A 56,098-nucleotide genomic window follows, 5' to 3' on the forward strand; every position below is an offset into this window, starting at 1 on the left:
CCCAGTGGGTCAAAGTTCGACCGCCCAAACTGGGTCAGGATTCAGCCGCCGCCGACAGTGCCGGGCGGACGGCCGGATCTCGAAATCCGGCGTGGACACCACTCGGTCCAGGCGTAGTTCCGGTGCGGAGAAAATGAAGCGCGCGGCCGGTACACCGGGCACTTCGATGTGCTCGCCGAGCTGCTCCGCGAGGGCGGGCAGGCCCGTTCCGCAGGCGAGCACGATCCGATCGATCGTGAGTGCCGCTCCGGTGCCCTGAAGCTCGTAGCCGCCTGCCCGCCGTGCCCGGATGCGATCCACCCGAGCGGCGACGACGGTGGCCCCGCCCGCCCGCGCGCGGGCGAGGAACGCGTGGCGCAGGTCGCCCGGCTCGACCATGCCCTCGTCGCTCGCGTGCGCGACGACCGGCGGCGGAACCCGCAGGCCGGGAAGGATCTGCCGCAGAGCCCCCGCCTCGACGGTCGCGACGTCGGGGCCTGATCGCTCGGCGAACCGAGCCGTCGCGGTTGCGGTCGATGCCCAGCTCACGGCGCCGTTCCAGGTGATGATGCCACGCAACGGCGGCCTCGCCGTGACGCTGCGCAGCACGCCGAGCGACCGGGCGAGCTCGTCCCGGTCGCGCGTGCCCGACGGCGGCTCCGCCGCCGACCCGTGCGAGTTGAGCCAGCCGAACGCCACATCCGTCACCGGTGGCCGTGACTCCTCCGCCGTGCAGACCACGACGGACAGGCCGCGGCGCACCAGTTCGTCAGCCACCGCCGCTCCCAGTACGCCCGAGCCGACCACGGCCACGCGCATCACGCTCTCCCGAACCATTCGCCCACCTTCATTTCCTCGGCGATCGCCGCCGGCACACCATCGCCATGGACGACGGCGGCGCGGTCAGCTGCCGTGAGGATGCCCCTGATGTCCCGCGGTCCGCAGGTCCATGTCCGGGACAGTCTCGCAGCAACACTCAGGCTGTGCTGATGACGTGCGTTGCCCATCCGGCTTGATCGACTGAAAGGTGCTGGCACCTTCGCCTGGTCGGCATTCCACGCGTCGACCGGCTGAGCACCGACCACTCGGCGCAGTGCCGCCGGAGTCAGGCGAGCGTGCGCCCGCGCGGGTGTACGGACGCCGCCGATGTCCCCGCATGCTGCGAAGGAGGTACAGGCCCACCACCTGCACCAGCGCATTGGGTTTTGGTGTTGCTGGTGCAGGTGGGTCGGGCACAGGTCCCGTAATCACCGGGGTGACCTGTCAGCCGCTCATGGCTATCTGTGCTGCTGCGACGGCGAGTAGTTGGCACAGACCAGAATCTTCCCGACGTCGGTCTCCGCGTATACCTTGGCCGTCCTGTTGCCGCGCAGCCACGAGGCGGACAGCGCCCACGGCCGCCCCGCCGGATACGCCTCGTCCGGCAGGGACACCACCCACAGCCCGGCCTTGTAGCCACTCGTCACGATGAGCCCCATCCGATCGTCGGCACCCGGTGGCAGCTCCGCGAGCATGAACTCGACAGTCTCCTCGTACGGCCACCGGGCCGGGAGTTGGAAGACGGCTCCGCGTGCAATCTCCTCCGGATGTCCACCGAGCAGGATCCACTTCATGGCCAGGATGCTATTCATGTTGTCCCCACCCGGTTTCTGCAGTCATGTTTCTCTCCGGCCGCGCAGGCAGTGGCGCGGGAGCACTCCGCAGGGACTGAGAGGCGCGTTCATCTCACCACAGGGGGTTGTATGAGCACGGACAGCCGGATAGGACTGTCCGCGTGACTGATCAACGCAGCTTCGCCCGGACCGTCATCGCGCTCTCCCTGGCCGTGATCGCCTGTTGTGCGCTCACTTTCATCATCATGCTGCTGGCCGGGAGTCCCGCCGTGCAGCCGCAGCGCGTCCTGGATCAGGACGCGCTCTCGCGGGCCGTGCTCAACAACGTCAATTCCGCCGACTTCGCCAAGCCCCCGACCATCGACGATGTCAGCTGCCCCGCTTCCATCCCCGTCGAGGCGGGCCGGGAGTTCGAGTGCAAGGTCGACGGTGTCGGCGACGGCAGCAGAAGCGGCCATGCCTGGGTCAAGGTGAAGATCAAGGACGATCAGGGCGGCCTGTCACTGGGCTGAGGAACGGCAGAGGAAGCGGGACCGTAGCCATGGCATTGGGGCCGTCCCGGCCCCTGTCGGCGACAGTAGTGGACTGCCTAGAGCCCCAGGCCAGGGGCCAAGACCGTCAAACGCCTCGTGACTCTCAGGGCCATCCGCAAACCCGGAAGATCTTGGTGGCAACGTCCGAGTTCCTGGCCGCCTTCGCGATCAGAACACTCACCAGGCGCAGTGGTCGTCCACGCCGAACGGCAGAGGCGCGCCGCGTCACCTACCGCGCCCCTGCTGCGGTGGTGGCGCTGCCGGTGGCTGTGCCGAACTCCGTCGCCGTCGAATTCTCCCCCGCTGCCCGAAAGAGAAGGGAGAAGGTGGACGCCTTCAAGGCTGTGCCGCCCTTCGCGATCTCGAAGGTCCTCATGGAGTTCGCCCGGCCATTGTTCCCGCAGGTTGCCGACCACGTCGTCGATGCGGGCATGCCGTGGTGGCTGATGAACGCGGCCATGGAAGCCCCCACCGCCGCTCGGGGCGGACCGTCTTCGCGGGAGCCGAAGAGGAGGGCGAGGCCGGGCGTCTGCCAGTTGTTGTTGCCGGCGGAGCTGCTCAGCGAGTCGACACCGGCAGGGCAGGGGAAAACCAGGTGCCACTGTCCCCACCAGCCCCATACGCTGCTGGGCGAACAGGACATTCCCTCGGAGGAGCCCACCACTTGCAAGCCGCAGTCACCGTCACCCCCACCCAGATCCCGGACCTCCTCCTGGGCCTCGCCACAGTCCGCCCGGTATTCCTCTGGGGCGCCCCCGGCATCGGGAAGTCCTCCCTGGTAAGGAAGTTCGCCGACTCCCTGGGCCTGGAGTGCGTAAGCCTGCTGGGCACTCAGCTCGCCCCTGAAGACCTGATCGGTGTGCCGCAGATCCGAGACGGCCGCTCCGTGTTCTGCCCGCCGGAGGCAATTGCCCGCGACGAGCCGTACTGCCTCTTCCTGGACGAGCTGAACGCCGCGAGCCCGGATGTGCAGAAGGCGTTCTACTCGCTCATCCTCGACCGCAGGATCGGCAACTACGAGCTCCCGGCAGGATCGATCGTGATCGGCGCCGGCAACCGCGCCACCGACAACGCCCTGGCACGCCCCATCGCCTCCGCACTCGTCAACCGGCTCACCCACGTCCACCTGCGTGCCTCCGCCATCGACTGGCTGGTGTGGGCGGGCGAGAACGGCATCCACCCCTGGGTGGTGGACTACCTCTCCGACCGGCCCGACCACCTGTGGTCACAGCCGCCCAAGACCGAGGAGCCGTTCTCCACGCCCCGCTCCTGGCACATGCTCTCCGACGCGCTGCACTCCTTCGGGGCGGGGCTGGACGAGGAGACCCTGAAGATCGTGGCCCACGGGACGCTGACCCCCGCCCATGCCGTCTCCTTCTGCGGGTACGCCAAGATCGTGCGACATACCTACGGCATTGAGGCGATCATCAAGGGAGACGCCTCCTGGCCCCGCCGCATCGAGGACCGCGACCTGCTCTACTACCTCGCCGAGGCGTTCCGGGGGCGGCTCGTCAAGGAGCTCCCGGCCCGGCGCGAGCACGCCTCTGCCGCCGTGCGCGAGACCTCCTACCGCGCCAAGTCGCTGCTCGTCCAGCTCGCCGAGATCTCCGTCGAGGTCGCACAGACCGTCATCGCCGAGGACGCCGACGGCAACCCGGTGCTGCCCGCCTGGTTCCTGGTGGAGGCCGCCCGCGACATGCCGCGCCTGGTCGAGGCCCGGCGTTGAGCCGGTCCCGCAAGCAAGGCGCTGACCGCCCCGACCCGGCCGCCGAGGCCTTCGCCGCCGGCGCCGACCTGGTGCGCCGCAACCCCGCCCTCGCAGCCGTCGACGCCAACTTCGTCCGCACCAAGGGCAACGCCGACGCCCCTGGCCAGGGCCTCGTCCGGGCAGACTCCAACGGGCGGGTGAACGTCCACCCCACCCGCCGAGCCGAACCCGGCGAGTGGGCCTGGGCGCTCGCCCATGCCCTCCTCCACCTCGGCTTCGGCCACCTCCCCGCCGCCAAGGAGCCCCGCGAACAGCCGGACCGCTTCGACCTCGCCGCCCGCTGCACCGTCGTCAACCGCTTCCTCGCCACCTTCCCCATCGGCACCGCCCCCGACCACCTCCCCGAGAGTTACCCCGACGGCGACGAGGAGCAGCTCGCCGCCCGCTGGCGCAGGACCGGCGTCCCGGCCGCCTACGAGCGGTGCGGCACCGCGGACGGCGAACCCGACCAGCTGCTGGTCCAGTGGCCGCACTGGGACACCGCCCTGCCCGACCGGCAACTCGCCTTCGCGTATGCCCTGACCCGTACGGTCTCCGCCGCGATGGACGTCGCGGGAGGCCGCCGGGACCGGCTCACCGGTGAGCGCGTCGCCCAGCGTCCCTGGGACCGCGCCCTCAACTGGTTCGTCTCGTCCTACCCGCTGCTCGGCGGCCTCGCGGCCGGACTGACCGTCGTCGCCGACGCCGAACTCGCCCGCGTGCACGACATCTCCGTGGCAGCGGTGGACGCCACCGCCGGCGAGATCTACATCAACCCGCTCAAGCGGTTCACGGACGAGGAGTGGCAGTTCATCCTCGCCCACGAGATGCTGCACGCCGCCTTGCGCCACGGCGGGCGCCGCGGCGCCCGCGACCACTATCTCTTCAACGTCGCCGCCGACTACGTCATCAATGGCTGGCTGGTTGGGATGAGCGTCGGCGCGATGCCCGAAGGGCTGCTGTACGACGCCGAGTTGAAGGGACTGTCGACCGAGGAGGTGTACGACCGGATCGCCCCCGGGCTGCGGCGTGGCCGACGCCTTGCGACCCTGCGCGGCAAAGGCGCCGGCGACATCCTGGGCGAACCACTGCCCGGACGGACCGCCGACCCTGTCGACCTCGACGAGTTCTATCGGCGCGCCCTCTTCCAGGGCCACCAGCTGCACACCGACCGACAGCGTGGCCTGCTACCGGCCGGACTGGTCCAGGAGATTCGCGCACTCGCCCACCCGCCTGTCCCGTGGGATGCCCAACTGGCGCGTTGGTTCGACGAGTTCGTTCCCCGGCCCGAGCCGGTACGCAGCTACTCCCGGCCCGCCCGGCGCCAGGCCTCGACCCCCGACATCCCGCGCGCGGGCCGTTACTTCTGGCCCGAGGAGGTCGCCCGCTGCACCTTCGGCGTCGTCCTGGACACCTCGGGCTCGATGTCCGGCCCGCTGCTCGCCAAGGCGCTGGGCGCGATCGCCTCCTACGCCGCCGCCCGCGACGTGCCGGCCGCCCGAGTGGTGTTCTGCGACGCCGCCGCCTACGACGCCGGGTACCTGGCGCCGACGGAGATCGCCGGGCGGGTGCGGGTCAGGGGACGCGGCGGCACGGTCCTGCAACCCGGCATCGACCTGCTGCAGCGGGCCGACGACTTCCCGCCGACGGCCCCCGTCCTGGTGATCACCGACGGCTGGTGCGACGTGCTGCGGGTCCGCCGCGAGCACGCCTACCTGATCCCGGAGGGCGCGGGGCTGCCGTTCACCCCGCGCGGACCGGTCTTCCGGGTGCGCTGAGCGGCAGGGCCGCGTACGGCAAGGCCTCCCCGAACTCGCCCGGTCCGTCACCATGGCGTCCACCACGCCATGCTCGGCATCCCCCGCCAGCACAACCTCGCCCTCGCCGGGACAGTCGGGTGGCCGGCAAGGAACAGGTACATCAGATCGGCCCTCAGATCATTTACGGCACAGCGCTCAGTCGTGGAAGGCCGTAGTCGACTCGACTGGAGCCCGCTCGGTTCTCACTCGATTCACCGGTGCGGACTCGTCGGCATAGCCGAAGGAGATGCCGACGAGCAGCTTTCCTCCGGTGACACCGAGTTCAGCGCGGACGGTGTCGGCGTAGAAGCTCAACAGCCCTTGTGGGCAGCTGTCCACGCCGTACCCGGTCATCGCCAGGAGCAGTGTCTGCAGGTAGGCGCCGGCATCCGCGGCCAGCCGCGCCTCTCCGTCACCGTGGACGAAGAGGAACGCCGCGTGTGGCGCGCCGTAGAAGCGCAGGCTCTCCAAGTCGTAGGCCGCACGTGCCGCGTGATCGTCGGGGCCGATGCCCAACGCCCCGTACAGTTCGGCGCCGAACGCCGCCCGACGTGTCTGGTGCACCTGCGCGTACATCCCCTCGGAATACGGGAAGTCCACCGAGGTGCGCCTCTCGGCGTGGGCCGTCCGCAAGGCATCGGTCAGGCGCTGACGTGCCGCCCCGCTCACCACCTCCAGCTGCCACGGCTGGGCGTTGGAGTTGGACGGCGCGGTGCCGGCCAGCGAGAGGATCCTGCGCATCGTGTCCTCGGGTACGGCTTCCGGACGGAACGCGCGGGTCGCGTGGCGGCCGCGTATCAACTTCTCCGCGGAGCCGCTCAGCTCAGTGGGGACGACCTTGCTCATGTGACTCCTTGGTGACGGAGAGCCTCTGTAAACGGAACCGTTTACATCCAGGCGTCACCATAGCGCGGCCTCCTGGACGAAGTAAACGAGTGCGTATACTTCATTCATGGATACGACCGTGAGTACGACGGCCACGACATCCCAGCGGCGGGGGCGTGGAGGGCGGGAGCGCATTCTGGCTGCCGCCGCCCTGCTGTTCGCGACCCAGGGCATCAACGCGACCGGCATGGAACAGATCGCGAAGGAAGCGCCGGTGTCCAAGCGGACGCTCTACGCGCACTTCCGTACCAAGGACGATCTGGTCATCGCGCACTTGCGGGGCCTCGTACTCTCGGGGGCCACGCTGGAAAGCGTGCTGACCCGCGAGGACATCCCGCCGCGCGACCGGATCCGCAAGCTGTTCGACCAGTCGGTGCCGGACGCGGCTCCGGTGCGCGGGTGTCCGTTCATCGATGCCGCAGCGGAGTTCCCCGACCCGGAGAGTACGGTGCACTCCTACGCCCGGGAGCAGAAGCTGCGCATGGTGGAACTGATCGTCGCCTTGGTGACGGAGCTGGGCTGCCGCGACCCCCTCTCGCTTGCCCAGCAATTGGCCACCCTCGCTGACGGGGCGGCCAGCCGCGCCATGGTGCTGGACGAAGCGGACTACGGCCGACACGCGTGGGCGGCAGCGGAAGTCCTCCTCGATCAAGCTCTACGGCGAACGAGCTGACAAGGCAGAAGCCCGCGCGGGCTTGCTCACAGGGCCCGTGGTGCGCAGGTGATTCGAAGAATCTGCCCAACTGTCATTAGGCGGAAGCGGTTGTGTTACAGGCAGAGCCGGACGAGCGCGGTTCTGATGACCGCTCCGATGCGCGTCGCACACCTTCTGCACGTCGGTGAGCTCGCTGCCCTTGGGTCCTGGTTACACGTCATGGAGCTGTAGCCTGCGCAGATGGTCAATACGCATGGGGTGAGGCTCGGCGCCAAGGCCGCACGTCTGCTGGCCCGGCTCGGGCGCACCGAGATCCGCTCAGGGCTGACGGAGCAGGAGTTGACCGGTATCGAAGCGCGGTTCGGGTTCGCGTTCGCCGATGACCACCGCGCATTTCTCGCGGTGGGGTTGCCCACGGGAGGGGGATGGCCCGACTGGCGCCACGGCAGAGCAGCCCAGCTCCGTTCCTGGCTCGACAGGCCGGTTGAGGACGTAATTTTCGCGGTGGTGGAGGCGGACTTCTGGCATCCGGGCTGGGGCACGCGCCCTGCCCGGCAGGCAGACGCCGTGGCAGGCGCGAGGGCGCATTTGGCGTCAGTTCCGCAGCTGGTTCCGGTCTACTCCCACCGCTACCTGCCCGCGGGCCGGGCAACATTCGCTCACCCGGTGTTGTCGATCCGCGGCGCCGACATCATCTCCTACGGATACGACCTCATCGACTACGTGCAGTGGGAGTTCGGCGGCCCGCAGGACAGGAGCGACGAGGGCCGACAGGTCGCTGATGCCACAGCAGCATTCTGGGCGGACTTCCTGTCCTGGTCGAACCGAGAAGGGTAAGAGGACCACGCACCGCTTGGCGCGGATGGGTCATGAGTACGGCACAGCAGCGGCCGGCAGAGACTGTCCTCCCGACAACATGCGGATCCACTCCGGGAGATGAGCAGCCAAGTCTCCCTGTTATGGTGCGCCGATGTCATCGATCAAGGAATTCCAGGTCACCTTCGACTGTGCAGAACCTGCGCGTCTCGCCAGTTTTTGGTGCGAGGTGTTGGGGTACGTCGTACCGCCGGTCCCGAAGGGGTTTGCCACTTGGGAGGACTATCATCGCTCGCTGCCGCCTGAGGATCAGGTCGTCTACTTCGCCTGCGGTGATCCCTCGGGAGCAGGCCCGCGTCTGCTCTTCCAACGCGTTCCCGAAGGGAAGATCGTCAAGAATCGGGTGCATCTCGACGTGCGGGCCGGCACCGGACTCGTAGGTGAGGAGCGCCTTGCCACACTGGAGGCCGAATGCGCACGACTGGTCGCGCTCGGTGCGAGACACGTACGAACGCTGCTTGCCGATGACGACAACGAGTCGTGCATCCACATGCAGGACATCGAGGGCAACGAGTTCTGTCTCGACTGAACATCCTCCGCGACCGTGATTTTGGGGGAGCCGCTACCCTCGGCCTTCTCTTCAAGGTTCGTTCCTGGTCACCGCGTAAGGCGTGCCGACCCCGTGCAACCGGTGCCGCGTGGCTGCCCGCACCGTCAACACGCCGGACAGTACGAGCGGCCACGCGGGTTTCCGCTGCGTCGGGGAGCGGTGGGGCGGAGGCCGCCGACGGGTGATGGAGCCATACTCACGGCGCCCGCTGCCGCGTCCCTATGCCGGATAGGGCAGCAGGCCGGCGTCGATCTTCTCCCAGGCTGCCTTGAGCTCGGCCACCAGTTGCGGTTCGTGTGCTGACCGGTCGGCGCACTCCCGCTGGTCCTGCTCCATGTCGTAGAGCGTGTCCGTGTCATTCTTGTCGGGAACCTGGAATCGGCCGCGCGGTGATACTTCCACTTGCCGCGGCGCCGGGCGCGCTCCTCGCGGGTGCGCCAGAAGAGATCCCGCTCGGGTCCCTTCTCGCCGGCCCGAGCGGCGGTAAGGCCACCTCGGCACCCGCCTCGGCGGACGAGGCGCGACTGCGGCAGGTGGTCAGCAACCTGGTCGGAAACGCGGTGAACCACACCCCGCCCGGCAGCGGCATCCGTGTCGGCGTCGGCTCGCTGGACGGCCACGCCGAGATCGAGATCGAGGACACGGGCCCCGGTCTGACGGCTGATGAGCAGGAGCGGGTCTTCGAGCGCTTCTACCGTGCGGACAACTCGCGCAGCCGCACGGCGGGCGGGGGTTCAGGACTCGGCCTCGCCATCGTCCACGCCCTCGTCAGCGCGCAGGGAGGCCGCATCGAACTGCGGTCGGAGCCCGAGGAAGGGTGCTGCTTCCGGGTCCTGCTGCCCCGGCTGAGCATCGAGACGCATGAGACGTGAGAGGCCGTTGCCGTACCGCCAAGTTCGCCCGGGGATCGAATGGGGGTTCCGTGTCGCGTGATCTTCCCGGGGCCGAGGCCGGGGGACCGGGCCTGGGCCGAGGTCGGGGCCGGGACCGGGGCATGAGGGCAGGGCCTCCCGGTCCCACGGAAGCGCCGACAGGGATTCGGCGCCAAAGCCGCAGCGCGGCGGGCGTAGCCCCGCGCCCGGGTCAGCTCCCATCGGTCCGGTACCCGGGAGGGCGCAAGAGGCTCAGCAGTTCGTCGTCCGTCGGGCGGTGAGTGTGGGCGAGGACGTCGCGGAGAAGGCTCACGTCCACCGGACCGTCGTAGCCTCGTACGGTGATCAGGAGGCTTCCCGCATCCTGGTACAGGGCGAGTGCCGGGTCGCTGTTGTCGGTGTTGTGCGTGACCACTCGGCGTAAACCGCGGCCGAGATCCGTGCAGGTCACAATTTTCGCGGCGCCGCAGCTCACGACGTCCAGCGGTTCCATCGAGTGATTCGCCTGGCATCAGAACAAGGCTTCCGATGGGTCTTCCCTTCCCGCCCGGCCACGGCCGACTCGGCCTCCATACGGTCGGCCCCCTCCCGCAACTCGTGCACGCGACGTCGAGCGCCCCTCTTGGGCCATGGGCTCCCCGTAGGTCATGGCAGGCGCCACAGAAGTACGGCGTCCTTGTCCGTATCGGTGACGGCGCTCATCAGTCCCGTCGCCAGCGTCTTGCCGTCCGGGCTGAACGCCACCGCCTCGACGGAGTTGGGGCATTCGAAGGTCGCCGTCTTCTTGCCGGAGACCGTGTCCCATACGTGGGCCTTGCCGGCCTGGTCGCCGGCGGCCAGCAGTCTCCCCCTGGGGTGGAACGCCAGCGTGTGCAGCAAGCCTTCCACGCCGTCGAGTTGGACGACCGGCTGCCCGGAGTCGGTGTTCCAGACCTGGATCGTGCCGTTCATGTCCCCGTAGGCCAGGATCTGGCCGTCGGGGCTGAATGCCGCGAACTGGGCGGCCTCGCTGCCCTTGACGGTGGACAGGGGGGTGCCTGCCGGGTTCAGGGTGCGCAAGGGCTGGCCGGCGGCCAGCATCTTGCCGTCGTCCCTGAACGCCACCGGGCCGCCGGCCGTGTCCTTGCGGGTGCCGAGTGACGTACCGGAGCTGACGTCCCAGAGGTACAGGCCCGTGGAGGCGGTCGCCGCCACTGTGTTGTTGTTTTGGTCGATGGCCAGGCCGGTGGGCCATCCGTCCTCGCCCTCGGTCTTCGACTTCGCGACGCTGAACGTGTGGAGCGTCTTGCCGGTGGCCGTGCTCCAGATCCGGATCTTGTTCTCCTCCGCCCTCACCACGTACGTGAGGTCCCGGCTGATCAGGGTCGGCTGCAGGAATCCGGGGCTGCCGATGTACGTCGGCGTGGCCTTGCGGGTGGTCAGGTCCCAGCGGCAGACGGTGTTGCTACCGGTGGCGCAGAGCGACGTGCCGTCCGTGGAGAAGGCGAGGGCGCGTGTGGTGGCCAGCCCCTTGAGGGGTACGTACTCCTTGGTCGGCTTCGGCGGTGACGGACTTGCCGAACTCGATGAACCCGGCGATGAGGAGGGGGAGTTGTCCGATCCCTTGGCGCCCTGGTTCGTGCCGTCCGCGTCGCCCCTCCCGCGAAGGAGTGCCACCGTCCCCACGATCGCTGCCGCCGTCGCTCCTGCGCCGCCGATCAGCAGCGTGCGCCGGGACGGGCCGCGCTGCGTCGTGGTGGACGCGGCGGCAGGCGGGCCGTACCCCGGCGGGACCGGTGAGTCGCCCGGGGCCGTGGGCACGTAGAGACTCTGCTGCGGGCGTGGTGCGAGCGCGATCGTCTGTTCCGGGGCGGCCGACGGGGGTGTCGACGGCGGTGCCGGTATGCGCGGATCGGCGGGGGCCCCGGGCGTAGGGCCTCCCGCGAAGCGCCTCGGCAGAGCCGCGACCGACGGGCGTGCCGCCGGGTCCTTGGCCAGGCACTCCGCGAGGAGCCCGCGCAGGGCGCCGTCCACCCCGTCCAGCGCGGGCGGCTCGTCCAGGATGCGCTGGACCACCTCGATCAGTGTGGGCGCGTCGAACGGGCCCCGGCCCGTCGCCGCGAACGCGAGGACCGAACCGAGCGAGAAGACGTCGCTGGCCGCGCCCGCCCGGTCGGCGCGGATCTGTTCCGGCGACATGTACGCGTACGTGCCGATGATGGTGCCCGTCGCGGTGAGCGAGCTGGCGTCGACGGCCCGCGCGATGCCGAAGTCGATGATGCGGGGGCCGTCCTCGGCGAGGATGACGTTGCCGGGTTTGAGGTCGCGGTGGATCAGGCCGCACGTGTGGATCGCGGCGAGGCCCTCGGCGAGACCCGCGCCGAGCCGGAGTACGGCGTCGGGTGCGAGCGGGCCGTCGGCGTCGACGACCTCGTGCAGGTTCGGGCCCGCGATGAACGCCGTGACCAGCCAGGGGGATGCGGCGTCCGGGTCGGCGTCGACGACTTGCGCGGTGTGGAAGCCGCCCACGCGCCGGGCCGCCTCGACCTCGCGCGCGAAGCGCTGCCGGAACTCCGGGGTCGACGCGAGCTCCCGCTTGATCAGCTTCACGGCGACCTTCCGGCCGCCCGGCGACGTACCGAGGTAGACCGAGCCCATGCCGCCCTCGCCCAGTCTGCCTTCCAGACGGTAGGGGCCGACCCACTGCGGGTCGTCGGGCTTCAGCGCGTCCATGAGTACCATCCGGTCGGAGTACAGGGGGTGGGGGAAGGGATTACGCGAGCTTCCACAGCTGGACGGCCGGCACCGCGCCGTCGTCAGCGGAGAGCGGATTGAGCGCGGCCGCGAGCGTCCTGCCGTCCGGACTGAACGCCATGCCGCTGATCGAGGCGGTGAGCGGGGACTTCGGCGGGCCGCCGACCAAGGTGGCAGTGGTTCTGCCGGTGGACATGTTCCAGAGCGTGACGGAGCGGCCCACGGTGTCGACGCCCTCCATCTCCACGAAGCCCCCGGCGCCCGCGATCACGCCGCCCGCGCCCGTCCTGTCGGGTGCGTACGCCGCTGTGTTCACGTAGGCGTGCTGGTCGGTCAGCGTGCGTACGACGCGGCCGGTGCCGAGGTCGATGATGCGCACGCCGGGGCCGTTGGCGATGAGGGTGGTGCCGTCCCGGGCGAAGCGGACCTGGGAGCAGTTCTTGTCCCCGCCTGCGGGCAGAGCCTTGGTGAGGCGGCCGGTGCGGGCATCCCACAGCCGGATCATTCCCTCATCAAGGTCGGCGGCCACGCTGGCGAGCGTCGTGCCGTCGGGGCTGAACGACACCCAGTACATGCTTCCGGTGTGCCCGGTGAGCGTGGCCCTGGAGGCGCCGGTGGACGGGTTCACCAGCTCTACGCTGCTGCCGACGCCCACGGCGAGCGTCTTGCCGTCAGGGCTGAACGCCAGGCAGTTGACGCTGTCGTACTCACCTTTGTAGCGGCCGAGCACGCGCCTCGGCGCTCCGGTGCGTACGTCCCAGGTGCGCAGGGTCTGGTCGAAGCTGCCGGTGAGGAGGGTCCGGCCGTCGGGGCTGTAAGCCACGGACAGGATGTTGTCGGTGTGGCCCTCGTACGTGGTGATCAGACGGCCTGCGGCGGCGTCCCACAGGCGCACGGACCGGTCGTTGCTGCCGGTTGCCACCGTTGTGCCGTCCGGGGAGAAGGCGAGACAGCTGATCTCGTCCGTGTGGCCCTTGAGCTGGAGGGCCGGCTTGCTGAGGTCACGGGTGGAGGATGGCGGGGGGCGGCGCTTGCTGTCGGCTCTCCGTGCCGGCTCGGGGTCCGGCCACAGCAGGTACGCCGGGACCGCGACCGCTGCGGTGGCGGCAGCGCCGATTCCGCCGATCAGCACGGTGCGCCGACCCATTGGCCGCACGGGTACGGGTGTCGCGGAGTGTGCCGTCACCGAGAGACGGTGCAGGAGGTCCCGCGCTGTGGGGCGTGCGGCCGCGTCCTTGGGCAGGCAGGAGCTCACCACGGCGTGCAGGGCGCCGGACGGGGCGAGGCCGGTCAGCTCGGGCGGTTCGGCCGTGACCCGGTGCAGGATCCCCGGGACGGTCGACGCGTCGAACGGACCGCGGCCGGTGGCGGCGAAGACGAGGACCGAGCCGAGCGCGAACACATCGGTGGCCGGAGTGACGTGGGCCGGTGTGCGGATCTGTTCCGGGGACATGTAGGCGTACGTGCCGATGACGCTGCCCGTGTGCGTCATGGCCGTGGCCTCGGGGGCGTGCGCGATGCCGAAGTCGATGATGCGGGGGCCGTCCTCGGCGAGGATGACGTTGCCGGGTTTGAGGTCGCGGTGGATCAGGCCGCACGCGTGGATCGCGGCCAGGCCCTCGACGAGACCCGCGCCGAGCCGCAGCACGGCGTCGGGGTCGAGCGGGCCGTGCTCGCTGATCAGCTGCTGGAGCGTGGGCCCCGGGATGAACTGCGTTGCCAGCCAGGGGGATGCGGCGTCCGGGTCGGCGTCGACGACTTGCGCGGTGTGGAAGCCGCCCACGCGCCGGGCCGCCTCGACCTCGCGCGCGAACCGCTCGCGGAAGCGCGGAGCCGATGCGAGCCCGGACCGGATCAGCTTGACCGCGACCTGCCGCCCGGACGGTGACGTACCGAGGAAGACCCGCCCCATGCCGCCCTCGCCGAGGCGCCCGTCGAGGCGGTAGGGGCCCACGTGCCGTGGGTCGGACGGGCTCAGCGCATCCACCATGAGTTACTCGAATCCCCCTGCGACGGCGACGACTGCCGAAGATCGAACCCCCTGCGGATCCGATCACGCTCGGAATTGAACCACGCTCATTTCTCGTCAGCCGATCCGATTCCCGATCCGGTGCCGCGCAGGTGTTCTCGGCCCGGCGGTGGTGGCTCGCGAGGCCATGGGATGGGCGATGCGGTGCTTGAAGTTCCCCGTGATATTGGACACTTGATGCTTACACCGGAGCTCACGTGCTCGGCAACGCCACCACGGGACCGTGGGACTCGACGGTCAGCGCATCCGTGCCGAACCGCATCCGGTGCCGGCCGCCCCGGTCCACGACGGGCGGCGGGGACGCGTGGCCGTAGAGGGCAAGCGCCTGGGCCACAAGCACAGGGATGACATCACCGTGCGAGCAAGCCACCACGTGGCCCACCGGGGTGGGCGTTGCCCATCGCGATCAGCACCGCAAGGCCCGCCCCCGCCATCCAGGCTCCGCCCAGCTCCCGCCGGAACGGGGAGAAGAACCCTTCGGTCCATTCCCGCGGCTGGTAGCTGCCATCGGGGGTAGCCGGCCCCGGAGCGGTCACCACGCTCAGGCCGAAGGACCGGGCCAGCGGCTCCACCGTCTGCACACACCGTTTCGCCGGGCTGGAACAGATCGCATCGATGCCGTCCCGCATGACCGCGGCCAGGGAGCCGGACTGGCTCAGGCCCTGCGGGCTCAGTGGGCGCGCCGACTCCTTGCCCGTCCAACCCTCACGTGCGACCGACTGGGCATGGGGCACCAGATCCACCGTCAGGCTGTCCAGTGCCGTGATCATTCGCGGATCGTAGCCACCGCCGCCACCGACGTCCATGGAGATCGACTGGAGGCCGCCCGACGCACCGATGACCGGCGGTAGCCACAGGGGCGATGCCGTCGCTGGACAGGGCGAGGGATTCGGCCTGCTGACCGGCGAAGTCGGCCAGTACATTCGCACGGAGGGCAGCACGGTCGACACGGAGGACAACGCCCTGGTCGAGGTCAGGTGGCGCGGGCAATCGCGCACCCTCTTCTTCCAGGACGGTGCCTGCTTCACGCCCGGCCCCGTCCCGTACACGACGGTTCTCGCCACCTACACGAACAACCGGGCCGCCGCACTCGTCACCTCCTACGGCGCGGGCCGCGTCGCCGTCGTGGGACCCCACCCCGAGGCCACTGCCGACTGGTTCGAAGACCCCCCGCTCCCCTTCCACGACACCCACGACCTGGCATGGGACTTCGTCGGCAGCGTGCTGGCCGACTGACACCGCCCGCCAATGCCCTGCTCCAGAAGCATCGGTCGCCGCACCATACGGAGCCCCGCAGACCCAAGGCAGCAGGCGCCTGGCGGTGATCGGCAGTGATCAGCCGGCTCGTGAAGGTCGAGCGGAGGTGACGGCGCTGCGTGTGTGGGGGCGGCGAAGAAAAGGGAAGGCGGAACCGGCGGGGCGTTGGGAGGATGTCCGAGTTCACCACCCGATGGGAAGGACCCAACGACCATGGCTCGTGCCGTCACTTTGATCCGCTCCGACTCTCTGTCCGATGTCGCCGAGTACGCCTATGCGGCCACGGCGCCGGCCGAGTCACGGCTGATCTTTCTCGCCGGGGCGTGCCCGCTGAACGATGACGGCTCGACGGCAGCGGTCGGTGACTACGCGGGTCAGGCGAGGAAGGCCGTCGAGAACATGCAGGCTGCCCTCGCTGCGTCGGGTGCGTCGCTCCAGGACGTCATCAGCACAAGGGTTCTCGTGGCGTCGGCCCGACAGGAGGACCTGGTGGCTGCCTGGGAGGTAGTCCGGGACTCGTTCGCCGACCATGACGTCCCCAGCACCTTGATGGGCGTCACCGTGCTCGGCTACAAGGACCAGCTCGTCGAGATCGAGGCCGTCGCCGCCGTGCTCGATTCATGAGCCCACCGACAGCCGTGGCGGCATGAGCGTCTGACGCTGTCGGGGTTCTTGGAAATGGTGAAGCGTATGCGCTCTGCCCTGACCGCGTCCGTCCTTACCGGCGTCCGTCCCTACCCCCCCCCCGGACCTCCGCGTCCTGCTCGGCGCCGCCGGTTCCGCCCTCGCCAACGGCGGCACCAGGATCGTCGGCGCGTGAGCGCGGACGCAGGCAGTCCCCAGGAAGGCGCGCTCGCCGGCACGGTGCCCATGCCTCCGGCCTTCCCCGTACCCATGGGCAAGCGGCGTGCCGAACCGCTCTGCCGGACGGTCATCGCGGGGCCGGATGGCTGGTCGCCGACCCCGGAACCAGCCGGTGCGGCGGATTCCGGCCGAGTAGCTCGTACCGTGCTCGCATGACCGCACGTCACGGCGGGAGCCGCCGCCCCGGGTACCTCGTGGCGGCGGCGGTGTTCGCCGTGGGCATGGCGGGCACCACCCTGCCCACGCCGCTGTACGGGCTCTACCGCGCCCAGATCGGGTTCTCCGAGCTGATGGTGACGGTGGTGTTCGCTGTGTACGCGGTCGGCGTCATCACCTCTCTCCTGCTCGCGGGCGACTACTCCGACCAGGTGGGCCGTCGTCCTGTTGTCCTGTGCGCACTGGGTTTCGCCGCAGCCGCCGATCTGTGCTTTCTGTTCGAGGGCGGTCTGCCCCTGCTCTTCGCGGGCCGCCTGCTGTCGGGGTTCTCGGCCGGACTGCTCACCGGCGCGGCGACCGCCGCCGTCATGGAACTCGCCCCGCCGGACCGTGCGGTCCGGGCCGGGTTCGCGGCCACCGCGGCGAACATGGGCGGCCTGGGGTGCGGCACTCTGCTGGCCGGAATGCTCGCGCAGTACGCTCCGGCGCCGTTGCGGCTGCCTTTCGCGGTGCATCTGGCCCTGGTGGCCGCGGCCTGTATCCCGGCCTGGCTGCTGCCCGAGACCGTGACCCGTCCACGGCGGCTGCCCCACGGACGGCCCCAGGGGATGGCCGTGGCGCCTCAGGCGCGGGGGGTGTTCCCCTCGGCGGCGATCGCCGCTTTCGCAGGCTTCTCGCTGCTCGGGCTGTTCACCGCTGTCGCACCGAGCTTTGTGGCCGAGACGCTGAGGATCAATGATCTGGCCCTGTCCGGGGCGGTGGCCTTCTCCGCCTTCCTCGCCTCCACGCTGGGGCAGTTGCTGACCGGGCGACTGGGTGTGCGCCGGGCGCTGCCCACCGGATGTCTGACTCTCGTGGCCGGGCTGCTGCTCGTGGGTGCGTCGGTCGTGGTGGAGTCGCTTGTACTGCTGCTGGCCGGTGCGCTCGTTGGCGGTTTCGGTCAGGGGCTGGCCTTCCGGGCCGGTCTGACGGCGGTCGGTGATGCCACCCCGCGCGAGCACCGTGGGGGCACCCTTTCGGCGTTCTTCGTCGTCGCCTACATCGGAATCGCCGTGCCCGTGGTGGGTGTGGGAGCACTGACGCTCTGGCTGGGGCTGCGGGCCGCAAGCCTGATCTTCACGGCCGTGGTGACGGCCCTCGCCCTGAGCGTCGGCCTGTATCTGCTCCGCCGGCCCCGGCAGGGGACGGGGGACCAACCGACGGACGCCCCAGCCGGCTGAGCCGCGCCCGCGACGAGCAGCCCGCCGGGCGCCCGTCGGCTGGTGACACTGTGGGACACACGTTGTGCTGCCCTCTGTGAGGGGGCCCAGTAGCCGAACAGGTCCCCGGGTTCCTGGATTCGACTTTCCCGGGGCCTCCTCGTGGCCGTCGAAGAGGTGCCGTGCATGCGGCGTCAACCGGCCCGGGTGGAAAGGGTGGCCACTGTCTGGCGTCACCAGCGGGCGACGAGGGTCTCTTCCTTACCCCGGTTGCGATACAGCCAGGTGGTCCCCGGCGCGATGGCCCCGGTCAGATAGCCGACGATGGGGTCCCGCTGCGTTGCGCTGTCCAGCTCACCGAGCAGCTTCAGTGCGTCGTGCAGGGGGAAGAAGGCAGCCTGTTTGATGTCGCCGTCCTTGGGTGCGATGTCCCCCGAGCACTTGTCGATCTCGAAGGCGACGGCCAACGCCGAAGGGTGTTGCTCGGAGTCGATGTGCATGAGGAATGCGGTGCGTACCGGGTCGCCCACCAGTAGTCCGGTCTCCTCCTGCAGTTCGCGCCGAAGAGCTTCGTTCATGAGCTCGCCGTCCTCGACGCCACCGCCGGGGAGGGATCAGAGAATCTCGCCGTTGATGCCGAGGCTCTCTTGCACGAGCAGGATCTCGTTGCCTTGACGGACGATGCCAATGACCAACTGCACCCGGGGCTTTGGGGCCGTCGAATTCTCTGCTGCCATGCCGCAGACCGTATGTGATGGCCGGTTCGCCGGTAGCCCGGGCCGCCGAGGCGACGGTTGCGGCCACGTTGATCATCGTGAGCTGTGTGAACTTACGAGGAGACGGTGGCCGCAGGTCACAGAATCGATCCCGGCCGTTGGCGCGAGGCGTTTGAGGTGGCCATGGGCCGCATCGCGGGCATCGGGGGCCTGTTCGCCCGGCGTTGAACCCCGGTTCCGATCCACTCACTCGACTGGTGAGTCGTCGCGAGGCGCACACCGGGTGCCCGACACACCGATGAGACAGACCAGGGCTCGGATGGGGTCGAAGCGGTCGGTCCGATAGCCGTCGGCGCCCCGCCCGGGTGAGGGACCGGGCGCCGAAGATCCGGGCCGGGTCGTGGCGGCTTTGGGCGAGCGCGGGTCTGCCCTGTCTGCCCTGGGCCGGGCGTGCGGGGCGGTCAGTGGGCTTCGCCACGCTCCGTGTCCGCTGTGGGGCCGCACTTTCGGGGTGCGGTTGCCCATCCCCGGTGCATTAGTTACTCTCGATATTGCTAAGAATATTGGTAATCAATGAACCGAGGTAAAATGGGTGCCGACCCGACCGCCGAGCCGTACCGGTGGCGATGGCTGATCCTGGTGGTGATGATCGTTGCGGAGGTCATGGATCTCCTGGACGCGTCGATCGTCAACGTCGCAGGTCCCGCGCTGGAGGAGTCCCTCGGCGCCAGTTCCGTCGGTCTGCAGTGGGTGATCGGCGGCTATGCCCTCACACTGGGGGCCGGCCTGGTCCTCGGCGGCCGGCTCGGTGACCGCTATGGGCGGCGCCGGATGTTCCTGATCGGTCTGGCGGCCTTCACGCTGAGCTCGCTGCTGTGCGCGCTGTCGCCGAACATCGAGTCGCTGGTCGCCTTCCGGCTGCTCCAGGGCACTGCGGGGGCGATGCTGCTTCCGCAGGGCCTGGGTCTGCTGCGCGAGAACTTCTCCGGGGCCGAGCTCACCAAGGTCTTCGCGATCTTCGGTCCTGTGCTCGGCCTGGGCGGCATCATCGGCCCGGTTCTGGGCGGTTTCCTCATCGAGGGCGACTTCTTGGGCCTCGGGTGGCGATCGGTGTTCCTGGTCAACTTGCCCATCGGGCTTGCGGCCCTGGCCCTCGCGGCGAAGTTCGTCCCGAAGAAGCAGGGCGATCGCACCGTGCGCGTCGACATGGTCGGCGCGGGCCTGGTCGTAGTGTCCTGCGCGCTGATGGTGCTGCCGCTGAACCAGGGGCAGGAGGACGGCTGGCCACTGTGGACCTGGCTGTGCATGGCCGCCTCAATCGTCGGATTCAGCCTGTTCGCGCTGCAGCAGCGCCGCACCGCCGCGGCAGGCCGTGAGCCCCTGGTGACTCCGGGCCTGCTGCGCAAGCCCGCCTTCACCGTCGGGCTCGGCGGTATCGCCCTGTTCTTCGGCGGGCTGATCGGCACGCAGCTCGTGCTCACGCTGTTCCTGCAGATCGGCCGGCACTTCAGCGCCGGGGACGCGGGCCTGGGCAACCTGCCGCTCGCGGTGGGTACAGCGATCGGCGGCGCGGTCAGCGGTGCGTTCCTCGCCGACAAGATCGGCCGCAAGGTCCTCCAGGTCGGGCCGCTGGTCCAGCTCGCCGGTGCGGCGCTGCTCTGGTTCGAGCTCGACCGTCTGAGCGCCGGTTCGTTCTCGATCTGGGACATCGCCCCGGGTGTGGCGGTGGCCGGTATAGGAGCGGGCATGGTGATCGCCGCCCTGTTCAGCTTCATCCTCGCCGCGGTCGATGACGACGAGATCGGCTCCGCCTCCGGCGTGCTGTCCGCGGTGCAGGCCATCGGCGGCTCCATCGGTGTGGCGATCTTCGGCTCGGTGTTCTTCGCGCAGGCCAAGACCGGTGACTTCACCGCCGGCTTCCACCATGCGCTGATCGTCCAGGCGTGTCTGCTGGCGGCGTTCTTGGCCATCACCTTCCTGCTGCCGAAGAAGGGCCGGCCCGAAGAGGAACAGCACGGCATCACGCCCGCTGCTTCCGACAGCGGTTCTGCCGGCTCCGGTGCGAAGAGGGACGTCACTGTGTGATCCCCGGTCCGGTGCCGCCCGAACGGCGGCCCCGGACCGGCGCGCGTGGAGCGCACGTGAGGAAGGAAGCGAGGGAGCGTTGTGGCCCATCGGAATGTTCTGGTCGCGGGAGCGGGCATCGCCGGCCCGGCCCTGGCCTACTGGCTGCACCGCCGCGGCCTCGCGGCCACGGTGGTCGAGCGTGCTCCCGCCGTGCGGGAGGGCGGGCAGACTGTGGACCTGCGGGGCGCCGGGCGCACGGTGGCCCGCAGGATGGGGCTGGAGCGGACGCTGCAGGCCCACGCCACCCGCGAGGAAGGCATCCGGTTCGTCGACCGGGCGGACCGCGTGAAGGCCGTCTTCTCCTCCGGAGCCTTCGGCGGACAGGGCCCGGTCGCCGAGCTGGAGATCCTCCGCGCCGACCTGTCCCGCCTCTTGTACGAGGAGACGCGGCCCTACACCGAGTACCTGTTCGCCGATGAGATCACCGAGTTGTCACAGAGCGACGAGAGGGTGCGGGTCACATTCCGCGGCGGTGCCGAGCGGGACTTCGATCTCGTCGTCGCCGCCGACGGTGCCCGCTCCCGCACCCGTGACCTCGTTTTCGGCGACGCGGCGGACACCCGGCCCGTGGGCCTGACGGCCGCCTACTTCACCCTCCCCGGTGAGCCCCGCGACGGGCGCTGGGCACGCTGGTACAACGCTCCCGAGGGACGCGTGGTGACCCTGCGCCCCGACAACCGCGGCACCACCCGCGCCTCGCTGTCCTTCCTCTCCCCGCCCCACGGGGGCGAGCAACACGAGAAGCTGGTGCCGGAAGCGCAGAAGGAGCTCCTGCACCGCATCTTCCGCGAGGCCGGCCGGGAAACGGCCCGCGTCCTGGCGGCCATGGACACCGCGCCGGACTTCTACCTCGACCACGTCAGCCAGGTCCGCATGCCCCGCTGGTCCCATGGCCGCGTCGCCGTGCTCGGGGACGCCGGGTACTGCCCCTCGCCCCTGAGCGGCATGGGCTCCAGCCTCGCCTTCACCGGCGCGTACGTCCTGGCCGGTGAACTCGCCCACCATGCCCATCATGAGCAGGCGTTCACTCGCTACGAGGAGGTCCTGCGCCCCTACGCCGAGCGGGCCCAGGACCTCCCGCCCGGCGTGCCGCGCATCGCCGTACCACGTACCCGGGCGGGTATCCACACCCTCCACCTGGTTCTGCGGGCGGCTGCCCGGCCCCGCGTGGCCGGGCAGCTGAACCGGTTCCTCGTCCCGCCCGCCGACACCTTCGCCCTGCCCTCCTACAGTCTGTAGACGTCACGCATCATTGGTTGCCAACGCCTTCAGCGATCGAGGAGCAGCTTTCACGCCATGACTGCCAACCAGCCCACCGACCCCCAGCCCGCGGCCCCGGTGGAGGGTTCCATCCGCAACCAGTTGCGGAACCTGACCCGCCGCCAGCAGCGGTTCGAGCGGTACCTGGGCCGGCAGATGCACGTCGATCCGGCCGGGCTCGCGGTGATGGACCACCTCGTCAGCGCCGGTCCGGCGACGCCGAGCGAACTGGCACGCGAACTCACTACGTCAACGGCGGCGATGACGCTGGTCATCGACCGCCTCGCGGACGGCGGACATGTGAGCCGGCAGCCGCACCCCAGTGACCGGCGCAAGGTGCTCGTGACACCGGCGGAGCACTGGGAGGAGGCTGCGTTCGAACACGTCGAGCCCCTTGTCGTGGGCATCGGCGAGATCGCCGAGTCCATGACGGCCCAGGAGCAGGCCACGGTGGCGGCGTTTCTTGAGCGGGCGGTGGCTGCCTACGACCGGGCAACCAAGGCGTAGGCCGCCAGCTCCGATCGCGGCCTCCAGCCCCACGGTGAGCCCGGCGGTGGTGTCGCTGGCATCTGGGAGCGAGCCGAGCGCGGCGTCGACGGCCTCCTGGACGAGCCCGGCGGCGCTGCGCTCCGGGTGCGGGCCGGGATCAGCCGGTGACGGATGCGAGCCAGGCGAGTGATCAGGCCGTTCCCTTCCTCGAATCCCTTGTGGCCTTGTCGAGTTCGGTCTCTTCGGCGGTGATCCGGCGTCGCTTCACAAGGCGGGCAGCGGCGTTCAGGGTGAGATGATCATCTGATGAAACCGACTAGTCGCCGTACCATCCTGACCTCTGCGGCAGCCGTGGCCGGCCTGCCCCTGTTGAACGATCTGGCAGGTCGGGGACATACCGCTGCCGCGGCCACGGCGGGGTACACCTCGAACACCGAGCTGTACAACAGCAAGATTCACAAGGAAGGGACGCACTGGGCGCGTCGCTTCCGCCGGACGCCCCCGCACGAGCTCATCGACAACGCGAGCGCCGGCAGCGAACCCATCCGCAGTACGGCGATCATCGCGCCGCACGGTGGTGGCATCGAGGAGGGCACCAGCGAACTGTGTCTCGCCATAGCCGGGTACACACTCGCCGGGTCGGGGGCCACCCTCCCGGCCCCGGTGCCGGATGAGCCGCAGCGGGACTACTGGATGTTCGAGGGGATCTCCGAGTCCTCGGCACTCCACGTCACCTCGACCCTCTGTGACGACCCGGCCGCCCTCCATATCTGCGGCAGCAACATGTACGCCGTCTCCCTGCACGGTTTCGCCGACAACACGACCAGGAAGGTTCTCATCGGTGGCAAGGACACGCGGCTGAAGCAGAACCTCCAGGCCACCTTCGCCAGGCACTACGGCGCAAGCGACACCGCCCGGGCGGTGGAGGTGGTCATCGCGGGCCCCAACGACCCGCTGGATGGCGACGACCCGAAGAACATCGTCAACCGCACCCGTACCGGAGCCGGAGCCCAGCTGGAGATCTCTCGCGCACTGCGCAGCGCGATGTTCGGCGACTTCACCGACGGCCCCAGCCGCAGGAGCACCGCGGGCGTCGGCACCGGCCATGAGGGCTACTTCTGGAACGGTTTCGTCAACGCCGTGCGTGATGCCGTCAACGACCACGAACGCGGCATCATCTCCGTGCCGTAGGGACACCGCGCGGATGTTGCAGAAGCACTGCGGAGTCGGGACGGTGATGATCTGCGGGTTTCTGTCGTTGGTCGTTCGGCATGGTGATGTCAGTGGGACCCTGCTCCTCGGCTCTCCATGAAGCGCCGAAGCCACCGCCCACACGCACCCCACGGGCTTGCCGGCATGAGGGGAGGGCTGAGGGGAAACGGCCAGGGGACGATTTTCGGCGTCGGGCCCGGTGACGGCATCCCCGGGCACAACGCCTCGTGAGCGGGGGCGGGCACCGGTCGTCATATGCGGCTCACCGCAGCGGGACGTCGGCGGTCACCAAGACGGTCTGGGCCAGGGCGGCAGGTGAAGGCGGCGGTCTTCAGCCGTTGGCCCTGGCGCAGTGGCCCCGGTGCAGGGTCGGTGACAGGCAGTTCTGCCCAGCCTGTTCGGTGCGTGTCCTCAGGCGCCCGCAACGGTGGCACTCCCTTGGCAGCTGCGGCCAGCGGCTGCCCGGCGTACCAGCGGGGTTCCTGGCGGCCCGGGGGCGAGGGGGCGGTCGACCGCCGCAGGTGACGAAGCGGCCGTACGCAACCGGGCCCGGCCAGGGGGGACGGCCCCGTCGTGGAGCCCGGCACGGCCCCCCCGGCCGCGGCCCGTCCTCACGCCGCGTGCAGCGCCAGCGTCGGTGAGAGACGGGACGCCCGCACCGCCGGGTAGAGGCCCGCGATCGTGCCGATCACCAGCGTCGCGCCGAAGCCGCCGCCGACCGCCCACGGCGGCACCACCCAGGGCAGCCCGCCGGAGTACGCGTACACCCCGGTCGCCGCCGCGCCGAGCCCCACGCCCGCCAGGCCGCCCAGGCCGGAGAGCATCAGCGACTCCGTGACGAACTGGATGCGGATCTGGCCCCGGGTCGCGCCGAGCGAGCGGCGCAGCCCGATCTCGTAGCGCCGCTCCAGCACCGAGATGATCATGGTGTTGGCGACCCCGACGCCGCCGACGAGCAGTGCGATGCCGCCCAGGCCCAGCAGCAGGCTGCTGAACGCCCCCTCGGTCGCCGCCTTCGCCCGGAGTGCCGACGACGGGTCGGTGACCTTCACGTTCTGCGGATTCTGCGGGTCGACCGTCGCCGCCATCACCTTGCGCACGTCCTGCACCGCCGCGTCGGCCGAGCGTTCGTACACCGAGGTCGGGTGGCCCTCGAAGCCCAACAGGCGCTTCGCACCCTCCCAGCCGACCAGTGCGGACCGTTCGATCTCCGGCGCGAGCGGCAGCGGGGCGAGGATGCCGACCACGGTGAAGTACCGGTCGCCCATCCACACCTGCCGGCCCGGAGCGGTGATACCGAGACGCTCCGCGGAGATATGGCCGAGCACGACAGAGGGGTAGCGTCCGGTCGCGTCGTTGAGCCAGCTGCCGCTGCGTACCTCGCCGCGCAGCACCCGCAACAGGTCGCCGGTGGTCGCCTTGACGGTGATCCCGCCCGTATCGCCCTCGTCGATCTTCTCGTTGCGGCGTGCGGTCGCATCGAGGTCGGCGGTCGCACCCACCTCGTGGACGCCCTTGATCCGGCCCACCATCCCGACCGCGTCCTCGGGCAGCTCGACGTCCTGCCCGGCGAACATCGAATCACCGGGGGAGGCGACGAGCAGGTTGGTGCCCAGCTTGTCGAGCTCACGGAGCAGTTGGGCCTGGCTGGAGGCGGAGATGCCCACCACCGAGATCATCGTTGCGATGCCGATGGCGATACCCAGGGCGGAGAGCACGACCCGCATCGGTCGGCTGCGCAGCCCCGCCGAGCCGACGTGCAGTACGTCCCGGGGGCGGAGCCGGGCCGCTTTCAGCCGCCCCCGGCCCCGGCCGCCGACGTCGCGGTCCGCGCGCCGCGCCCTCACTGGTCCGCTCCTGATGCGGCGGGGGAGCGGCCGTTCCCGTATCCATCGCGCCCAACCGTGGATGGATCGCGTACGCCCGTGGATGGATCGCCTACGCCTGTGGATGGATCGCCTACGCCTGTGGACGGATCGCCTATGCCCGTGGGCGGATTGCGTACGTCCGCGACCACCTGGCCGTCCCGGATACGTACCTCGCGCGGCAGGTCCCGGGCGATCTCGGTGTCGTGCGTGATGACCGCGATGGTGGCGCCCTCCCGGTTGAGATCGCGCAGCAGCTTCATCACCGCTTCCCCGGACGCCGAGTCGAGCGCTCCGGTCGGTTCGTCGGCCAGCAGCAGCGCGGGTTCCCCCACGACGGCCCGCGCGATGGCGACCCGCTGCTTCTGTCCGCCGGAGAGCTGGTGCGGCTTGTGGTCGAGGCGGTCGGCGAGCCCGACCCGCTCCAGCGCGTCGGCGGCCCTGCGGCGGCGTACGGCACGGGAGAGGCCCGAGTACAGCAGCCCCTCCGCGACGTTGTCGCGGGCACTGACCCCTGGCACCAGATGGAACGCCTGGAAGACGAAGCCGACGTGCTGGGCGCGCAGCGCGGAGAGCCTGCGGTCGGAGAGCGCCGCCACGTCGTGCCCGGCGATGTGGACGGACCCGGCTGTGGGGCGGTCCAGGGTGCCGATGATGTGCAGCAGCGTGGACTTGCCGGAGCCGGACGGGCCGACGATGCCGAGGAGTTCGCCCTCCTCGACGGTGAGGTCCACCCCGCGCAGGGCGGCGACCGGGCCCGGGTACTCCTTGGTGACGCCCCTGAGGCCGACGACCGTGCTCATATCTTCGGCACCCCGACCTTCATGCCCTCGCGCAGCCCGCCGCCGGACACCTCGACCCGGCCCTCGGCGAACATGCCGAGCTCGACCTTCACGTCGCGGACCGTGTCTCCCCGGACCACCTGGAGGCCGAAGCCCCCGCCGGGCAGCGCGAGCAGCGCGTTCACCGGGACGCTGAGGACGCCCTCGCGCAGCTCGCCGGTCAGGTGCACCGTGACCGGCGACTGGTCGAAGCCGCCGACCTCGTCCGGCTGGTCGAAGGAGACGGTGAGGGTGACCTTGGGGCTGTTGTCCTGCGGGTCGCCGCCGGGCTTCGCCGTCCGGCCGACCGAGGAGACCGCCCCGGACGCGCTGCTGCCGTCCGGCAGATCGACGGTGACCTTGGTGCCCGCCTTGGCGAGCTCGCTCTCGGCGACATCGAGCTCGAACGTCACGATGCGCTCGGAGCCGGTCGTGGTGAGGACCGGAGCACCGGGCTGGACCAGTTCGCCGACGGCCGCCTCGACGCTCCTGATCCGGACCTTCCCCGGGGCGAAGGCGATGTCCTGCGGCCCCACCGTTCCGGTCCGCTTGCTGTCGTGGGACTTCTGCCAGCGCTTGACGGCGGCGGCGGTCAGCTTGGTGTACTCGTCGTCCGGGGTGAAGCCGGTGTAGCCGAGCTCCGCGAGATTGCGCTCCAACTGCTCCACGTCCCGGCCCCGGTCGCCGGGCTTCAACGTCCGGTACATCGGCCCCGAGCCGTACATCAGCCGCACGGCCCGGCCGTCGACCTCGTACAGCCGCTCGTTCCGCTTGACGTTCGAGCCGGTGCGCGGGGTCCAGGTCATGGTGCCTGCCGCGCCCGCGTTGACCTTGCGCTGCCTGTCGTAGCCGAGCGTCCCGTCCGCCTGGGCACTGTCGCGCAGGTCGCCGCGCCCGACCGTGGCGGTGGCCGGGGGCAGTCCGGTGTTCCCGGGGCTGCCCGTCTCCTCGTCGGAGCCGAACTGGGTGAGAGCCAGTGACCCGGCCGCCACCACGAGCATCGCCGCAGCGGCTGCCATGGCCCGTCCGCGCCTCACCGCCCCACGCTTTCGCATGCCGTGTTGGCCTTCTCGAACTTCTTGAGGTCCTTCGGCTTCAGTGCGGGCGCCGCCTGCATCGCCCCGCCGTCGAACTTCGGGTCGGGCATGTCGAAGCCGTTTTTGCGCATGCACCGGGCGAAGGCGACCATCTTGTCCTTCTCGGCCTGGGTGAGCTCCTTGGGCCCGCCGCCGACGGCCTTGTCCTGACAGGCTTTGAACGCCTTCTCCATCTTCTTCTGGCTCATGCCGTCGCCGCCGACGGTCATGCCGACGCCCTTCTCGCCCGGCTTCGGCTCCGGGACGTCCAGGCCCTGCTCCCGCAGGCACTTGCGGTGCTCCAGGGCCTGGTCCTCCTCCGTCTTCCCGTTGCCCGAAGCCGGTCCACCGCTCTTGGTTCCGCTTCCGTCGCCCGAGCAGGCGGTGGCCGACAGGACGACGGCGGCGGCGATCAGGCAGGCGGCGGCGATGCCGCGACTTCGTGTGCGGCTGGTGGTCCGGGGGGAAATGGTCGGGTTCATGAGGGCTCCTCGTCCGTTGCTGACAGGCCGGATGCGAACGGCAGGAGCGTGCGCGAGGACGCGGTTTCGTTTCTCTCAGCCCCGATGCTTACACCGGCGAAACGTCACTTTCGGATACAAGGGACCCATGCGTGTGCTGGTGGTGGAGGACGAGGAATTCCTGGCCGGGATGATCGCCGAGGGGCTGCGCCGCGACGCAGTCGCGGTGGACATCGCTCCCGACGGCCGGGCGGCGCTGGACCGGCTTCGGTTCAGCGCGTACGACGTGATGATCCTGGACCGGGATCTGCCGGGGCTGCACGGCGACGAGGTGTGCCGGCGGGTCGTCGGCATGCGCCTGCTGACCCGGATCCTGATGCTCACCGCGTCCGCGACGGTACGGGACCGGGTGGCCGGCCTCGGGCTCGGCGCCGACGACTACCTGACCAAGCCGTTCGCGTACGACGAACTCCTCGCCCGGGTCCTGGCGCTCGGCCGCCGTGCCCGCCCCGCTCTCCCACCGGTCCTGGAACGGTCCGGGCTCACGCTGGACACCGCCCGCCGCCAGGTCTGCCGTGACGGCCGCTACCTCTCGCTCTCCCGCAAGGAGTTCGCCGTGCTGGAGACCCTGCTGCGGGCCGAGGGCGCGGTCGTCAGCGGCGACGACCTGATCGAGGAGGTGTGGGAGGAGGACACCAGCTACCGCACCAACGCGGTCCGGGTCACCCTGTCCAAGCTCCGCGCCAAACTGGGTGCGCCCCCGGTGATCGAGACGGTCCCGGGGGTCGGCTACCGCATCGGGGACGGCCTCGCGACAGCGCCGCGGGACCCCGGCTCCGCGACCGGACCGGTCCAGGGGTGGGCGGGCCAGCCTGACGACGGTTCCGCCGACCGGCCGGAGGAGTGCCGGTGAACAGCGAGCGCGCCCGGCTCACCGCGCTGTACGGCGGACTGCTGGTGCTGGCCGGTGCCCTGCTGATGGGTCTGGTCTACCTGCTGGTCAGCGAGGGCGTCTACGCCAATGTGCTGACCGCGGTGGTCCCGGCGGTCCCCGCCGGGACCACCGCCACCGCCGTCCAGTCGGGCGGGGCTGCCGCGCCCGCGCTGCCGTCGTCGGACTGGGCGCAGACCGTGGTCGTCCAACCCGGGCAGTACGCGGTGGCGCAGAAGGTCAGCACCGCCGCCGGGGACGCCGCGCTCAGCCAACTGCTGACGGTCTCCGGGGTCTCCCTCGCCGCCTACTCGGCGCTCTCCATCGCGCTCGCCTGGTGGATGGCGGGCCGGGTGCTGCGGCCGGTCGGCCTCATCACCTCCCGCGCCCGCCGGCTCTCCGGCAGCAACCTGCACGAACGCCTCGCACTGAAAGCGCCGCCCGGCGAGCTCAAGGAACTGGCCGACACCTTCGACGGGATGCTCGACCGGATCGAGGAGCTGGTCGCCGCCCGGCAGCGCTTCGCCGCCAACGCCGCCCACGAGCTGCGCACCCCGCTCGCCGTGCAGCGGGCCGCAGCCGAGATCGGCCTCGCCGACGACCCGCCGCCCGAGAAGGTCGCCTGGATCCGGGACAAGCTCATCGACACCGCCACCGACAGCGAGCAGCTCATCGAGGGACTGCTGCTCCTCGCGGTCTCCGACGAGGGCCTGCGACGGCGTGAACGGGTCGACCTGGCCGGGGTCGCGGCGGCGGTGGCCGAGGCGCTGGAGGCGGAGGCGAAGGAACGGTTCATCACCGTCGAGGCGGAGGGCCGGCCGCTGTCGGTCGAGGGCGACCCGGTTCTGCTGGACCACCTTGTGCGCAACCTGGTCGCCAACGCCCTGCGCTACAACCACCCCGGCGGGACGGTACGCGTCCGGGTGGGGCGGGGTGGCCTGGAGGTAGCCAACACCGGGCCGGTGGTGGACCCGGCGACCGTCCCGCTGCTGTTCGAGCCGTTCCGCCGGGCGCAGGCCCGCCGCCACGCTCCCGGTGAGGGGGCCGGTCTGGGGCTCTCCATCGTGGCGTCGATCGCGAGGGCGCACGGCGGTGAGGCGAGCGCCACGGCGAACCCGGGCGGCGGACTGACGGTCCGGGTCGTGCTGTCGACGTGTCCGTAGCGGCCGGCCTGACGGCCACCGTCCCACTGCCGTCGCCGTGGGGATGCTGCCGCCTCCTCGATGTCCACGCACATCAGTTCCCCGGGGGCCGCGATGCGGGCGGGAGGACCGGTCACGCGCCACCCACCTCGTCCTTGCTCCGGTAGCGGTTGGCCCCTTGCCGGGCGGTGGTGGGTGACACCCGGAAGGGTTCGGCGGCCCGGCGCAGGTGTCCACCCGGTCCCGTCGCTACCGTCGATCGGTGAAGGAGCCGCAGGGGGCGCGTCACTGGGGAATGGTGAGCAGTACACGGCCACGGCTTGCGGTGTCGACGTGGTCGTGGGCCTTGGCGATGTCCTCCAGCGGGTAGCGGTCGCCGACGTCGATGGCGAGGGCTCCGACGGCCGCCGCAGCGGTCAGGTCGCGGGCGGCCCGGCGTTTGGCCTGGAGGGGGAAGTCGTCGCTGCCGAGCAGTCGCAGGGTGACGTTGTTGAACAGCAGTGACCAGAAAGGGAGTTGGGTGCGGTCGGTGCGGTTGGTGCGGGTGGCGTAGGCGGCGATGACGGCGTTGTCGGCGGCGATGGCGCTGTCGAGGTCGGCGTTGTCGGACAGGGCCACCTCGATGATCCGATCGACATCCTCGGGGACGTACGCCCGGATTGCCGCTGCCGGGTCCTCCTGCTCCAGGGCGACCGCGTGGGAGACAGTCGCGGTGTCGACGCGGTCGAGGTCTGCACTGGGCCGGACGGTGGCGAGCACGGTGGCACCGGCCCATCGGGCGAGCTGGGCGGCAAGGGCCGACCCCGACGAGGACTCCGTGGACGAGCACGAGCTTCCCGTCGACCGGGCCGTCGGCGAAGACGGCACGGTGGGCAGTGATGCCGGGGATGCCGGGGATGCCGAGGCTCGCGCCGAGTTCATCACTGAGGTGGTCCGGCAGGGGTACGGCCGGCCGGTCGGGCACGACGGTGTACTGGGCCGCGGTGCCACAAGGCCGGTAGGACTGGGCGCCGTACACCCACACGCGCTGTCCGGCACGGCGTTTGTCGACGCCTTCGCCCACGGCGTCGACGCCTTCGGCTGCGTCGCTGTGCGGGATCACCCTCGGGTACGGCATTGACGAGCCGAGCCGGCCGAGCCGCTTCTTCGTATCTCCCGGGTTGATGCCCGAGAAGGTGACGCGGACGCGGACCTCGCCGGGGCCGGGACGGGGATCGGGCAGTTCGCCCACCTGCAGGACATCAGCGGCTGAGCCCTGTTCGTCGTACCAGGACGCAAGCATGGCGGGTACCTCCGTGGCGGTCGGCCGTAGGCGGCTCGTTGTGCGGGGTGCGGGGTGCGGGGCGCGGATGTGCGGTGAGGGCCCGGGCTGTTGCTTGTTGCGGGCTTCGCGCAGCCAGGTGCGTGTACGGCGTGGGGGCTGACGGTGCGGGCGGTGAGCAGCATGCCGCTTGGGCGGGGCGACGACGCCCTCTGCGCAGTGGCCGGCCGCGGTCATGGAAGCGGCTCTCGGGGCCTCGCGGGTACTCCGGTGGCCTGCGCGGCAACGTGTACAGCAGTGGGACGGTCGCCCCTCGACCGAGGGTGACCGTCCCGGTTCCGGGGCCGCGTCTCGTGGGGGAGACGCCGGGTCCATCGGGCGCTGCCGCACTGTCGACGACCCCGGTATCGGCCCTCGTACGAACCTGTCGGGAGCGAAGGAGAGTCGTACCGGGGCAGAGACCGCCGTCAGAACGCTCTCCCGGTCGATTCCCAGGGGCTTCCTACGGCTTGGTTACGGCTTGGTGAGAGTGCGGGCGGCTTCGTCGATGAGGTCGCTGACCGGGCCGGGCTGGGAGGCCAGGGAGGCGTGGCCGGTGTTGAGTTCGATGGTCTTGCGGGGGTTCATCCGCTGGGCCATCTTCCGTTCGTTGTCGGGGTGGATCATGCGGTCGTCGGCCGAGATCTGGTACCAGACGGGTTTGTTGCGCCAGGCGGGTGCGGTGATGCTGTCGCCGAAGGTGGAGGCGAGCGGTGCTTTCTGGGTGACGGCCATGACGAGGGAATCGTCGGCGTCGAGGTCCTGGCAGAAGCTCCACCGGTACTTGTCCTGCGTGATCCACAGGTAGCCGTCGGAATCCGGGGCGAGGTTCTCGAACGCGGCCGGGGCCAGTTCCTGACTGATCTGGCCAGGGCTTTCGCCCGCGTCGGGGGCGAAAGCGGCGATGTAGACCAGGCCCAGGACATTGGGGAGATCGCCCATCTCGGTGATGACGGCGCCACCGTAGGAGTGCCCGACCAGCAGCACCGGCCCGTCGACCTGGCGGACCATCTTGCGGGCCCGTTCGGCGTCGTCGGCCAGCGAGGTGAGGGGCATCTCCACCGCGTGCAGCGAGTCGTGGCCGCGGCCGTGAAGGTTGGTGATGACCTTTCCCCAGTGGGCGGCGCCGCCCCAGAAGCCGTGAACCAGAACGATCGTGGGCTTGTCCGTCATGTTCCCGCACCTATCCGTTGAAGGGTTGCACGTCGTCCGCTCTCCCGCTGTGAACGGAACGTAGATCAGCTGATCGCTGTTTGCCCTGGTGTGATGCCTGTGTGGCACTGTGCGCCCTGGCCTGGCCTGCGGGCGCCACGTTTTTCGCCGGCCGGAGGGCGTGCCCGGATCCGCGCTGCGGGCCCAGGACGAAGGCGGCGACGGACTGGGTCCCGCGGGGCGTTACTCCGCGTCGCCTGCGGTGGCGTGGGCGGCGGCACGGATCTGGTCCGTGACGAGGTCGGGGTGGGAGATCATCGCGACGTGCGAGGAGTCGACCTCGATGGTGTGCGACTTGGCGCGCTTGGCCTCGAAGCGCTCCAGGTCCGGGGCGATGGCCTTGTCATTCTTGGCGACGATGAACCAGGACGGGATCGTCCTCCACGCGGCGGCGGTCGCGTTCTGCGTGAACCCGGCCTGCGCTACGGGGCGCTGCTCGACCGCCATCAGCCTTGTCTGCGCCTCGGGCAGGTCGGCGGCGAACACGGAGTGGAACTTGTCGTCCTGGATGTAGAGGTCCGTGCCGCTGGTCGCGCCGTCCGTGTAGGGGACCGGCCTGAGGGCGGGCGCGAGATCGCTGCCCGCGAACTTCGCGGACAGCGCGGCGGGGTTCTCGCCCACGTCCGGCATGAACGCCGACACGTACACCAGCGCCTTGACGTTCTTGTTCCCGGCCGCTGCCTGGCTGATGACCGCACCGCCGTACGAATGGCCGGCGAGCACGATCGGGCCCTTCACCGACTTCAGGACCGACGCGATGTAGGCCGAGTCGCCGAGCACTCCGCGCAGCGGGTTGGGCGGTGCGACGACCTTGTACCCCCGGTGCTGGACCCGCTCGGCCACGCCGTTCCAGCCGGACGCGTCCGCGAACGCGCCGTGGACCAGCACCACCGTCGGCTTCACGCCCCGACCGGTGGGCTCGGGATTCCCGGCTCCGGACGGGTCACCGCCGGCGATCGCGGGCCCGGTCGCCAGCACCGCCGCCGTCAGAGCCAGGGAGAGGGTGCTCACGCGCACTATGCGGCGCCGGACACGGGAGGGGGGACGGAACACAGTCATGAGTGATCTCTCTTACGCTCGGAGGAGGGGCCCTCGCCTCAGCGTCCGCCCGCCCGGCACGGTGTGCCCTCACACCGGAGCGGGAGAGTGAAAATCCCCGCCGCCCGGGTGACAACCGCAGTACCCTGCGCTGCGGGCAGAACCGGGCCCGTCCGGCTGGTTCCTTGTTTTTTGGTCAGGCCGGAGCCGTTGAATACGAGGCGTGCGCATAGGCACGGAAAAGGGACGCGCCCTTGCGGGAGCGGCCCTCGCGCGTATGCCGGGCTACCCGCAGAGCCGGTCAGCATATCGAGAGCGACCTCGATGGCACTGACGTAGAAGGCCGAGGCGGCGCGGGCCGGCGTCTCGCTGCCGTTGATTCATCCCGCCCGTACGGCCGGGGGGATCTCACCAGCGGCCGACTGCACCGGACGAGCCATGGGCGCTCGCGTTGGTCGGACGGTAACCACGGACCCGACCAGCCATCGCCCATGATCGGAATGCCGGGTTACGTCTCTTGGAATGAGGGTTCGAAGGTGGCCGCCGAACGACCGCACGCTGCGATCGAGCTCCCGGAAGGGCCCTGGTGGGACTGGGACGTCCTCGCTTGGGGCGGTGATCAGTTCCGGCTCGCCGCCGGTTTCGACCTCATTTATCACCACGGGCTGGAACTGGTCTTCACCGCCCCGCTCTTGGTCAGCTGCCCGGCGGCCTTCCAGGACCCTGTCTTCCGCGCGCCCACGCCCGAGGAGTTGCTCAGGGTCACCCAGCAGCTCGGTGGAAGGCCGACTGTACTGGCCGTCTTCGAAGCGGATGCCGGTGGAGGGGAGCCCGCCTCGTGTCTTGTCGCCGCGGACGGCTCGACATAGTGCAGGAGACAGTCCTCAGGTACTGGCGCGAGGATGCGGCTCCCGACCAGCGGTTCGCTCCGTGGGTTCAGCCTCCGGAACAGTGACGCCGGGGCAACAAGACGCGCACCGGCGTGGCCCCTCTAGGACCGCAGGGGCCACCGGCGCCTGTCTGGCGATTCCGTCTCCTCCCGCTCCGCGGGGCGACGAGTGCTGCTCCGGGCACACTGCACCTGAGTCAGGGACCGTTCCGGTCCGGCCACCGTGTGTCGTGGGCCCGCTCGCACAGCTGCGCCGAGCCGACAACGAGTCGGTCGGGTGGGGCGCTGGCATCCTCGCGACCTTCGGTCAAGCCGTCATGAGCGCTCGGTAGACTGCGTCGGAGATTTCGACCTCGGTGATGGGCGTTTTCCGCCGGCCGAAGTCCGCGCCGTGCTCGGAGGCCAGCCGACTCAGATGATCTTCCGCTCGCTGTGGGTACGACGTGTCGAATGCGGTCGGGTCGATCGCCGCGACGAAGAGGCCCAGGCTGGGGGACCGGGTCCCGGAGTCGAAGGGCGCCGCATCCTGTGAGAACGATCCGCCGGCCACTGCGGCCAGCATCTCGACCATGAGCGCGATGTTGGCACCCTTCACGCCTCCGAACGGCAGGAGCGCTCCGCTCAGGGCGGCGCGTGCGTCGGTGGTCGGGTTGCCGTCGGCGTCGAGCGCCCAGTTGTCCGGAATGGCCTCGCCCCGCATCGCCGCGTCGCGGACGGTCACCCAGGCGGTCGCGCTCGTCGCCTGATCGAACATCCGCGGCCCCGATGGGTGAGGCAGCGCGAACGAGAGCGGATTGGTGCCCGTGATCGCCTCGCGCGCGCCGTACACGGCCATGAGCGCCGGCGAGTTGGCGCATGCCAGGGCGATCAGCCCCTTTTCGGCGACGCACGACGTGTAGTGCCCGAGCTCTCCGGCGCTGAAGGAGTTGTACACGGCGAGAACGGCCACACCGCTGGTGCGAGCCCGCTCGACCAGGGCTCCGAGGGCATGGTCGAATGCGAGCTGCGCGGTGCCGCGGTCGGCGTCGACGGTGACGACGGCGGCCCGAGCCGAGGCGACGCGAGGTCGGGCCACACCGTTCAGACGTCCGTATCGGAGAGCGGCGAGGTAGTCGAGCAGATGCGCCGCTCCCACTTCACGCCTTCCTCGTCGCTCGGCGGCAACGGTCGCCGACGCGAGAGCTGCAGCCGTCTCTGGGGATCCGCCCGCAGACCGGATGGCAGATTCGCACAGTGATTCCAGAGCGTCCAGCGGCATCCGGTGGGAGGAATGGTTCGAAGTCATGGCCCTCAAGGCTATCGGAAGGTGCGATTTCTCGGGGCGGTGTCAGTGGTGGTGAGGGTCAGTGCGGGGGCGGTTGTTGTGGGGTTGTTGTTGCTGGCGAGAGCGGTGTTGGTCGTCTGGTTCCGCTGTCATGAGGCATTGCTTACTGATGGGTGACGTCGTCTCAGGTTCGAGAGTTCTGGGCGGGGCCGGTGAGCGGGGGTGCGGTCGCGCGGTGGCGTCTCAAGATCGGGCGCTGGGGGGAGAGACAGCGGGGCTGCCTGCGGCCGACATCGACCGGCTCCTCGTGCTTCCTCGGGACGGGCCGTTCGTGTCCTTCGCGTTGGAGGTACGGGTCGAGGGCGCATTTCCCCAGATCGTCGCACTCCTGGTCTTTGCCCAGACTGTCCTTCCGCCGCAGGTTCGCCATCAGCTGCACCCTCGCCGCTCCCGGGCCCGAGCTCTGGGCTCGGTACGCCTGTGACAGAACGAAGACGTCGCGGAGGACTGTCTGTAACTCGGTGCGAGATACAAATACTTCCGACCGCATGCACCGCGCTGCTCCTGGGGGAACACCGTGAAGTACACCCGTATCACCGCTCTCGCCACCATCGGCCTTGCCGCCACCCTCTCGCTCACCGCCTGTAGCGGCGACGGCTCCGCGAAGAACTCGTCCGCCAAGAACTCCTCCTCGTCCTCCTCTTCGTCGCCGGAGGGCGGCTCGAAGCCGGAGAGCGGTACGGGGACGGCCGGTTCGGACGCCGGCAACGCGAAGACGGGCTCCGGCCAGGACACCGAGGCCCGCGCGGGCGGCGCGGACGCCGCGAACGGTACGAACGGTGCGACGCAGACGGGCGGCAAGGCCACGTTCTGCAAGACGGAGGACCTGGCCATCGACGCCACGGACGCCGCCCCGGACGAGACCTCCGGGAGGATCGACATCACCATGATCAACCGGGGTTCGACCACCTGCTCGGCGACCGGCTTCGCGGGCGTCGACATCAAGGACGCCGACCACACCTCGAACCCCATCGGGCGCGGCCAGGCCCAGCCGCGTATCACCACCCTGAAGCCCGGCGACGCCGCCGTCTTCGACCTCGCCTACGACATCGACAACACCGGCAACAGCCTCGCGCACCCGACGAACATCCTGGTGACACCCCCGAACGAGACCCACACCGTGACCCTGAACTGGCCCACCGGCGCGGGAGACATCAAGGGCGCCTACACCGACGTCGAGGTCTACCCCACACACACCACCAAGTAGGCGCGGCACCCGGCATCCGGCCCACCAGCTCTCTGCTGCTGCCAGTGCTCAAGGAATCTCTTCGAGTAGCCGGATGAGCGCCCGTAGTTGAGGGTTCAGTTCGTCCTCGTCCAGCCCGTCCGGCATGGATGGCCTCTTCGATGCCTTGGTGAACGTGAGCGTCTCATTGGCGGCCCGCCAGGCGATGGCCGGCGCACGTACGTCGCCGTCGGCCAAGTCGCCACGCAAGGGCAGGAGTTCGCCCAGCCACGGACGCGGGTCGTGGTACAGGTAGGAGAGTTCGCCGTCTGCCTCCTCGCGGTGGAGCTCCAGCACCAGCCCGTCGTCGACGATCCTGCTCCTGACGCCGAACCCGTCTTCGTAGGGGGCTATCTGGTTCGAGAGTGTGGACGGGAGCCGCAGCCACAGTGTGCGTGATCCCTCCTGGCTGAAGTGGAGGCCGACGTCAAAGTACTGGGAGACGATCTCGCCCGCAGCCCTGAAAACCGGGTGTTCGGTGTGGTGGGACCACTCGTCGAGTACGAGGGAATCGGAGGTGACGTCAGCCCAGGGCAGCTGCGCACGCAGTTCGAGCATCTGATGCTCGGTGAGGTGGCGCCCGATGGTTCGAAACTCGTAGTACCAATGTATGCTCCCTCGCCTGCGCTGCTTCTGGCTCGGGACCTCGTCCAGCCGGGGCTGGGGGACTTGGCAGCGAATCAGGTCGCGGAACCGCGACCAGGCCATGACGGTTCGGGCGGCGGAGCGTCCGTAGGTGCTGATGCCTGGTTCGATGCCGCACCTGAGGTCTCGTTCCGCCCGTTCAAGGCCATCCACGTCGTCACCGTAGGCCCCTTCCAGGTACCAGCCCAGAAAAGCCGTACGCCGTGCGACCTGCTGCTCATCGCCCGCCCGCTCGATCTGAGCGCGGATCGCCTTCACCAGCTCGGCACCATCGGGATACTCGCACCGCATCTGTGCAAGCCGTACGCGAAACAGCTGCACCAGCGCGCCGATGTCTCGATCGGCCTCGCATCGGGCCTGGTAGCTGTCAGCAGGGCTGGCCAACCGCAGCAGCACCGCAGTCGTCAGGTCGGTCAGCACCCGGGTGCAGGATGCCGAACACAGCGGAACCTCGTGCAGCTTCAGCCCGCCCGCGCCGTTGCCGGAATCCGTACTCGCCAGAAACACCAGCACACCCGCCTGGTCATCCAGCCACAGCCGATGCCAGATCCCGCTATGTGCCGCGTACGCCTCAGTGATCCTTTCGAGTTCTCGCGCGCTGGGGTGATCACCCCGTACACGCTGTACCAGACCCTCAGCGCCGCCGGCCATGCCGCGCGTGATGAGCTGCTGCTCCTGGCCCATGGTCGCGTCTCCCATCCAGCGTATGAGATCACTATCGTGCCAACTTGCCTGGAGCCCTGCAGCACATCAGCAGAATTCCCAAGACCATGTCCTACATGGCCGCTCGGTGATTCTGCTGGGCATGGGCCCGTACTGTCGTCGGTGCTGGGGGCCCGGAGGGCGAAAGGGCGCGAGCGCCAATGATGGGGGCGGTCGTCACTCCGATCATCCAGGTGTTGGCCGACGGTCGGCGTGCGCTGTCCCGACGGCCTCCGGGTACGCCAGGGTCTTCTGCCATGGCTGGTGGGGACGAGCAGGTCGGGCTGGATGTCCTGGACTGTCTCGCTGCTGGCGCAGCGGCGGAGGGCGGTGTGAGCACATCGTCGGTGATGACCGGGGGTCGGTCGCCATGGTTGCCCAGGCGGGACCGGACGCCGGATGCGGAGAGTGTGGCAGAACGCGCCCCCAGCGCACTGTGGTCTTCCCATCGGAGCAGCGCGCCTTGAACTGGGCGACCACCTCGGCGTCGAAGCCGCGCTTCCCGCGTCCAGGCCAAGGCCCATGAAGAAGGCTGAGATGTCGACGGGCATCACGATCGAGACCCGGGCCGCCGGTTGATCGTCTGTTGTGTTGAGGACAGATACCCGCCGGGCGGTCGTCTGAGCCCGGTCGTGCCCCAGGGGTAGGCGTCCTGCTAGGCGCTCGTGGCAACCGCGAGATCATCGGCGCCTCCGGGCTCGATGGCGCCGAGGTGTTCTGGGCGGCCCTGCACGGGCCGGCGACCCTGACTCGGGCCGCTTCTCGATCATTCGCGCCCCGGAAACGATTTTCGTGGCTTCGGACTTCTTGAGAGGTTCCGGTCCCAGCGATGTGTGAATGGGGGCGACTGGTGTCGGCCGCGCCGTGCACGCTGTATCTGCCTGCAGTCAGGCGGCTGCCAGCAGTGCCCGCAGCTGGGCGGTGTCGATGATGTGCGCGCGTGAGGGGAAGACCTTGTCGACCAGGATCCGGTGGGTTTCCGGGTCACGGTCGGCGATGCCGTCGGCCAGGACGTACACCTGGTAGTCGCGGTCCGCGGCGTCCATGAGCGTGGACAGGACGACGCCCCTGGTGCTGATGCCGGTGAGGATCGGAGTGTCGATGCCGCAGGCGGCCAGTTGGTCGTACAGGCCGGTGGTCGAAGCGGCGCCGCGGCGGATATTGCGGACGACGATGTCCGCCTCACGAGGGGAGACGTCTGCGTGAAACTGTGTGGCGTCGTGCTCGTGATGCATCGCCTTGGACGCCGCGAGTGAGCTGAAGACTTGTTGCGGTCGGGGACGGCCGCCCAGTCGTCCTCCGTGAAGGCGACGCGGACGTGGCCGATGGTGCCACCGGCGGCGCGCACGTCTGCGATCGCGTCCTGGCCCCGTGCGAAGAGCGCATCGGGCTCCGGGCTCAGAGGGACGATGCCGTTCTGGAAGTCCATCGCCAGCAGGGCGGGTCCGCTCGGGGGCGAGTGCGGGGGCGTCTGATACCCCTGGCAGGAAGAGTGACCTCGCCTGCGGCCTGGGCCGACAGATGCCCGGCCCAGTCGCGTCAGGTGTGGGCGACCCGGCGTGCGGTGTGGCGATGCATCCCCACCATATCGGCGAGGACACGAGCAGTACGTCACCTGCCAGGGCGGCGGGATCGTCGGTGGTGACGGTCCCGCCGGCTGGTTCAGCCGCGTGTGGAGAAGTGCGGACTCCGCTGCCTCTACGGCGCGGCCGCTGTCATCAACCAGGAGCATGCTCCCCGATGGATACGGACCGCCGTCCGTTCACCCGCTGACCGCGTCCCGACTCCAACCGGATCTCGCGCCCCAGCCACCTCTGGCGAAGCCAGCGGTCGTGGCTCGCCAGGACGATCGCGCCGGGCCCGGTCCTCAAGGCCTCCTCCAACTCGTCGCACAGACGCGGGGAGAGATGGTTGGTGGGTTCGTCGAGCAGCAGCAACTGGGGCGGCCTCGCCACCAGGAGGGCCAGTGCGAGCCGTCGGCGCTGGCCGACGGAAAGGTGGCCGACGGGTTTGTCCAAGTCCGCAGTGTGCATCAGACCGAGCGAGCTCAGTGGGACCTCCTCGGCCCGAGTGGCCCCCAGCGACAGCTCATAGGTGTCGTGGACCGTGCGGTCGTCCCGGTGGAACACGGTGTCCTGGGTGAGCAGCCCTACCGTCACTCCACCCCGCCTGCGCACCTCGCCCTCGGCGGGAAGTCGTCCGGCGAGCACGGCGAGCAGCGTCGACTTGCCCGCCCCGTTGTCACCCGTGACCAACAGCCGGTCGGTTGCGGACACTTCCAGGGAGTCCAGAGCGAGTCGGCCGGAAACCCGGACGTTCCGCAGAGACACCAGGGACCGCGGGCCTTCTTCCGCCCGTGCGGCCAGTTCCCCGGCCGCGAACCGCAGGGGGCGGGGCGGCTCGGCGACCCGGGTGCGCTCCAGTTCCTCCAACCGCCGCGTGGCGTTGCGTGTCCGGCGGGAAATCTGGTTCTGCACCCGCCCCGCCCGGTGGCCGTAGCCCATCTTTTCGTTGTCCTGCCGCCCCCGGTCCGGCGCGACAAGATGCGCTGTCACGCCCGCCGTGTGACGTAGCCCCTCCAGTTCCTCCTGTTCCTCGGCGTACCGCCGCTCCCAGCGCTCCCGCTCTGCGCGCTTCTCACCCAGGTACGCGCTGTAGTTGCCTCCGTAGCGGACAGGACCGTCCACCGTCGGGTCGAGGTCGACCAGGTGGGTGCAGACAGCGTCAAGGAACGCCCGGTCGTGACTGGCGACCACCACGGTTCCGGGCAGGCCCCGGATCTGTTCCTCCAGGAAGGCGGCGGCGCCGTCGTCGAGGTGGTTGGTCGGCTCGTCCAGCACCAGCGCCGACGGCCGTCGGACAAGCAGCGCGGCCAGGGCGAGTCGGCTGCGCTGTCCACCGGACAGGGAGCCAAGAGTCCGCCCGTGCCCGACCCCGGCCAGGCCCAGCCCATCGAGTACCCGGGCCGCGCGGCGACCGGCGTCCCAGGACTCCCGGTCCTGCGCCTGCTCAAGCCGCCTGCCGTAGCTGTCGAGGAGTTCCTGATGGCCGGGGGCCTCCTCGGGGACCCGGGCGAGTTCTTCTCCGAGCCGTTCGAGCTGTGTGACATCCTCACGGGCCTCGCACAGCGCGTCGTCCAGCACGGCCTTGATGGACGATGCGGCCTCGAAAGGCATTTCCTGGTGCAGGAATCCGATGTCACCGGGGCGCGAGACGCTTCCCGCGTCAGGTTGGTCCACGCCCGCCAGCACGCGCAGCAGGGTGGACTTGCCGACACCGTTCTCCCCGATCAGGCCGATGCGGTGGCCGGGGGAAGCAGTCAGGGACACGCCGTCCAGAACACGCCGGCCGCCGAGGCTGCGGACCAGGTCGCGGGCGAGCAGGGCGGGCTGGGGCACAGGGAACCTCTCAACGTGATCGATGGTCGGCCCGCCGGGCACAGGGCCTCGGGCGCGGGCCACTCAGCACACCGACAGCTCACACCGTGGGGGCTCCGGTCTCCTTGAGAGCTCCGTCGGTGATCCGCAGCCAGCGGTTCACCCCGATCTCGGCAAGGAACCGCTCGTCGTGGCTGATCACCATGAAGGCGCCCTGGTACGAGTTGAGCGCGCTTTCGAGCTGACCGGCACTGACCAGGTCGAGGTTATTGGTCGGCTCGTCGAGCAGGAGCAGATGGGGGGCCGGCTCGGCGCACAGTACACACGCCAGGGTGGCGCGCAGCCGTTCACCGCCGGAGAGCGCTGACACTGGCAGGTGCGCGCGGGCGCCCCGGAAGAGGAATCGGGCGAGCAGGTTCATCCGCTCCGCCTCGGCCCGCCCAGGGGCGAATGCGGCGAAATTCTCCGCCACGGTGCGGTCCAGGTCCAGCAGGTCCAGGCGCTGCGAGAGATAGGCGATCCGTCCGCCGCTGCATGCGATCTCCCCGCTGTCCGGCTCAAGATCGCCGGTGATCAGTCGCAACAGGGTGGTCTTTCCGGCACCGTTGGGCCCGGTCAGCGCGATCCGCTCGGGGCCTCGGATGGCCAGGTTGACACCGCCGTCGGCGAACACGGCCTGGCCCGCGTGGTGCACCTGCATCCCCTCGCCGAGAAAGAGGTTGCGCCCTGCGGGCACCTCGGTGCCGGGCAGTTCAAGGGTGAGGCGCTGCTCCTCGCGCAGGGCGCGTCCGGCCTCGTCGAGCCGGGACTTGGCCTCGCTGACCCGGGATGCGTGCATCTGGCCGGACCGGCCCGCGGACTCCTGCGCGCCGCGCTTCATGTTGCCGGCGAAGATGCGGGGCAGGCCAGCGTTCTTGAGGTTGCGGGCGGCGTTGCTCTGGCGGCGCTCGGCGCGCTCGCGGGCCTGCTGCATTTCCCTCTTCTCCCGCTTCAGCTCCTGCTCGGCGTTGCGGATGTTCTTCTCCGCGACCTCCTGCTCGGCGCGCACGGCCTCCTGGTACTCGGTGAAGTCGCCGCCGTAGAGGCGCAGTTCGTCGCCGGAGAGTTCGGCGATACGTTCCATGCGGTTGAGCAGCGCGCGATCGTGGCCGACCAGGAGCAGACAGCCGTTGAAGTCCTCCAGCACGTCGTAGAGCTTGTGCCGGGCTTCGAGGTCGAGGTTGTTGGTCGGCTCGTCGAGCAGCAGCACGTCGGGGCGCCTGAGCAGCTGGGCGGCGAGGCCGAGAGAGACGACCTGGCCGCCACTGAGCGTACCCAGGCTCCGGTTCAGCTCCAGGCCGACCAGTCCGAGACGGTCCAGCTGGGCGCGGGTTCGCTCCTCGATGTCCCAGTCGTCACCGATGGTGGCGAAGTGCTCCTCGCTCACGTCCCCGGATTCGACGGCGTCGAGGGCGCGGATCACCGCGGCGATGCCGAGCACCTCGGCGACGGTGAGGTTTCCGGTCAGAGGGAGGCTCTGCGGGAGGTAGCCCAGCGTCCCGTTGACTGAAACAGAGCCGGTGGTGGGCCCGAGTTCTCCGGCGATCAGTTTGAGCAGGGTGCTCTTGCCGGAGCCGTTGGGGGCGACCAGGCCCGTACGGCCGGTGGTCACGGTGAAGGACAGGTCGGTGAAGACCGGGGTGTCGTCAGGCCAGGCGAAGGAGAGGTTCGAGCAGATGATGGCAGCGTCGGACATGGAGTGACCTCGAAGAACTAAGGGCAGACAGACCTCTGCCCTGGACAGTGTGGGGAAAAAGGGAACGACGAATGAAGCCACGCCGACAGCTCTACTGAACGCTGTCCGGTGGCCAATCACATCCGGATCTCACCCGGAGATGTCGTCTTCACCCGCCACGTCTGTCACTCCTCGATTGCGACAATGCTGGCCCGTACGGTAGCAGGTGCTGCCTCTGCCTGGTCCGGGAATTGTTTGCCCGAGCGGCTCCAGCGTCGCTGCCGTCAGCCCCCAGAAGCACCCGCCCCCTGCAAATTCGCCGCTCTTTGCTCTGCCGTCCGAGAGAGCTTCTCCCAGGGTCGGCCGGGGTTTGATCAGCTGGGTCCTGAGCGGGCCGCTCGTCGATTCCATCAGGGCGTTGTCATAGGCGTCGTCGACCGAGTCGATCGATGCCTTGATTCCAGCACGGTCCAGATGCTCGGACAGCGCGAACGATGTATACGGCGGTTCTGCGTCCGAGTGATGTATCAACTCGCCCTGTACGTTGGGTGATCCGCGCCATTCCAGGTGGAGCCGTGTGCGAAGCCGGCGACCCGGCAGCGTTGGGGGCACTGGTGGCGTAGGGGTCGTCCCGGTCGGATCCGTACAGTGCACTTGGAGGGGCCTCTGCCGGCTCACGCCATCCGTAGGTGGATATCGGTGGTAACGCGGTTTGCTAGCAATGGAGTTGGCGAACTAAGGCTGTCCGAGACGGCCGATGCGGTCATAGAGTGACGCTGTGCTGGATCTCTTGGTGACGCTGCTTCTGTTCGCCTTGCTGCTTATGGTGCTTCTTGGCGTGAGGCTGATGCGTGGTCTCGACCGGATGGCTCTGCCGTGGCGGATTCTCTATGTATTCCTGCTTGCCGGGCTCATGGTCGCGATTGTTATGTCCGTGCGGGCGAGCTTTGCGTCGTGCCGCACGCAACCGGAGGCCTGCGAGTCGACCCCGCCCGGTGAACGGTAACCACTCAGGGGAATCGGGGGGCATGCCATCGCCTCGTGCCTGGCGGCACGGATCGGCCGAGGGGTCCCGGAGCGGGGAGGCCGGTCGGGGAGTGGTCGAGAGGGAGACCAGCGCCGACCTGGGTACCGGTGTCGCCGTCGAGATCCTCGTCGGGGCAGGCCGCCACGGCATTCTCGCGGTCACGCGCATTCGGTGACGAGCACCAGTTGCGTACCAGGCTGATCTGCGGTTTCCCCGGTTCTCGTACCGTCTGGCTGGGTGCTCCCGTTCCCTCTGCGGACGGAAGGACGCGGAGCGGCACGCCCCGTTCGAGGAGCCGAGATCGACGCGTGGGACTTCAGTGACCTACGCAGACCGCTCGGCTGGGAGATCTGGCGTCGCAGCCCCGAGCTTCCACTGACAGGCAGTCACATGTGCTGACGGTAGCTTGTCCGTGGCGGCGGGCACCGCATCCTCGGGTGGGAGAGTGTGGCCCTCCAGTCCGGGGCTGTCCCAGTACGGGCCTGGCGGGTCCATGTTCCGTGCGGATGGGGAGCGCGGCCGCCGGTTTGGCCGAGCGCGTGGAGAACGGCATGGTCTGGCTGAGCCGCCCGACCTCGCCCCAACTCCACCTGCCGTTCGGCGGCATCGATTGCTTCCGCTTCGGCTGGAGGCGGGAGCTCTCGAAATTTGGCATGCAGAAGTTCGAGGGCCGGAAACTGGTTCGGACCTTGCTGGCTGACGCGGGGCTGCGCGGGAGCGCAGGCTGAGTGATCCAGCCACGTCTCACACGCCCATACAGGGCAAAGCGGTCTATATGCATGTTCTGCGGTAGAAAGGGACCCGGGAACCGTACTGACCTACACCCCTCTGCCCTCGAACCGCGACACCGGGAGCGACCGTGACCCAAGTACCCTCCATCACCCTCAACAACGCAGTGCAGATCCCCCAGCTCGGCTTCGGCACTTTTCAGATTCCGCCGGAGGAGACCCGGGAAACGACGCTGGCCGCGCTGGAGGCCGGCTATCGGCACATCGACACGGCGGAGATGTACGGCAACGAGAAGGAGGTCGGCCAAGCGGTCCGGGGCTCCGGTCTCGACCGCGCCGAGGTCTTTGTGACCAGCAAGCTCAACAACGCCGCCCATGCGCACGACGATGCCCTCCAGGCGTTCGACCGCACCATGGAGGAACTCGGCCTCGACTACCTGGATCTCTTCCTCATCCACTGGCCGTTGCCCGGCAAGGGCGACTTTGTGGAGACCTGGAGGGCCCTGGAGGAGATCTATCGCTCCGGCCGGTCCAAGGCCATCGGGGTCTCCAACTTCCAGCCTCACCACCTGCGTCGACTGCTGGAAGGCAGCGATGTGGTGCCCGCGGTCAACCAGATCGAGGTGCACCCCTACCTAACGCAGGACGACGTCAGGGCGTTCGGCGCCGAGCATGAGATCGTCACCGAGGCATGGTCGCCCATCGCGCAGGGCAAGGTGCTCGACGACCCGACCATCAACCGCATCGCGGAGCGGGTGGGTAAGACACCCGCCCAGGTGACCCTGCGCTGGCACATTCAACGCGGGGACGTGATCTTCCCCAAGTCGGTGACGCAGAAGCGTATTCAGGAGAACTTCGACCTCTTCGACTTTGAGCTCAACGAAGGCGACATCGGTGAGATCACCGCGTTGAACCGTAACGAGCGGACCGGGCCCGACCCGGACCGCTTCCATGGCTGAGGACCGTCGCCCTCGACCGCTCGGAGAGTTACCTCCCGGGGCGGCGCTCTGGCGTCCATCCAAGGGTCGCCGCTGGGAATCGCGTTGCCCTGAACCGGGAGGTGACTCCTGCGCAGTTCGGTGCTCGGGGCGACGAGTTTCTGGATTTGGCCAGGGTGTGGGCGGGCCGGACCTCCGCCCTGGACCCGGCGGTGGTTCCGGTTCCGGCTTCGTCTTCGGAGTAGCACCCGTTACGACTCGGTACGCGATTGAGGTCGGGGTGTGCTGGCCTGGCCGTTCGGCTGGTCGGTGATCAGCAGGCGGTCTGGTGGGCGAGCACGAGTTCGGTGCTCGTGCGCCGCCGGGTGGGCCTGCGGGCCGCGCGGTCTGAGACCAGTGTGGCGATGGCAGCGTGTGTTTCGGCGTAGGACTCGCGACGGCCGAGGTATCGCTGGAGCGGCCGCCACTTCTTTTCCTCGCCGATGGTGTGCTCCACGCAGATCCGCGCGGAGGACTGCCGTCGGCGCGCCTCGCGCCAGGCGTACTTCTCGCCCAGTGGCGCTTCGTCCTTCGGCTTGCGTGGCGGTGCCTGGACCTGGCCTGGGAAGTCGTTGGCCAGGCCCCGGTAGCCCTCGTCGACCTTCGCCTTGACCTGCGGATGCAGCCGCAGTTGCTCGGCGATGCCCTCGGTGCGCATCGCGGTCTGGTCGTGCATCCGGCCGGGCCGGTCGGCCCCGGACCACAGCAGGCGTGCCGAGCCGTCGCTGATGGTGGTGGTCTTGGCTGTGTTCTGCTTCTTCTTGCCGGAGACGAACGCCTTGCGGCCGGAGCGGCCGGCCTTGGGGCGGCGGACCTGGGTTTCGGTGCCGTCGATGCACAGTTCGACACCTTCGGCCTTGGCGTAGGCGAATACGTCGGCCAGGGTGTGCAACCGGAGGCCGGGCCGGTCGGGGACGGCGAAGCCGCGGGAGGCCAGCAGCGGGCGGATCTCATGGATGGCGCGGGTGACGGTGGGGCGGGAGACGCTGTAGAGCTCGGCCAGTGCCGCGTGGGGCAGTTGCAGGCGCAGGTGAACCAGGGTGACCAGGACCCGGTCGGTGAAGACCAGTTTGTGGTCCGGCCCGGCTCCGGCGGCCCGTTTGCGCTCTCCGCCACGACGTTCACGCAGCCCGGACTCGCACCGCCTCAGCCAGGGGTCGGCCAACTCCTCGATCAAAACGCCGAGATGTGCACGATCAAGGCCGCAGAAGGCAGGATGGGTCAAGGCCGCACGGGCTCGGTAATGCGTCACATCATCATCAACCCGTGCGGCCGCCGTCACATCACGGTTCTCCGGCGGCCCGAGCGGCGTAGGACTTCGCGACCAGTTCCTCCACCAGAGCACCCTTCGCCGCCGAGTACTCCTGCCTGCCCTCGCTGTCGGCACGGAACCGCTGCGCGAGGGCCACCTTCAACGCGCTGTAGCGCCGGACTTCATCGGGCCGCTGACACAGGTAGTCACGGAGCAGGATGTGATCAAGGTGGGGCTTGGAACCTGAGACCACGCCGTACAGGTGATGTTCGGGAGCGGCAGACGGGGCTTGAAAGGCATCCCGTCCCGGAATCCCCAGATCACCTTCGGGCCGGTAACCCTGCCCGGTGAGCCGGGAGATCAGTTCGGGCATGGCGGCGTCCTCGGCCACCACAATGTCAAGGTCGATGATCGGCTTGGCCGCGCATCCGGGCACGGCTGTGCTTCCGACATGCTCGATGGATACAGCCAGATCCGCGACGTGAGGTGCAAGTCGCTGCCGCAGATCCTGGAATTGCTCAGCCCATTGGGGGTCGTAGTCGGTGACCACGATCATGCCAGTCATGCTGGCAGTCTCCCAGGATCGCCAGGGCCCATCGAGTCGCTCCGAGGGCCCTGGTTATCGCGTACCGAGTCGTTAGTCAGCCTCCTCCGTCAACTCGTCCAGAGCCGCACGCGCGAGAGGAACGAACCGCCGCTGCATGTCAGCCACGAGAGGGCCCGTTTCCGCAGCTGAGGAGCGATAGCGATCCTTCTGCTCATCAGTCACCGGCCCCTTGCTCAGTTCCATCAGGCACTGAATGGGCGGGTGTATGTGCCGATCTATGGCTTCGGCGTACTCAGCACCAGCCTGCGCCACACCAGCGGGTCCTTCGAGCTCAACGGCGCTCGCCGCCTGCCGAGCCGCCCGTACCGCATCGATGGCTGCACCACGCCGTATGTCATAACGATGCTGGTCATAGGGTTCCAGCGTCAGCCGTGCCCAGTTGCCAGATCGCACCCTGCGCTTCATGAGCCGCATCCATCAAGCCCTGGTAGGCCACTTGTCGGCGATCCCGGCGCCACTTCTGGTGCTCGACCCGCGATTCACGAAGCGCAGCGCGATCTTGTGCGGCCTCCTGGCGTATCTGCTGTCTTTCCAGAGCCTCATTCTTTCGCCGCTCAATCTGCGCCGGTTACAAGTGCCGTCAGTCCGCTGCCCAGCAGCGTGCCGACGAACGCGATGGCCGTGGTCATCCAAGTGCTCGTCACAGGGAGACATTGTGAAGCACGACCATGCACCCATCCGGGCGATCAGCAGCGCAAGCTCCCTCCGCCCAAGCTCTCTCCGTCCAAGCCGCCCTCCTCAGGACACGGCGCGGTGTGCTCTTCTGGTGCAGCTTCTCGCTGGTGTAGGCCCGCCTCGTCGCGGGCCTGGCGGCACGGATCGGCCGGGCGGTCACCGTAGCGGGAAAGACCGGTGGGGGAGTGGCCGAGGGGGAGACCTGCACAGGCCTGGACATCGGTCTCTTGGTCAAGGTCCTCGCAGGGGGCGCCGGAATCCTGAGCGGCACGCGCATCCGCTGACGAGCGCCCTGCCGGGTACCGGCGGCTGCTGATCTGTCTCAGCGAAGGCTGATCGATTCTCACCGAAGGTTGGGTGACTGCTCTGGCCCCGACTCGCTCGGCGGCACGCGTTCACGGCGAGTGGTGGAAATGCGGTGGACAAAGATCGCGCGAGCGCCAGACTCACCCATGTGGAAAGACTGCTGGTGGATGTGGAGAGCGTCACTACGCGGTTGGTACGTCGATTCGGTCCCCAGGTTGCCGAATGGTGCGCCGACACGCCCGATCTCGTCGCGCGGCTTGCGTCCCAGTGGGGGCTTTCGCTCGGTGAACCCCTCCCGGACGGTGCTTCGTCGGGGTCGCTCCGCCTCCGCTGCCGACGCGTGTGCTGCGTGGGCGGTGCCAGGAGGCCTTCACCCGGGTGGGCAGGCGGCTGTCCGAGCCTGCGATCAGCGCACGGATGGACGTCACCGCGTGGGACAGGGCGATCCAGCGGTGCGAGCGGCTGCTGGACACGGAGGCGACCACTGTGTTGCTCCACGGTGACCTGCACCTGGGCAACGTCCTGGATGGCGGCGCGGAGCGCGGTCTCATGGCCATCGACCCGAAAGCCTGTGTCGGTGATCCGTGCTTCGACGCCGTGGACTACGTCGTAGCCGGCGCCGGGCTGGAGGGCGTCGACACCCGCTGCGCGCGCGTGGCGGCGGCATGCGGGCTCGACGGCGACCGGCTCCATGCCTGGAGTCAGGTGATCGCGCCATTTGCGGCCATCGCCCACCTCGGTGGCAGTGGTGAGGAACCGGTGATCGATGAACTGCTCACGTTGACCCGGTGAGCACACCCGGTATTCCCGATCGCCTCGTGGGCCGGCGGCTCCTGGCTGATCGGGCGGTTCAGAACCTCGATGAAATCTCGTTCGGCTGCACGGTTCGGGTTCTCCTTCTCAGCGCAGTTGCTCGGCCAGCCCCACGATGATGCCCTCCGGTCCCCGGACGTAGCAGAGCAGGTAGCTGTCCTCGAACCGGGCGATCTCGCCGACGAGTTCGGCGCCGTGAGGGCGCAGACGGGCAACGGTGCCCTCGATGTCGTCGACGGCGAACATGACGCGGTGCGTGCCCAGAATGTTGTGCGGCCGGTTGCGCGGCCCGGCGCTGATCACCGCGGGGCTGCGGTACTTCGCCAGCTCGAGCCGGCTGTGGCCGTCCGGGGTCCGGACCATCGCGATGTCGCAGTGGACGCCGTCGAGTCCGGTGCACTGGTCGGCGAAGAGGCCCTCGATCTCCGCCCTGCCCTCCAGCTCCATGCCGAGTTCCACGAAGAACGCAATGGCGGCCTCCATGTCCTCGACGACGATGCCGACGTTGTCCATCCGCTGAATCGCCATGCTGGATTCTCCTTCTTTCTCGTGCGGCCGGTGGTGGCCGCTGATGTCCCTGGGACGGAGCCGGTGGAACGTTCTCGACATCCTCAGACCGCCGAACGCCGAAAATCTGGATCGCGCTTCAGCACCGCTACACCAGACCCGTGGGCCAGGCGTCACCACCGAGAGTGACTGCGGCGCAGCGACCGCTCCGCCCGGGACCTGCCGCTGTCCGCTGCGCTGTCCCCGTACACACGGCGCCGACAACACGAGCCCCCGGGTGCGACCTTTCGGTTTCGGGGTGGGGGTTCTCTGTGAGGTCCCCACCTGGGGTGACCGGGGTGACCGGGGTGACCGGGGTGACCTGTCGTTTTATGTGCTCTGGATGCGCAGCCCGGTGCGCTGGGTGTGTATTCGGCACATGAACAGATACAAGGTTCCGACATCACCCCACATCGCGTCGGTGAGCTCGCTCGGCGGGATCTGCAGCAGCAGCTCCATCGGCATAGTGCATTCCGTGCAGACCGGTGTTTCGTCCCCGCCGTTCGCCCAGTACGGGTATCCGCCGATCGCCACTCCCGCATTGCGCAGGTGCGGCGCTCGGGCACGCTCTTGCGTCAGACCGAGCGCGGCGTGGTCGACGACGCGCCGGTTCGCCCATGCCTCGTGGGAGCCGCTGTCGCCCGGTACAAGGTCCCAGAGTTCAGGGCAGTGCAGGCGCATTCCCACCGTGTCGGGCAGTGACTTCTCCAGGCGTGGAACCGCGTGGTGTTCCTCGAAGCCGGGCTCGGTGCCGTGCATCAGAACCTCGGGGCGCCGCAGCGCCGTGTAGGAACGTACGAGCCATCCGCCCCGTTCGCGTTTCCGTCCCCACGGGTGGCATGTCCAGCAGTAGAAGAACGTGAAGAACGGGACGGGGAGCCTGTTGTGCAGGCCGTCGCGGGAGTGGTCGACCTGCGCGACGAACGTGAGGTCGTCGGCACAGCCGTCGCACAGGGGCCAGGTCTCGCCCTCCTCCACCGTCGGGAACCCGCCGAACCGCGTGGTGGCGAGCTCCCGGGTCACATGGGACTGCGCGGGAACGGGTGGAGGAGCGGCGTGCCGCCGACGGCTTCCACGCGCACGTGTCTCGGGCGGGTTTTGGGCCGGCTCGAATACGGTGCGCGTCCGCATCAGCGGCCGCAACAACTGCACGACGTGTTCCTCCTGAAGTGCGGGCATGCACGCATCGTATGCGCGGACAGCAGCCGCACGGCGGTGAGTGTGGAGGCCGGTGGCCGGTCAGTTCTGACTCCATACTCCCGTGGGTGTCGTTTCACGCCACCGTCCTGTGCCTCCGCCTGTCATCTGTCTGCCACATTCATCCAACAGCCTCCGCCACGATTGAGCGCGAGCGGCTCTCGGGCAAGCGCCCTACGCCCGTGGGACTGGGGCGGCCAGACCGCTTTCCCAGGCCCAGGCGGCGATGCCCACCCGGTTGTGGGCCTTCAGTTTCGCCTGGATGTTCGCGATGTGGGTCTTGGCTGTGCCCGCTGAGATGAAGAGCGCCTCGCCGATCTGGGCGTTGGTGAGACCCTGGGCGACCAGACGGGCGATCTCCTGCTCCCGGGCGGTGAGTGGCGAGGGAGTCGTGGGCGCTGCTGGAGCGGCGGCGGGGGCGAGGGTCTGGAGCAGGCGGACCGTGATCTGGGGGCTGATGAGGATGTCCCCGGCCATCGCCGCTCGGACACCCTCGATGAGCAGCCCGGGGCCCGAGCGCTTGAGCAGGAACCCGCAGGCGCCGTCGTGCAGTGCCGTGCGTACGTAGTCGTCGTGGTCGAAGGTGGTGACGACGAGGACACGCAGGGGGTCGGGTACGTCGGGGCCGGCGAGGCGGCGGGTGAGTTCGAGGCCGTCCAGGCCCGGCATCCGGATGTCGGCGAGGATCAGGTCGGGGCGCAGGGTGCGGGCGAGGTCAACGGCGGTGAGGCCGTCCGCCGCCTCGCCGACCACGGTCATGTCGGGCTGCGAGCCGAGAATCAGGCGGAAGCCGCTGCGTACGTCCTCCTGGTCGTCGGCGATCAGGATGCGGGTCGGACCGAGGGGCGTCGTCATGATGTCTCTTTCGGGAGAGTGGCAGGCAGGACGGCGATGAGCTGCCAGCCACCGTTGCCGTGCGGCCCCGCCGAGAGAGTTCCGCCGAGGGCCTCGGCGTGCTCGGTGAGGGCCGGGAGGCCGAGGCCGCCCCGGGAGACGCGGCGGCGGGCCGGGCCGGGGCGGGCGCCGCGGTCGTTGGTGACGCGGATCTCCACGGTGGAGGCCATGGGGGTGAGTGTGACGGTGGCGCGTGGGGCGTCGGGGGCGTGTCGGCGGATGTTGGTCAGTGCCTCGACGACGATGCGGTACGCGGCGGAGCCGGCCTCGCGGGAGAGCGCCTCCGGGACCAGGGGAGGCAGGTCCAGATGTACCTCGGTGGTTCCGGCTGAGGTGAAGTTCGCTGTGAGTAGAGGCAGTTGGGACACATCGGGGAGCGGCTCGGTGGCGGGTGTCGCCGGACCGTGCAGCATCTGTACGGTCCGGTCCATCGCGGCCAGGGCGCTCAGGCCCGCCTTCTCGATGCGTTCCAGGGCGAGCACCGCGTGGGAGGGGTCGGTGGCGGCGACGAAGCGGGCCGCCTGGGCCTGGACGACGATCCCGCTGATGTCATGGGCGACGAAGTCGTGCAGGTCGCGGGACAGCTGAAGACGCTGGGCGCTGCGGGCCTCGGCCACCGCGCTTCGGCGTCGGAGTTGCTGGCGGCGGGGGTAGGCGCCGGCCGCCACGGCGGCGGTTACGGGAAGCAGCCAGAAGGTGGCGATTCCGATGGATTCCAGGAAGGACTCACCGGTGACCAGCGGCAGCGGCCAGAGGGTCACCGCGAGGGCGGTCAGAGGGAGGGCCCACTTGAGTTCGCGCAGGGGCGACCAGCGGGCGACCGCGACCAGGAGGAGCAGCAGGACAGCAATCTCCGCCAGCTTCCAGCCGGAGCCGAAACCAGCCTTCGGCAGGGCGAAGCTGGTGATCAGGGAGAGGACCGCGCAGACCGTCGTCGGGCGGGCGAGGTGGCTGAGCCGTTGACGAACTGCCGCGCGGGGGCAGCCAACGGCCCACACCAGCGTGCCCGCGGCCGCGACCGAGGGCAGAGCGCCAAGCACCTTGACGGCCGGGCCGGTTGATTCCCACATGGTGATCAGCGTACGGGTGTGCGATATGGCGGGGCTCTCTGCCGAACGGCATAGGAGGGCCGGGCGGCGGCGTGATCTTTGTGCCGATCGGCAGATGGGATCGCAGGGGAGCCAAGGGTGAAGCTTGAGCCGTTCAGCCGACCGCGGCAACACAAACGCCCTCCAGAACACGGGAGTTCATCATGCGTAACACCGCAATCGGCGCTACGGCAGCCGTCGTCATTCTCGCCGGACTGGTCGCCGCCGGTCCCGCAGCCCCGGCTCCGGCCCCCGCCGCGTCCACGTCCGCTGCATCCGCTGAGAAGAAGCCGACGAAGACCGCGAGCGTCCACGGGAAGGCGCGGGTCTCCTACATCGAGTCGATCAACGACGACATTCGCTTTGCCATCGACGCCGAACAGACGCCGTTCACCCGGCCGGTGCCGCCCAGGGCCCCCGAGGGACTGTCCACAGATGCCCGGGGCACGCTGAAGTTCTCCCACACCCCCCGAAGCGGAGCCGCAGGGTGGGCGGAGGCCCGGGTGGACTGCCTGGTCACCAGCGGCCGGACGGCGACCCTGACCGCAGTCGTCACGAAGTCGAACGTCGAAGAGGTCGGCGCCCGGCTGGGCATCAGCGTCCAGCAGGGCGGGAAGGGTGAGCCGGACCGGCTCGGCTTCTCCTGGGGTGTGGTGAACGTCGACCCCGAGCACGTCGACGAGAGCGGCCAGCCCGTCAGGCCACAGGCCGGTACGTGCATGGCCCCCGCACCGTTCACGACCGTGATCAGGGGCGGCTTCAAGGTGGTCCACGCCGAGATCACCAAGTCTCCCGCGCAGCCCGAGGCGCCGATCCGCCGTGGCTGACACTCTGCTCACCGGGGCGCCCGTACCGGCCGCGCCGCAGGTCCCCCGTTCCATCGGCTGACTCCTGCTGCGCCGCCCGCAGCGATTCTCACCAAGGTGTCCGAACGAGAAATGGTGAACCTCTTGGAGCAGCGGCCGGCCTGTACACCTTGGTCGGGCATTCGATGAGACGGGTGCGTAACGCCCGGTGAGAATCTCCGTTCAGCAGCGTGAGAATCACCAGGTCGCTCACCGTCAGGAGCGTTACGGGAGCCGGTATTGACCATGGCGCGGAGTGTTCGCCGGTACGGCACCACGCCCGCGGGGCGTCCATGCGGGATCGGCGTCTCCCCGCGACAGGCTGATGGAGTCCTCCCCCACAGGGGACGCCGCGCCCCGACAGTCCCTCAGGCAGCACATATGAACAGCCGTTCGGGCGAGTCCACGGGACCTTGCGACTGCTTTCCCGTCGCAGAACCGAGTCCGAGTCCGAGTCCGGGGCCGGGGCCGGCGCTCAGACGGTGACCTGGGGCTGGTCCGGGCTGAGGTAGTACACGGCGGTCTGTCCGGCGTGTGGAGCGAGCAGGCCCTCCGCCTGCGGGCCCTCCCACGGCCGCCGAAGGTGATCGTGCTGACCACCTTCGACCTCGACGAGTACGTCCACGACGCGCTGACCGCAGGAGCCGACGGTTTCCTCCTCAAGGATGCCGACCCCGCCGAGATGGTGCGCGCGGTGCATCTGGTCGCCGCAGGGTCCGCCATGCTCCACCCGCACGCCGCACGTGCCCTCATCGACCGCCACCACCGCACCGCCCGCCCCCGCACCGCCACGGCCCGAACACTCATCGGCCGGCTCACGGCGCGCGAACGGGACGTGTTCGGCCTGCTCGCCGAAGGCACACCAACGCCGACATCGCCCGGACGCTCGGTATGCGGGAAAGCACCGTCAAAAGCCCACGTCAGCCGCGTCCTCGCCGCGCTGGAGGTCACCAATCGCGTCCAGGCCGCCCTCCTGGCGCGCGACGCCGGTCTTACGCCCTGAAAAGGCCCCGCCTGACCGGCGCGGTTCCGGTCGAGTCCTTGTCCTGGCGCGTGGTGCATCCGCCCGGCGGGGCCCTGCGACACCACCGGTCCGTCGGCATCGCATTGTGTGGCGAACGCCCCGGCCAATGAGTTGCCGGTTGCGGGCACGCTGCCGACGCAAGCGTGAATGCGCTTGTCGCAGTGGGCGGCCATACGCTGAACTGCTTCCACTTGTTGTCCGCGCGACCGACGGCGTTTCTTGCGGATCGGCTGGCGGTCGAACACGGGGAGCGGCCGCCGGCCGGGTTCGCTCCGGGCCGTCAGGGGCGCCGGAGGGCGATCTCCGGGTTCGCCGGTGACGGTCCGTCGAGCAGGGGCTGCTCCATGGCCTTCAGCCGCAGGTCGAAGAAGGCGGACATGGTCCGGGTGCGGCGTGTGGAGCACCGCTACGGCAAGCGTGCGAAGGCCGCCGGTGCGGCCGGAGCCGCCCGACCGCACAGACGAGTGGCCCTGCGGCGGTTCACGCCGCAGTCAGCAAAGGGCGCAGCGGGCCGTCCTTCAGCCGGGCTGCGAGCGTGTTCTGCTTGCGCCGCACGGCCCAGGTGGCGGGGAGGGCGACGAGGGCGCCGACGGCGAGCCCGACGAGGACGTCGTGCGGGTAGTGCACACCGACCCAGATCCGGGAGGCCGCCATCAGGACCGCCGCCACGAGGGCGATGAGACCCAGTCGGCGCGATACGAGGAGCAACGCGACGGCCGCAGCCCCCGCGAGGGTGGCGTGGTTGCTGGGGAAGGACCAGTCACCGGGTGCGGGGCACGCTTCGAGGGTGACCACGGCGAGGCGCTGGCAGGGCCGGTCCTCGCGGACGGCGAGTTTCAGCAGGGA

At 69.5% G+C, this 56,098-nt stretch carries 52 protein-coding genes and 3 pseudogenes (1 of these 55 cut by a window edge); 24 read left to right on the top strand and 31 right to left on the bottom strand.

The annotated features are described in order from the left end of the window. Positions 1-9: 9 nt before the first annotated feature. Both A6A29_RS22455 and imm45 read right to left on the bottom strand, forming a co-directional pair. Entirely contained in the window at positions 10-816 is an 807-nt protein-coding gene (locus tag A6A29_RS22455) for an NAD(P)/FAD-dependent oxidoreductase (protein WP_073722329.1), read from the bottom strand. A 440-nt stretch (positions 817-1,256) separates the two neighbouring features. Beyond that, positions 1,257-1,592, bottom strand: coding sequence for an Imm45 family immunity protein (gene imm45, locus A6A29_RS22460; protein ID WP_073722330.1), 336 nt, complete (start codon positions 1,590-1,592; stop codon positions 1,257-1,259). A 161-nt stretch (positions 1,593-1,753) separates the two neighbouring features. Between imm45 and A6A29_RS22465 the strand changes: the two genes are divergently transcribed. Then, positions 1,754-2,104 (top strand): DUF4333 domain-containing protein, encoded by a 351-nt coding sequence (locus A6A29_RS22465; RefSeq protein ID WP_073722331.1) that lies wholly within the window; start codon positions 1,754-1,756, stop codon positions 2,102-2,104. Between the two features lie 250 nt (positions 2,105-2,354). On the opposite strand, the gene A6A29_RS44875 is transcribed toward A6A29_RS22465, so the two are convergent. Next, positions 2,355-2,585: a hypothetical protein gene (locus A6A29_RS44875; RefSeq protein WP_143197032.1), complete on the bottom strand. Its 231-nt coding sequence runs from the start codon at positions 2,583-2,585 to the stop codon at positions 2,355-2,357. 204 nt (positions 2,586-2,789) lie between these two features. Between A6A29_RS44875 and A6A29_RS22475 the strand changes: the two genes are divergently transcribed. Beyond that, positions 2,790-3,851 carry an ATP-binding protein gene (locus tag A6A29_RS22475; protein ID WP_073722333.1) on the top strand — a complete coding sequence of 354 codons (1,062 nt, stop codon included), beginning with the start codon at positions 2,790-2,792 and terminating at the stop codon, positions 3,849-3,851. Continuing rightward, positions 3,848-5,650, top strand: a complete 1,803-nt coding sequence (locus tag A6A29_RS22480; protein WP_073722334.1) for a vWA domain-containing protein — start codon at positions 3,848-3,850, stop codon at positions 5,648-5,650. The genes A6A29_RS22475 and A6A29_RS22480 overlap by 4 nt, the downstream gene beginning before the upstream one ends. Positions 5,651-5,827: 177 nt before the next feature. Here A6A29_RS22480 and A6A29_RS22485 read toward each other — a convergent pair whose 3' ends face one another. Beyond that, complete coding sequence (locus A6A29_RS22485; protein ID WP_073722335.1) at positions 5,828-6,517, bottom strand: nitroreductase; 690 nt, start codon at positions 6,515-6,517, stop codon at positions 5,828-5,830. A gap of 106 nt (positions 6,518-6,623) precedes the next feature. Here A6A29_RS22485 and A6A29_RS22490 point away from each other — a divergent pair, with 106 nt between their 5' ends. The 4 genes from A6A29_RS22490 to A6A29_RS48135 all read left to right on the top strand — a co-directional run bounded on the left by A6A29_RS22490 (position 6,624) and on the right by A6A29_RS48135 (position 9,509). Continuing rightward, on the top strand, positions 6,624-7,229 hold the full coding sequence (locus A6A29_RS22490) for a TetR/AcrR family transcriptional regulator (protein ID WP_198953138.1): 606 nt from the start codon (positions 6,624-6,626) through the stop codon (positions 7,227-7,229). A 222-nt stretch (positions 7,230-7,451) separates the two neighbouring features. Then, on the top strand, positions 7,452-8,048 hold the full coding sequence (locus tag A6A29_RS22495) for an SMI1/KNR4 family protein (RefSeq protein WP_073722336.1): 597 nt from the start codon (positions 7,452-7,454) through the stop codon (positions 8,046-8,048). A gap of 133 nt (positions 8,049-8,181) precedes the next feature. Next, positions 8,182-8,616, top strand: a complete 435-nt coding sequence (locus A6A29_RS22500) for a VOC family protein (RefSeq protein ID WP_073722337.1) — start codon at positions 8,182-8,184, stop codon at positions 8,614-8,616. A 410-nt stretch (positions 8,617-9,026) separates the two neighbouring features. Continuing rightward, the gene (locus tag A6A29_RS48135; RefSeq protein ID WP_073722338.1) at positions 9,027-9,509 is read left to right on the top strand and encodes a sensor histidine kinase; all 483 of its coding nucleotides are present in this window, start codon (positions 9,027-9,029) and stop codon (positions 9,507-9,509) included. A 211-nt stretch (positions 9,510-9,720) separates the two neighbouring features. On the opposite strand, the gene A6A29_RS22510 is transcribed toward A6A29_RS48135, so the two are convergent. From A6A29_RS22510 to A6A29_RS45355, 5 genes are all read right to left on the bottom strand, one after another. Continuing rightward, the gene (locus A6A29_RS22510) at positions 9,721-9,924 is read right to left on the bottom strand and encodes a hypothetical protein (protein WP_073722339.1); all 204 of its coding nucleotides are present in this window, start codon (positions 9,922-9,924) and stop codon (positions 9,721-9,723) included. A gap of 230 nt (positions 9,925-10,154) precedes the next feature. Next, positions 10,155-12,221, bottom strand: coding sequence for a WD40 repeat domain-containing serine/threonine protein kinase (locus A6A29_RS22515; RefSeq protein ID WP_073722340.1), 2,067 nt, complete (start codon positions 12,219-12,221; stop codon positions 10,155-10,157). A 40-nt stretch (positions 12,222-12,261) separates the two neighbouring features. Next, on the bottom strand, positions 12,262-14,232 hold the full coding sequence (locus tag A6A29_RS22520) for a WD40 repeat domain-containing serine/threonine protein kinase (RefSeq protein WP_073722341.1): 1,971 nt from the start codon (positions 14,230-14,232) through the stop codon (positions 12,262-12,264). A gap of 232 nt (positions 14,233-14,464) precedes the next feature. Further along, positions 14,465-14,605, bottom strand: a complete 141-nt coding sequence (locus A6A29_RS45350) for a hypothetical protein (RefSeq protein WP_158074442.1) — start codon at positions 14,603-14,605, stop codon at positions 14,465-14,467. Positions 14,606-14,621: 16 nt separating this feature from the next. After that, on the bottom strand, positions 14,622-15,041 hold the full coding sequence (locus A6A29_RS45355) for a histidine phosphatase family protein (RefSeq protein ID WP_158074443.1): 420 nt from the start codon (positions 15,039-15,041) through the stop codon (positions 14,622-14,624). Positions 15,042-15,075: 34 nt separating this feature from the next. Here A6A29_RS45355 and A6A29_RS45360 point away from each other — a divergent pair, with 34 nt between their 5' ends. The 3 genes from A6A29_RS45360 to A6A29_RS22540 all read left to right on the top strand — a co-directional run bounded on the left by A6A29_RS45360 (position 15,076) and on the right by A6A29_RS22540 (position 17,768). Then, positions 15,076-15,507: a hypothetical protein gene (locus tag A6A29_RS45360; protein ID WP_073722343.1), complete on the top strand. Its 432-nt coding sequence runs from the start codon at positions 15,076-15,078 to the stop codon at positions 15,505-15,507. 234 nt (positions 15,508-15,741) lie between these two features. After that, entirely contained in the window at positions 15,742-16,152 is a 411-nt protein-coding gene (locus A6A29_RS22535) for a RidA family protein (protein WP_073722344.1), read from the top strand. Between the two features lie 392 nt (positions 16,153-16,544). Beyond that, on the top strand, positions 16,545-17,768 hold the full coding sequence (locus A6A29_RS22540; RefSeq protein WP_073722345.1) for an MFS transporter: 1,224 nt from the start codon (positions 16,545-16,547) through the stop codon (positions 17,766-17,768). A 212-nt stretch (positions 17,769-17,980) separates the two neighbouring features. Here A6A29_RS22540 and A6A29_RS22545 read toward each other — a convergent pair whose 3' ends face one another. Then, positions 17,981-18,325: an NUDIX hydrolase gene (locus A6A29_RS22545; protein WP_241838609.1), complete on the bottom strand. Its 345-nt coding sequence runs from the start codon at positions 18,323-18,325 to the stop codon at positions 17,981-17,983. A 36-nt stretch (positions 18,326-18,361) separates the two neighbouring features. Next, a complete protein-coding gene (locus tag A6A29_RS47580; protein WP_274535820.1) occupies positions 18,362-18,484 on the bottom strand; it encodes a hypothetical protein in 123 nt (40 codons plus the stop codon). A 567-nt stretch (positions 18,485-19,051) separates the two neighbouring features. Between A6A29_RS47580 and A6A29_RS22550 the strand changes: the two genes are divergently transcribed. The 4 genes from A6A29_RS22550 (at position 19,052) to A6A29_RS22565 (ending at position 23,530) form a co-directional block, all read left to right on the top strand. After that, complete coding sequence (locus A6A29_RS22550; protein ID WP_198953139.1) at positions 19,052-20,548, top strand: MFS transporter; 1,497 nt, start codon at positions 19,052-19,054, stop codon at positions 20,546-20,548. A gap of 81 nt (positions 20,549-20,629) precedes the next feature. Further along, entirely contained in the window at positions 20,630-21,829 is a 1,200-nt protein-coding gene (locus A6A29_RS22555) for an FAD-dependent monooxygenase (protein ID WP_073722349.1), read from the top strand. Between the two features lie 57 nt (positions 21,830-21,886). Then, entirely contained in the window at positions 21,887-22,357 is a 471-nt protein-coding gene (locus A6A29_RS22560; protein WP_073722351.1) for a MarR family winged helix-turn-helix transcriptional regulator, read from the top strand. A 288-nt stretch (positions 22,358-22,645) separates the two neighbouring features. Then, complete coding sequence (locus A6A29_RS22565; protein ID WP_073722353.1) at positions 22,646-23,530, top strand: poly-gamma-glutamate hydrolase family protein; 885 nt, start codon at positions 22,646-22,648, stop codon at positions 23,528-23,530. Between the two features lie 632 nt (positions 23,531-24,162). Here the strand turns inward: A6A29_RS22565 and A6A29_RS22570 are convergent. The 4 genes from A6A29_RS22570 to A6A29_RS22585 are packed head-to-tail and all read right to left on the bottom strand — an operon-like array spanning position 24,163 to position 27,795. Next, entirely contained in the window at positions 24,163-25,398 is a 1,236-nt protein-coding gene (locus tag A6A29_RS22570) for an ABC transporter permease (protein WP_073722355.1), read from the bottom strand. Further along, positions 25,395-26,219 (bottom strand): ABC transporter ATP-binding protein, encoded by an 825-nt coding sequence (locus tag A6A29_RS22575; RefSeq protein ID WP_241838610.1) that lies wholly within the window; start codon positions 26,217-26,219, stop codon positions 25,395-25,397. The genes A6A29_RS22570 and A6A29_RS22575 overlap by 4 nt, the downstream gene beginning before the upstream one ends. Further along, positions 26,216-27,256: a peptidoglycan-binding protein gene (locus A6A29_RS22580; RefSeq protein WP_241838611.1), complete on the bottom strand. Its 1,041-nt coding sequence runs from the start codon at positions 27,254-27,256 to the stop codon at positions 26,216-26,218. Before A6A29_RS22580 ends, A6A29_RS22575 begins: the two co-directional genes overlap by 4 nt. Positions 27,257-27,270: 14 nt before the next feature. Beyond that, positions 27,271-27,795, bottom strand: coding sequence for a hypothetical protein (locus tag A6A29_RS22585; protein WP_073722359.1), 525 nt, complete (start codon positions 27,793-27,795; stop codon positions 27,271-27,273). Between the two features lie 127 nt (positions 27,796-27,922). Between A6A29_RS22585 and A6A29_RS22590 the strand changes: the two genes are divergently transcribed. Both A6A29_RS22590 and A6A29_RS22595 read left to right on the top strand, forming a co-directional pair. Beyond that, positions 27,923-28,687 (top strand): response regulator transcription factor, encoded by a 765-nt coding sequence (locus A6A29_RS22590; protein WP_073722361.1) that lies wholly within the window; start codon positions 27,923-27,925, stop codon positions 28,685-28,687. Then, the gene (locus tag A6A29_RS22595; RefSeq protein WP_073722363.1) at positions 28,684-29,868 is read left to right on the top strand and encodes a sensor histidine kinase; all 1,185 of its coding nucleotides are present in this window, start codon (positions 28,684-28,686) and stop codon (positions 29,866-29,868) included. Before A6A29_RS22590 ends, A6A29_RS22595 begins: the two co-directional genes overlap by 4 nt. A 264-nt stretch (positions 29,869-30,132) precedes the next feature. Here the strand turns inward: A6A29_RS22595 and A6A29_RS22600 are convergent. The 3 genes and pseudogenes from A6A29_RS22600 to A6A29_RS22610 all read right to left on the bottom strand — a co-directional run bounded on the left by A6A29_RS22600 (position 30,133) and on the right by A6A29_RS22610 (position 33,418). After that, positions 30,133-31,129: pseudogene (locus tag A6A29_RS22600) on the bottom strand (NADPH:quinone reductase). Between the two features lie 492 nt (positions 31,130-31,621). Further along, positions 31,622-32,320, bottom strand: a complete 699-nt coding sequence (locus A6A29_RS22605; protein ID WP_073722365.1) for an alpha/beta hydrolase — start codon at positions 32,318-32,320, stop codon at positions 31,622-31,624. Between the two features lie 222 nt (positions 32,321-32,542). After that, entirely contained in the window at positions 32,543-33,418 is an 876-nt protein-coding gene (locus tag A6A29_RS22610) for an alpha/beta hydrolase (RefSeq protein WP_079182955.1), read from the bottom strand. A gap of 515 nt (positions 33,419-33,933) precedes the next feature. Between A6A29_RS22610 and A6A29_RS22615 the strand changes: the two genes are divergently transcribed. Continuing rightward, on the top strand, positions 33,934-34,266 hold the full coding sequence (locus A6A29_RS22615; RefSeq protein ID WP_073722367.1) for a hypothetical protein: 333 nt from the start codon (positions 33,934-33,936) through the stop codon (positions 34,264-34,266). Between the two features lie 327 nt (positions 34,267-34,593). Here A6A29_RS22615 and A6A29_RS22620 read toward each other — a convergent pair whose 3' ends face one another. Next, the gene (locus A6A29_RS22620; RefSeq protein ID WP_158074444.1) at positions 34,594-35,544 is read right to left on the bottom strand and encodes an Ldh family oxidoreductase; all 951 of its coding nucleotides are present in this window, start codon (positions 35,542-35,544) and stop codon (positions 34,594-34,596) included. Between the two features lie 583 nt (positions 35,545-36,127). On the opposite strand from A6A29_RS22620, the gene A6A29_RS22630 reads away from it, so the two are divergent. Continuing rightward, positions 36,128-36,817 carry a DUF4232 domain-containing protein gene (locus tag A6A29_RS22630; protein ID WP_073722373.1) on the top strand — a complete coding sequence of 230 codons (690 nt, stop codon included), beginning with the start codon at positions 36,128-36,130 and terminating at the stop codon, positions 36,815-36,817. 48 nt (positions 36,818-36,865) lie between these two features. On the opposite strand, the gene A6A29_RS22635 is transcribed toward A6A29_RS22630, so the two are convergent. The 4 genes from A6A29_RS22635 to abc-f form a co-directional block, all read right to left on the bottom strand. After that, positions 36,866-38,179 (bottom strand): hypothetical protein, encoded by a 1,314-nt coding sequence (locus A6A29_RS22635; RefSeq protein WP_073722375.1) that lies wholly within the window; start codon positions 38,177-38,179, stop codon positions 36,866-36,868. A gap of 890 nt (positions 38,180-39,069) precedes the next feature. Further along, positions 39,070-39,417 (bottom strand): isochorismatase family protein, encoded by a 348-nt coding sequence (locus A6A29_RS46790; protein ID WP_241838612.1) that lies wholly within the window; start codon positions 39,415-39,417, stop codon positions 39,070-39,072. A 483-nt stretch (positions 39,418-39,900) separates the two neighbouring features. Next, on the bottom strand, positions 39,901-41,580 hold the full coding sequence (locus tag A6A29_RS22645; RefSeq protein WP_073722377.1) for an ABC-F family ATP-binding cassette domain-containing protein: 1,680 nt from the start codon (positions 41,578-41,580) through the stop codon (positions 39,901-39,903). Between the two features lie 79 nt (positions 41,581-41,659). Continuing rightward, positions 41,660-43,294, bottom strand: coding sequence for a ribosomal protection-like ABC-F family protein (abc-f, locus tag A6A29_RS22650; protein ID WP_073722379.1), 1,635 nt, complete (start codon positions 43,292-43,294; stop codon positions 41,660-41,662). 757 nt (positions 43,295-44,051) lie between these two features. Here abc-f and A6A29_RS22660 point away from each other — a divergent pair. The 3 genes from A6A29_RS22660 (at position 44,052) to A6A29_RS22670 (ending at position 45,987) form a co-directional block, all read left to right on the top strand. Continuing rightward, positions 44,052-44,279 carry a hypothetical protein gene (locus A6A29_RS22660; protein ID WP_073722381.1) on the top strand — a complete coding sequence of 76 codons (228 nt, stop codon included), beginning with the start codon at positions 44,052-44,054 and terminating at the stop codon, positions 44,277-44,279. 548 nt (positions 44,280-44,827) lie between these two features. Continuing rightward, positions 44,828-45,028 (top strand): hypothetical protein, encoded by a 201-nt coding sequence (locus tag A6A29_RS22665; protein ID WP_143197035.1) that lies wholly within the window; start codon positions 44,828-44,830, stop codon positions 45,026-45,028. A gap of 131 nt (positions 45,029-45,159) precedes the next feature. Next, complete coding sequence (locus A6A29_RS22670; protein WP_073722385.1) at positions 45,160-45,987, top strand: aldo/keto reductase; 828 nt, start codon at positions 45,160-45,162, stop codon at positions 45,985-45,987. Positions 45,988-46,279: 292 nt separating this feature from the next. Here the strand turns inward: A6A29_RS22670 and A6A29_RS22675 are convergent, their stop codons facing one another. From A6A29_RS22675 to A6A29_RS44890, 3 genes are all read right to left on the bottom strand, one after another. After that, positions 46,280-47,257 (bottom strand): IS5/IS1182 family transposase, encoded by a 978-nt coding sequence (locus A6A29_RS22675; protein ID WP_073722467.1) that lies wholly within the window; start codon positions 47,255-47,257, stop codon positions 46,280-46,282. 31 nt (positions 47,258-47,288) lie between these two features. Then, entirely contained in the window at positions 47,289-47,822 is a 534-nt protein-coding gene (locus tag A6A29_RS22680) for a GrpB family protein (RefSeq protein ID WP_073722387.1), read from the bottom strand. Positions 47,823-47,894: 72 nt separating this feature from the next. Then, positions 47,895-48,269, bottom strand: a complete 375-nt coding sequence (locus A6A29_RS44890) for a hypothetical protein (protein ID WP_143197036.1) — start codon at positions 48,267-48,269, stop codon at positions 47,895-47,897. A gap of 745 nt (positions 48,270-49,014) precedes the next feature. Here A6A29_RS44890 and A6A29_RS48140 point away from each other — a divergent pair. After that, positions 49,015-49,637, top strand: a pseudogene (locus A6A29_RS48140) (aminoglycoside phosphotransferase family protein). Positions 49,638-49,745: 108 nt separating this feature from the next. On the opposite strand, the gene A6A29_RS22695 reads toward A6A29_RS48140, so the two are convergent. The 4 genes from A6A29_RS22695 to A6A29_RS22710 all read right to left on the bottom strand — a co-directional run bounded on the left by A6A29_RS22695 (position 49,746) and on the right by A6A29_RS22710 (position 53,365). Continuing rightward, positions 49,746-50,186 carry a VOC family protein gene (locus A6A29_RS22695; RefSeq protein WP_073722391.1) on the bottom strand — a complete coding sequence of 147 codons (441 nt, stop codon included), beginning with the start codon at positions 50,184-50,186 and terminating at the stop codon, positions 49,746-49,748. A gap of 348 nt (positions 50,187-50,534) precedes the next feature. Next, positions 50,535-51,383, bottom strand: a complete 849-nt coding sequence (locus tag A6A29_RS22700) for a DUF1963 domain-containing protein (protein WP_079182956.1) — start codon at positions 51,381-51,383, stop codon at positions 50,535-50,537. A gap of 192 nt (positions 51,384-51,575) precedes the next feature. Next, positions 51,576-52,256 carry a response regulator gene (locus A6A29_RS22705; protein WP_073722395.1) on the bottom strand — a complete coding sequence of 227 codons (681 nt, stop codon included), beginning with the start codon at positions 52,254-52,256 and terminating at the stop codon, positions 51,576-51,578. Then, on the bottom strand, positions 52,253-53,365 hold the full coding sequence (locus tag A6A29_RS22710; protein ID WP_079182957.1) for a sensor histidine kinase: 1,113 nt from the start codon (positions 53,363-53,365) through the stop codon (positions 52,253-52,255). Before A6A29_RS22710 ends, A6A29_RS22705 begins: the two co-directional genes overlap by 4 nt. A 182-nt stretch (positions 53,366-53,547) precedes the next feature. Here A6A29_RS22710 and A6A29_RS22715 point away from each other — a divergent pair, with 182 nt between their 5' ends. Both A6A29_RS22715 and A6A29_RS22720 read left to right on the top strand, forming a co-directional pair. Then, positions 53,548-54,210 carry a hypothetical protein gene (locus tag A6A29_RS22715; protein WP_073722397.1) on the top strand — a complete coding sequence of 221 codons (663 nt, stop codon included), beginning with the start codon at positions 53,548-53,550 and terminating at the stop codon, positions 54,208-54,210. 571 nt (positions 54,211-54,781) lie between these two features. Beyond that, positions 54,782-55,231: pseudogene (locus A6A29_RS22720) on the top strand (LuxR C-terminal-related transcriptional regulator); the annotation flags it as partial. Positions 55,232-55,732: 501 nt separating this feature from the next. Here A6A29_RS22720 and A6A29_RS22725 read toward each other — a convergent pair. Continuing rightward, on the bottom strand, positions 55,733-56,098 hold the 3' portion of the coding sequence (locus A6A29_RS22725) for a phosphatase PAP2 family protein (protein WP_073722398.1). It continues 240 nt past the right edge of the window; the window shows 366 of its 606 coding nt (coding positions 241-606); its start codon lies off the right edge, out of view — the gene reads right to left on this strand; the stop codon is at positions 55,733-55,735.

The organism is Streptomyces sp. TSRI0281 (assembly GCF_001905125.1).
Lineage (GTDB): Bacteria > Actinomycetota > Actinomycetes > Streptomycetales > Streptomycetaceae > Streptomyces.

Coding starts and splice junctions, on each gene's coding strand:
- A6A29_RS22455 (WP_073722329.1), bottom strand. CDS start 816: ATGGTTCGGGAGAGCGTGATGCGCGTGGCCGTGGTCGGCTCGGGCGTA.
- imm45 (WP_073722330.1), bottom strand. CDS start 1,592: ATGAAGTGGATCCTGCTCGGTGGACATCCGGAGGAGATTGCACGCGGA.
- A6A29_RS44875 (WP_143197032.1), bottom strand. CDS start 2,585: ATGGCCGCGTTCATCAGCCACCACGGCATGCCCGCATCGACGACGTGG.
- A6A29_RS22485 (WP_073722335.1), bottom strand. CDS start 6,517: ATGAGCAAGGTCGTCCCCACTGAGCTGAGCGGCTCCGCGGAGAAGTTG.
- A6A29_RS22490 (WP_198953138.1), top strand. CDS start 6,624: ATGGATACGACCGTGAGTACGACGGCCACGACATCCCAGCGGCGGGGG.
- A6A29_RS22495 (WP_073722336.1), top strand. CDS start 7,452: ATGGTCAATACGCATGGGGTGAGGCTCGGCGCCAAGGCCGCACGTCTG.
- A6A29_RS22500 (WP_073722337.1), top strand. CDS start 8,182: ATGTCATCGATCAAGGAATTCCAGGTCACCTTCGACTGTGCAGAACCT.
- A6A29_RS22515 (WP_073722340.1), bottom strand. CDS start 12,221: ATGGACGCGCTGAAGCCCGACGACCCGCAGTGGGTCGGCCCCTACCGT.
- A6A29_RS22520 (WP_073722341.1), bottom strand. CDS start 14,232: ATGGTGGATGCGCTGAGCCCGTCCGACCCACGGCACGTGGGCCCCTAC.
- A6A29_RS45355 (WP_158074443.1), bottom strand. CDS start 15,041: ATGATCACGGCACTGGACAGCCTGACGGTGGATCTGGTGCCCCATGCC.
- A6A29_RS45360 (WP_073722343.1), top strand. CDS start 15,076: ATGGAGATCGACTGGAGGCCGCCCGACGCACCGATGACCGGCGGTAGC.
- A6A29_RS22535 (WP_073722344.1), top strand. CDS start 15,742: ATGGCTCGTGCCGTCACTTTGATCCGCTCCGACTCTCTGTCCGATGTC.
- A6A29_RS22540 (WP_073722345.1), top strand. CDS start 16,545: ATGACCGCACGTCACGGCGGGAGCCGCCGCCCCGGGTACCTCGTGGCG.
- A6A29_RS22545 (WP_241838609.1), bottom strand. CDS start 18,325: ATGAACGAAGCTCTTCGGCGCGAACTGCAGGAGGAGACCGGACTACTG.
- A6A29_RS47580 (WP_274535820.1), bottom strand. CDS start 18,484: ATGGCAGCAGAGAATTCGACGGCCCCAAAGCCCCGGGTGCAGTTGGTC.
- A6A29_RS22550 (WP_198953139.1), top strand. CDS start 19,052: ATGGGTGCCGACCCGACCGCCGAGCCGTACCGGTGGCGATGGCTGATC.
- A6A29_RS22560 (WP_073722351.1), top strand. CDS start 21,887: ATGACTGCCAACCAGCCCACCGACCCCCAGCCCGCGGCCCCGGTGGAG.
- A6A29_RS22565 (WP_073722353.1), top strand. CDS start 22,646: ATGAAACCGACTAGTCGCCGTACCATCCTGACCTCTGCGGCAGCCGTG.
- A6A29_RS22575 (WP_241838610.1), bottom strand. CDS start 26,219: ATGAGCACGGTCGTCGGCCTCAGGGGCGTCACCAAGGAGTACCCGGGC.
- A6A29_RS22580 (WP_241838611.1), bottom strand. CDS start 27,256: ATGGCAGCCGCTGCGGCGATGCTCGTGGTGGCGGCCGGGTCACTGGCT.
- A6A29_RS22585 (WP_073722359.1), bottom strand. CDS start 27,795: ATGAACCCGACCATTTCCCCCCGGACCACCAGCCGCACACGAAGTCGC.
- A6A29_RS22590 (WP_073722361.1), top strand. CDS start 27,923: ATGCGTGTGCTGGTGGTGGAGGACGAGGAATTCCTGGCCGGGATGATC.
- A6A29_RS22605 (WP_073722365.1), bottom strand. CDS start 32,320: ATGACGGACAAGCCCACGATCGTTCTGGTTCACGGCTTCTGGGGCGGC.
- A6A29_RS22610 (WP_079182955.1), bottom strand. CDS start 33,418: ATGACTGTGTTCCGTCCCCCCTCCCGTGTCCGGCGCCGCATAGTGCGC.
- A6A29_RS22620 (WP_158074444.1), bottom strand. CDS start 35,544: ATGCCGCTGGACGCTCTGGAATCACTGTGCGAATCTGCCATCCGGTCT.
- A6A29_RS22635 (WP_073722375.1), bottom strand. CDS start 38,179: ATGGGAGACGCGACCATGGGCCAGGAGCAGCAGCTCATCACGCGCGGC.
- A6A29_RS46790 (WP_241838612.1), bottom strand. CDS start 39,417: ATGCATCACGAGCACGACGCCACACAGTTTCACGCAGACGTCTCCCCT.
- abc-f (WP_073722379.1), bottom strand. CDS start 43,294: ATGTCCGACGCTGCCATCATCTGCTCGAACCTCTCCTTCGCCTGGCCT.
- A6A29_RS22680 (WP_073722387.1), bottom strand. CDS start 47,822: ATGACTGGCATGATCGTGGTCACCGACTACGACCCCCAATGGGCTGAG.
- A6A29_RS44890 (WP_143197036.1), bottom strand. CDS start 48,269: ATGAAGCGCAGGGTGCGATCTGGCAACTGGGCACGGCTGACGCTGGAA.
- A6A29_RS22695 (WP_073722391.1), bottom strand. CDS start 50,186: ATGGCGATTCAGCGGATGGACAACGTCGGCATCGTCGTCGAGGACATG.
- A6A29_RS22700 (WP_079182956.1), bottom strand. CDS start 51,383: ATGCCCGCACTTCAGGAGGAACACGTCGTGCAGTTGTTGCGGCCGCTG.
- A6A29_RS22705 (WP_073722395.1), bottom strand. CDS start 52,256: ATGACGACGCCCCTCGGTCCGACCCGCATCCTGATCGCCGACGACCAG.
- A6A29_RS22710 (WP_079182957.1), bottom strand. CDS start 53,365: ATGTGGGAATCAACCGGCCCGGCCGTCAAGGTGCTTGGCGCTCTGCCC.
- A6A29_RS22715 (WP_073722397.1), top strand. CDS start 53,548: ATGCGTAACACCGCAATCGGCGCTACGGCAGCCGTCGTCATTCTCGCC.